We start from the raw sequence: 57,671 nt of genomic DNA, 5'->3' as shown, positions 1-57,671 counted from the left end.
TCCTTCACGCCGACGGCGACCAAGGTCTTCCAGAAGCGCAGCTTTTTCACCGCGTCCATCGGTTCGATCAGCGACTGGTTGCCGTCGCGCAAGTCGGAACTGCACCAAATCGGCGCGGCGGTAATGGTCTTCGACGGCCAAGTGCGGTCCGGGATATCAATGGTCGGAAATGCGCGGTACTTCGAAGACGGGTCTTTGAGCATGCTCATCGGGAAATCCTTTGTGTAGGGGCCGAGAAAAGGCGGCCTGCCGTAAAACTGTTATTGGGGATAAAGCAAAAGACGAGGCAGATCGATTCAGCCTGGCAGTCGTGCGCTGACTAGGCACAGGCTGCGGTGCTGGCGAAGCTGAATGAGGGTGTGAGAGGTTTTCATAGGTCCAACCCTAACCGCCGGGGTGAAAGATGGCAAGCAGTCGGAAAAAATTGAGAGAAGTTCTGCTATTGGCGTAGGAGACGAGATTTTATGGTTGATAATTGTGTATGGGGTTGTTTTGTTTGCGCACCTGTTGCCGGGTGCGCAATTGAACGTCAAGGCTGAAACGCCCCGATAAAGATCGCCGGATCCACCCGCGCGTCGTTCAGGCTGATGTTCCAATGCATGTGCGGCCCGGTCGCCCGCCCAGTGGAACCAACCTTGCCCACCACCGCGCCACGCGCCAGTTGCTGGCCCACGCTCACGTCAATCTTCGACATATGGCAGAACATGCTGATAAAGCCCTGGCCATGGTCCACAAACACGGTGTTGCCGTTGAAGAAGAAGTTACCGGTGAGAATCACCTTGCCTGCCGCCGGCGTCTTGATCGGCGTACCGGCGCCCACGGCAAAGTCCAGGCCCGAATGCGGATTACGCTCCTCGCCATTGAAGAAACGTCGCACGCCGAACTTGCTCGACAGTGGCCCGTTCACCGGCTTGTCCAGCAGCAGGTTGCTCGGGGTGTTCGGGCTGAAGCTGCGATAGGCCTTGAGTTGAACCGCCAGCTCACCTTCGATGCGTTTCAGCTGCGCCGGGTCGGGGTTCACCTGGCTTTTGTTCTTGAGGGTGATGTGCTGCTCGGGGTACTTCTTGAAACCCACGATAAACGGCAGGTTTTGGCTGCCGCTGGTGATGCGCTGGGTGCCGGGTTTGACCGTCAGCGGGATGCCGACAATCGCCAGCCAGTTGTTCTGCTCCTTCACCACCAGCACCGGCCGGTTCAGGTAAGTGGCTTTGGGCGCCGTCGCCGACGTACCGAGGTCGACCACCGCCACGCCACCGGGTACCGGCTTGTTCAGCAGCCGGGTGATGTAACTGTCTGCGTGGGCATTGAAGGTCAGGCACAACAGCATCAACAAACTTAAAAAGCGTGGCATCAATCAATCCAGTAACGAGAGGGTGACGGGCGTCAGGTGGTTGTCTTCCACCCGCACCTGCAATTGGCCTTCACCGAGGCGCGCGGTCAGGCGCTGGCCGGTGTGGGTTTGCGCGGCATTGCGAATCGCCTGGCCGCGCTCGTCGAGCAAGATGCTGTAGCCGCGCGCAAGAGTAGCCAGTGGGCTGACCACGTGCAGCGTCTGCACCTGGCTTTGCAGTTGCAGGCGGCGCGCCTTGAGGCCTTCGCGCATGGCGCGCGGCAAGCGTTCGGCGAGGCTGTCCAGGCGTTGGCGCAGCAGCGCCAGTTGGCGGCCCGGGTGTTGGCCGGCAAGGCGGGTTTCCAGGCGGATCAGCCGCTCGCGACGCGTATTCAGGCTGCGCTCGAAGGCCCGGCGCAGGCGCATGTCCAGGTCGTCCAGGCGCTGGGCTTGCTGGCGCAGGCGTTCGCCCGGGTGACGCAGGCGACGGGCCATGCCTTCCAGGCGCAGGCGGTCGTGCATCAGGCGGTTGCGCATGCGCATTACCAGGCGCCGGTGCAGGCTTTCGACCTGGCGCACCAGGTCGCTGGAGTCCGGGGCCAGCAGTTCGGCCGCAGCGGAGGGTGTCGGGGCGCGCACGTCGGCGACAAAGTCGCTGATGGACACATCGGTTTCATGGCCGACGGCACTGACGATGGGCGTCACGCAGGCGTCCACCGCACGCGCTACGGCTTCTTCGTTGAAGCACCAGAGGTCTTCCAGCGAGCCGCCGCCACGGGCCAGGATCAACGCGTCAAAGCCGCGTGCGTCGGCCAGCTTCAGTGCGCGGACGATTTGCGATACCGCTTCACGGCCCTGCACGGCAGTCGGGATCAACGTCAGTTCTACGTTGGGCGCCCGGCGGCGGAACACGCTGATGATGTCGCGGATCACCGCGCCGGTGGGCGAGCTGATAATCCCGATGCGCCGTGGGTGTGCAGGCAGCGGCACCTTGCGCTCGGCACTGAACAGGCCTTCGGCACTGAGTTTTTCCTTCAGCGCATCAAAGGCCAGGCGCAACGCGCCATCACCGGCCGGCTCCACCGTGTCGAGAATCAGCTGATAGTCGCCCCGGCCTTCAAACAGCGAGACCTTGCCCCGTACCTTCACCGCCAAACCGTCTTTCAACGCCTGGCGCACCCGTGCGGCGTTCTGCCGGAACAGCGCGCAACGCACCTGGGCGCCGCTGTCCTTAAGGGTGAAGTACACGTGGCCGGAGGCTGGGCGGGCGAGGTTGGAGATCTCGCCTTCGACCCAGATATTGGTGAACACGTCTTCCAGCAACACCCGCGCACGGCCGTTGAGCTGGCTGACAGTCAGGACTTCGCGGTCCAGGCCCAGACGGGCAAAGGGATCTTTAATCATGGGCGGCAGTTTATAGGCATTCGTGCAGGGTTTGACAGAACTGCTCCACCAGCGCACTCGGCGTTTGCTGGCAGGCGAGGGCGACGGTGCTTTGGCAATCGGGGTCGGCCAGGGGCAAAAAATGGACGTTGGCGGGTGCAATGTCCTGCATCGACTCCGGCAGCAGGGCAATCCCGAATCCGGCCTGGATCAGCTGTAATTGCGTGGTCTTGCGCGACATCACCCGGGCGGCCTTGGGGAAAAACCCTGCACGCATGCACAACTCGGCTGACAGGTAACTCAGCCCTCCGCGCTGCGGGTGAGGGATCGAGATAAACGCTTCGTTCTTCAGTTGCGCCAAATCGATACCGGATGTGTGCCCGGCTAAAGGGTGGTTGGGCGGCACGGCCAACAACAACCGCTCGCTATATAAAGGCACGATGCGCACGCCTTCGCGCTGGCGCAACACCGGCAAGCGCAACAGCCCGACCTCCAGGCGACCGTCGGCGATTTCTTCCAACTGCGCTTCGGAGGACAGTTTGACGATGTCCATCGACACGCCCGGGCATTGCTCCAGCCAGGCACCGATACCGCGCAGCAAGCGGCCACTCATCGGCACCGTGCTTGAATGGCTCATCCGCAGCGTGCCGAGTTGGCCATTGCCTACTTGCGTCGCCATCTCACTGGCCTTGAGCAGTTCGCCCAGCAGGTTGCGTGCCCGTGGGTAAAACGCCTCGCCCGCGGCCGTCAGCCGTGGCTGGCGCGCGGTGCGTTGGAACAATGGCGTTTGCAGCAGGTTTTCCAGCTCCTTGATCTGCCGGCTGAGGGCCGATTGCGCGACAAACAGCCGCTCGGCCGCCGCGCTGAAGCTGCCGCTCTCGGCGATTTCGACGAAGTAACGCAATTGCCGGGTGGAAATCACAAGTCATGCCTTTTCGAGATGAGTGACGGGCTTTGAAGATATTAGTCGCAACGCTCGCCAATGGCTAAAGTGATGGCCATCACTAATAAGGAATACCTCATGAGCCCGGTCGAACTGTTGAGTCATTGGTCGTTTGGCGGTGTGGACTGGCTGGTGATCGGCGTGGCGATTGCCCTGGCCTATATCGTGTTCGGCATCGCAGGTTTTGGCACCGCGCTGGTAGCGGGGCCGATCCTGATTCTGTTCATGCCGTTGTCGAAGATCATCCCGCTGCTGGTGCTGCTGGATTTTGTCGCGGCCTTTGGCAACCTCCTGCAATCGCGGCGGGATGTGGTGAAGCCGGAATTGCTGAGGCTGCTGCCATGCATGGCGATTGGCTGCACCCTTGGGGTGATCTTCCTGCTCAACCTGCACTCCGATTTATTGCTGCTGCTGATGGGCCTGTTTATCAGCACGTATGCCATCTACAGCCTGGCGGTGAAGGCCAAGCCCACGCAACTGGCGGCCGGCTGGGCGATTCCCATGGGAGTTGTCGGCGGGCTGTTTGGGGCATTGTTCGGCAGTGGCGGCTTTTTATATGCGATCTACCTCAACAGCCGCTTGCCCAAGGACGGCGCGCGGGCGACCCAGAGCGCGTTGATCAGTTGCAGCACGGTGGTGCGCCTGAGCCTGTTTTTGATCGCGGGCGTGTATGCCGAGCTACCCTTATTGATGTTGGCGGTGTGCCTGCTGCCGGCCATGGCGCTCGGGCTGTGGGCAGGCCGGCGGCTGACCCTGCGCATGTCCCGCGAGGCGTTCGTGCGGTTGGTGACCTGGCTGGTGCTGGCCAGCGGCATTGCCTTGATTGCCCGTTACTTGAGTACTTGACCTGTGGGTGTCAGGGATTAAGCTGCCGGGCTCCAGGGCCTCTTCGCGAGCAAGCCCGCTCCCACATTCGACTGCGTTTATCCTATAAGAATGCATTCTAATGTGGGAGCGGGCTTGCTCGCGAAGGCGTCAGACGGCACACCGCAGGACACCCAGGCCTCATGAATTCCCAAAGCATCCTTGTCCCCAAAATCTCCACGCTACCTGTCCACGAACCCCGCGCCCGGGCGATCGTGCGCTGGCTGGTGCGCAAGAACATCGTCAAGGAAGAACTCACCACCTGCGGGCGCACCGGCAACCGCATGGGCTACGCACTGGCCGACGGTGCCCGCGCCGTGGTGCTGCACCCCGATGCGCTGCCGTTCAACGAGCCGATCAATGGCCTGGAGATCATCTACAAGCGCTGCATCTACACCCCGGCCAAGGGTTTTCTTGAAGAAGCCGGCTGCCCCGAATGCCTCAAGGAAGTCGGCGAAGCACTGTTCGAAAGCCTGGAAGACTGGATGCCCGGCCACACCGATAACTTCACTTGCCCGCTGTGTGGGCATGAAGATGACATCAACGGCTTCCTGTTCCTGCAGGAATGCGGTTTCTCCAACCTGGGATTCATCTTCAACAACTGGGCGGAGGCGGGGTTCAAACAGAGCTTTATCGACGAATTTGCCGATTGGCTCGATCAAAAGATGAGCTGGGTCAAAGTCGAGCTTTAGCCCGATGTTTTATCCTTCTATCAGTATTACCAATAATGTCAGAGTTTTACATTGAGCCCCGGGGGGTGTCTGAGTATAATGGCGCGCTTCCATTTTCCCGCTCGGGAGCCCCCGCGATGCTGCGTATCAGCCAAGAAGCTCTGACATTCGACGACATTCTCCTAGTGCCCGGTTATTCCGAGGTGCTTCCTAACGAAGTCAGTCTCAAGACCCGCCTAACCCGTGGCATCGAGCTGAATATTCCTCTGGTTTCTGCTGCCATGGACACCGTCACTGAAGCCCGTTTGGCAATCGCCATGGCTCAGGAAGGCGGCATCGGCATCATCCACAAGAACATGACCATCGAGCAGCAAGCTGCCGAAGTGCGCAAGGTCAAGCGTTACGAAGCCGGTGTGGTCAAGGACCCGATCACCATCGAGGCCGACGCCACCGTACGCGAACTGTTCGAACTGACCCGCCTGCATAACATCTCCGGTGTACCGGTGCTGCATGATGGCGACCTGGTCGGTATCGTCACTTCCCGTGACGTACGTTTCGAAAACCGTCTGGAAGCCACCGTCCGTGAAGTGATGACGCCTAAAGAGCGCCTGGTCACGGTCAAGGAAGGCGCCGACAAGAACGACGTTCGCGAGCTGTTGCACAAGCACCGTATCGAACGCGTACTGATCGTCGACGACAAATTCGCCCTCAAAGGCATGATGACCGTCAACGACATCGAAAAAGCCAAGGCTTACCCGCTGGCCAGCAAGGACGACCAAGGTCGCCTGCGCGTTGGCGCTGCGGTCGGCACCGGCAAAGACACCGGCGAGCGCGTCTCGGCCCTGGTTGCTGCCGGCGTTGACGTGGTGGTGGTCGACACCGCCCACGGTCATTCCAAAGGTGTAATCGACCGCGTTCGTTGGGTCAAAGAGAATTTCCCTGAAGTACAAGTGATCGGCGGCAACATTGCCACCGGCGCTGCCGCCAAGGCACTGGTTGCTGCGGGCGCCGACGCGGTCAAGGTCGGTATCGGCCCTGGCTCGATCTGCACCACCCGTATCGTTGCCGGTGTAGGCGTGCCGCAAATCAGCGCCATCGCCAACGTCGCCGCTGCCCTTGAAGGCACTGGCGTACCGTTGATCGCCGACGGCGGCATCCGTTTCTCTGGTGACCTGTCCAAGGCCATCGTAGCCGGTGCTTCCTGCGTGATGATGGGCTCGATGTTCGCCGGTACTGAAGAAGCGCCAGGCGAGATCGAACTGTTCCAGGGTCGTTCGTACAAGGCTTACCGTGGCATGGGTTCCCTGGGCGCTATGTCCCAGGCTCAAGGTTCTTCCGACCGTTACTTCCAGGACTCCTCCGCGGGCGCCGAGAAGCTGGTACCGGAAGGCATTGAAGGGCGTGTTCCGTACAAGGGCACCCTGAGCGCCATCATCCATCAACTGATGGGCGGCCTGCGTTCCTCGATGGGCTACACCGGCAGCGCCGACATCGAAGAAATGCGCACCAAGCCTGAGTTCGTGCGGATCACCGGTGCCGGCATGGCCGAGTCCCACGTCCACGATGTACAGATCACCAAGGAAGCGCCGAACTACCGCGTAGGTTGATGCTTCCAGCAAATAGTTAAGTAACCGGGGCTGTCTTATTCAGCCCCGAGTTGTTTCTGATTCATTAGACGAGACTGATCTCATGGCCCTCGACATTCACGCCCACCGCATCCTGATCCTCGACTTCGGTTCCCAGTACACCCAATTGATTGCCCGCCGCGTGCGTGAAATCGGCGTGTACTGCGAACTGCATCCGTTCGACATGGACGACGAAGCGATTCGCGAATTCGCTCCAAAAGGCGTCATTCTCGCTGGCGGCCCCGAGTCCGTGCACGAAGCCAACAGCCCGCGTTGCCCACAGGCCGTGTTTGACCTGGGTGTGCCGGTCTTTGGTATCTGCTACGGCATGCAAACCATGGCCGAGCAACTGGGCGGCAAGGTTGAAGGTTCTGAGCTGCGTGAATTCGGTTACGCCCGTGTCGACGTCGTCGGCAAGAGCCGCCTGCTGGACGGTATCGAAGACCACATCGACGCCGACGGCCTGTTCGGCCTCGACGTGTGGATGAGCCACGGTGACAAGGTCACCCGGATGCCGGAAGACTTCCACATCCTGGCCAGCACCCCGAGCTGCCCGATTGCCGGCATGTTCAACGACGAGCGCGGCTACTACGGCGTGCAGTTCCACCCGGAAGTGACCCACACCAAGCAAGGCGGTCGCATCCTGTCGCGTTTTATCCTCGACATCTGCCAGTGCGAAGCGCTGTGGACCCCGTCGAAGATCGCTGAAGACGCCATCGCCAACATCCGTGCCCAGGTCGGCACCGACAACGTCCTGCTGGGCCTGTCCGGCGGTGTGGACTCCTCCGTGGTAGCGGCACTGCTGCACAAGGCCATCGGCGACCAACTGACCTGCGTCTTCGTCGACAACGGCCTGCTGCGCTTGCACGAAGGCGAGCAAGTGATGGCCATGTTCGCCGAGAACATGGGCGTCAAAGTGATTCGCGCCAACGCTGAGGAGCAGTTCCTCAACAACCTGGCCGGCGAGTCCGACCCGGAGAAGAAGCGCAAGATCATCGGCCGCACCTTCATCGACGTATTCGATGCCCAGTCCAACAGCCTGGACAACATCAAGTACCTCGCCCAGGGCACCATCTACCCGGACGTGATCGAGTCGGCTGGCGCCAAGAGCGGCAAGGCCCACGTGATCAAGTCCCACCACAACGTGGGTGGCCTGCCTGAGGAAATGAACCTCAAGCTGGTAGAACCGCTGCGCGAACTGTTCAAGGACGAAGTGCGTCGCCTGGGCCTGGAACTCGGCCTGCCGTACGACATGGTCTACCGTCACCCCTTCCCGGGCCCGGGACTGGGTGTGCGGATCCTGGGTGAAGTGAAGAAGGAATACGCCGACCTGCTGCGTCGCGCCGACCACATCTTCATCGAAGAACTGCGCAAGGCCGACTGGTACCACAAGGTCAGCCAGGCATTCGTGGTGTTCCAGCCAGTCAAGTCGGTTGGTGTTGTAGGCGATGGCCGTCGTTACGCGTGGGTCGTGGCCCTGCGTGCGGTGGAAACCATCGACTTCATGACCGCCCGCTGGGCCCACCTGCCGTACGAACTGCTGGAAACCGTCAGCGGCCGTATCATCAATGAAATCGAAGGTATTTCGCGCGTGACTTACGACGTGTCGAGCAAGCCGCCGGCGACTATTGAGTGGGAATGATGGGACGTCCGGCATTGTCCGGCACGATCTAGCAAGAAATACCCTGAAGCCCGCGTAATTGCGGGCTTTTGGCTTTTTGGGTCTGGCAAATTCTGGCAGCTTTGTGCATCGCTCTGCCCCCGGCACTGTAGACATCTGCAGCCGATGCTCACCGCTAAGGCTGCTGATGTATTGGTACTTTTCATGCGAGCGCTGATCCCGTTGGCGCCGGGCCGCACGGCATCCGCTCTCTCCCCTAGTGAACGCAATCCTTGCAGTAACAAAAATTGGTTCTGAAGACGATGCACAGTCGGTGACGGTAAAGATCGTGCGACGCATGACGATATAACTTCTGTAGCGACTCGCTTTCAGCTGGTTTGCTTCGGGTGCGTTTATCTCACTTATTCAGGCAGTGATCTGCAAAATGAAAATAAAGAACAAGCTCGTCCTGGCTTTCGTGCTCGTCGCGTTCATTCCCGTGAGCCTGGTGGCCGTGATCTCGGTGCTCAATACCCGGTCCGAAGCGGTCAACCAGTTCATGGATGGCAGCACCCGAGAAATACGCCAGATCGACGGTAATATCCGGCAGTTTTTTGATGGCACGCAGCAAAACGTCGATCAAATGGCCACAGACCCCACCTACACATCGGTCGCCAGCCTCAAACACTATGAGGCTGCCGACGCAGCCAGCCAGCCATTGCCTGCGGCCGCCCGGCAAGTCATAGACGCGTTTGCACGTTATGGCGCGACGCATCCGGCAGCGGCAATCCTGTCCATTGGCCTGGAAGACGGCAGTTACGCGAAATGGCCGGATGACCCGCAGTTGTCGAAATACGACCCGCGTACGCGCCCGTGGTACAAGGCGGCCATGGCCAGCCCCGGTAAAGCTGTAAGAACCGCGGCGTATTACTACGACAAGGACGCGGTAGCACTGGTTGGTAGCGCCAGGGCAATGCTCGATGAAGCAGGCAAAGCCAAGGGCGTGTTTGTGGTGAGCGTATCGCTGACCAACCTCACCGAACTGGTCAAAAGCATCAAGCTTGGCGAAAGCGGCTACGTGATGCTCATCGAGGACGGCACGGTGCTGGTCGACCCGCGTGATGCCGGGCACAGCTTCAAGCAGCTCAAGGATCTGGGGGAGCCTTACGCCAAACTGGCCGCCACTACGCAGGGTTCCACCGAGGTGCAAATCAACGGCGTCCGGTACATGGCCAACGTGTGGACATCGCCGGGTCTGGGCTGGCGTTATGTGGGTTTGATCGAGTACAGCGAAGTCATGGCCGAGGCCACACGCATGACCTACCTGACGGTCGCTATCGTGGTGGTGCTGGTGCTGCTTTTTGCACTGCTGGCGGCGGCCTTCGCCAAGGTTATCGTCAAGCCTATCGGCCAGGTCAGCACCGGGCTGCAGTCGATTGCTGAAGGTGAGGGCGACCTTCGCCGTGATCTTGAGGTGCAGGGCAAAGACGAAACTGCAGAGCTGGCAGGCTGGTTCAACAAGTTTCTCACCGCAATACGCCAGTTGATCCAGAGCATCGGCGCGGCATCGACCAACCTGCTGGATGCTTCACGTGTCAACAGTGAAGTGGCCAATAACATGAACCAGGCGGCTGGACGCCAACGTGAGGCGGTGGAGCTGGTGTCCACGGCGTTCAATGAAATGGTCGCTACTGCCAATGAAGTGGCACGCTCGTGCAGCGCTGCGGCCAATTCCGCCGAGAGTGGCCATCATCGTGTCGCCGAAGGCAAAGAGCAGATCGAGTTGACCACCGACAACGTCAATCGCCTGGGGCGTCGCCTGACCGAGTCTTCGCAGGCCATGGTGGAGCTGGAGGAGGGTAGCCGCAGTATCAACCAGATTCTGGGCACCATCCGCGCCATCGCCGAGCAGACCAACCTGCTGGCACTGAACGCGGCAATCGAAGCGGCAAGGGCGGGTGACCAAGGGCGGGGGTTTGCGGTGGTCGCGGATGAAGTCCGCGCGCTGGCCAAGCGTACCTCGGATTCCACAGGGGAAATCGACCAGTTGCTCAGCGCGCTCGGCGGCAAGACCCAGGAAGTGTCACAGAAGATGGAAAGTTGTCTGGACCTGTCACGCGCGAGCGTGTCCTCCATTGAAAGCGCACGTGAAAGCTTTGAAGGCATCCAGCTGTCGGTGAATGAAATCAGGGATCAGAACCTGCAGATATCTGCCGCGGCCGAAGAGCAACACAGCGTGGCCGAAGAAATCAACCGGCATATCCAACAGATCTACGACGAGGCGCAACTGGTCGAGAGCCTCGCCAGTTCTGCTCAGGAAGACTCGGGTCGGCTTTCGAAACTGTCGAATGAGCTGAACGGGCTGGTAGGGCGCTTCAAGTCGTAAACACGTGAAGGCGGGGAGGAATGATGTGTGCAACGCAGATTATTCCTCCCGTAGCCGGTGAGCGCTGAATAATAAACCCCCGGCCTTGCGCCGCACTACGTTGTACGCCAGCAATAGCCCCCACAGTTCCTGATACACCCGGTACACGGTCTTGCTGCGAAGGGTCAACGCGTTATCCTGCATTGAGCTTTTGATACCCCGAAAACCCAGCTCGATCTCCCATCGTTCGTGATAAAGAGTGGCGACCTGCTCAGCGCTAAAGCGTGAAGCGGGCAGCGAGGTGAAGACGGTTTTTTCCTTGCCTTCGACCTCATAGGTAACGGCTAGCACCTGCCAATGATCAGGCAAAACCGGGTTCTTTTTACGCGCCTGTGGCGAGACCTTCATCTGCACTCGCTGCAACGAATTGCTCGCCAGGGTGCACCATGGAATGACCCGCGCCATGGCGGAGCTTTCGGCGTATTGAAGCACCCACCCGGCGTTCGAGGTGGTGGGGGAAAAGATGGCCGCTGCGTGGGCTATGGGGCTGTCCAGGAGCATTGCGCCGGAGTGATTTACCCGGTTGGCTGCCTGAAGGCCGCATGAATGATGCGTCATGCGGCTATTCCGGTCAGGTTGCCGGCACCGACCACAACGGTTTCGACCAATTGGCCAGAGTCATTGATTTCTCGGTACTGAGGGCTTGCATCAGGTCCACCAGCGAGTCGAACGGGCGTTGGTCGATGGTCGGCCAAGTGGGCTCCAGGAGGTAGAACTTGCCTTGCGCGTTGACCTGGATCGGGGAGTACACCGCGCCGGCATTTCGGCTGAAGTGAATCAGCGTCGGTTGCCCCGACCAGCTACTCAAGGTGTAGAACCCTGGCCTGCGCAACTGATCGCCGAGGGACTTCTGGCCTGGGGTCAGCCAAGGCGTTTCCAATTGCAGGCGCACGTCGCTGCTGGCAGTGACTGGGCCCAATTGAGTGGTCATGGCTTGTTCGGGGACGGTAAAGGTGCCAATGGTCTGTTCGTGGGCCTCGGCCCCCGGGTCGATCATGAAGCTGGTTCCTTCTCCCTCGGGTACATCTTCGATGCGCAAACTGATCGCGCCGTCCAGTTCGCTGATGCCGGGCAGTTCGCGGTAGGTGTTGGTGCTCATGGGGTCGACCAAAGCCACCCAGCGCTCGCTGCTGGCGGCCGGTTTATAGCGTTGGATTTGCTGATGAGTGAGGTAGTTATTGACCCAGCGACGGCTGAAGCCATCATTGGGCAGTTCACCGTGCCCGCGAATGCTGGCCATGCAATCAAGGGCCTGCACGCGAATGTTGTTGGCTTGCGCGGCCCTGACCACCTCCAGCAGATTGAAGCGTTGTGACGGATCGTTGCCGGCAGCCCGGTCGACTTCCATCAAGGATTGGCGCAGTTCGCTGGGCATCGTCCTGGTTCTGGTAAAGGTCTCCAAGTGCGCCTGATGGCTTTCAGTGATCAGGCCTTTGATGAACAGGGTGCGCACCCGTGCCCTGCTGAGGGCGGCCATGTTTTTGATCAAGAACTCCTTGCTGCCAATGCCTCCTCGCGGCTCACCAATCACCAGGCCGGGGGCGGTATCCAGCGCCTGTTCAATGAAGGTTTCCTCGCTGATGCCTGGGATTAACGCCGGAATCACCGGCCGTGACGGTGTCGTCCTGGGGGTGTTGAAGAAGGTTTGCGCGTCATTGAGCAAACGCTCCCTGGCCTTGGCAATCTCTCTTTGGCCCCTGCTTACCACGTGCACCTGGCCGTCGGCATCGCGGGTGAAGGTGGAGTGGGTGTCTTCTAACACCTGCGGTTGCACGTCATAGGCGCTGTATGAACGAGGACGAGGTGACGAGGGGCCAGGGCGCGGTTCGGCGATTGGCGCCGGCGGGGTCACGGCGGGCTTGCTCTGGTTTTTACCGCCGCCCTTGAGTTTGCTGCTGGGCGCAGGCTCCCATTCGCCCTCGGCGTTCAGGCGTACCGGGATCGAACGGTTGAAGCCATCGGGGTTGATCGGGTCGACAATCGCCAGGTGCCCTGGGCCGTTGACGTCGGCTTCAAAACGCACGTAGTAACTCTCGCCGTTCATCAGGATGGCGTGGGAGGGCAGGTCACCGGTGAATTTCAGGCGGTAGGTGCGGAAAAATTTCCCGGGTTGGGTGTTCAGGGTTTCGCCTTCCAGTATCAGGTTGCTGGCATAGGATTTAGGCACCGCCGGAGGAGGCGCGGCCGCAGAGGCGGCGGCAGCGGGAGGCTCGGGTATCCGGATCTCACGCATGCCCCTGCCGCGCAGTGCCGCGTTCAACGCATCAACGGTTTTAAAACGCTTGCCGTGAATGCTGGCCCACTCGGGGCGCTCGACAAAGTAGCCGGTTTTATCGCGTTTCAACGGTGTGCACTTGATCAAGCCGTTACGGTCTCGGCTGACGAACAGCGCCTGTCCGGTCTCGGTATCACGGGCGTACATACCGGGGTCGGGCAGGTATTTGCCCAGCTTGCGGGCACTTAGGATATCGACGGGCATTTCCAGTTGCAGGCGCAAGTCGTTGCGCACTGTTGTGGAGTTGCTGCCAGGCTCTACGGCTGTTCTTCCCGGATCAGGCTCAATTCCCCTTGCCTTGCCGATCCCGGCGTCCTCTATTCTCAGGCCGACGGCTCCCTCCAATTCGCTGAGCCCCGGTACCCCGTTGAATGTATTGGCATGGCTGTCACCCACCAGCGCCACCCATTTGTGTGGGCCGGCGGCGCCCTGATCGGCAGTGATCAGTGTGCGAGCAAAGTAATTCATCATTTTTTGCCGATAGTTCACGTCAGCGTCCAGGATCCCGCTGCTGCGATAGCTGGCCATGCAGTCGATGGCCTTGATCCTCAGGCGGTTTGTTTGCGCGGCCTTGACCACTTCCAGGAAGGTGTATTGGCCGGTGGGGTCGGTCCGATGGCCTTCATCCAGGTCTTGCAGGTAGCGCCCCAGGCTCTGCGGCATCTCGCCGCTTCGGCTGAACAGGTCCAGGTCAGCCTGGTGGAAGTCGCTGAGCAGGTGCTCCAGGTACAGGGTCCTGACCTTTTGTCTGGCGAGCAGCGGCATGCTTTCAATCAGAAAGCGTTTGCTGGCCACGTTCGAATGATTTTCCCCGATCACCAGGCCGGGGCCGTCCTTGAGCAATTGTTTGATGATGTCTTTGGGTGGCGCGTTCAACGTGAACGTCGGGATACGCGGGCGGGCAGGCAGCGGTGGGTCGACAAAAAAGTCCCGTGCGTCGTCATGCAACTTGCGACGCAAGGCCTTGAACGCGTCATGGCGATCGTTGCTCAAATACTCTTCATTCAGGTCCTTGGGGTCGACATTACCGTTGGCGGCCGGCTGCAGTCCGGGCCTCTGCGCCTCGGGAACATCGTAGGCGGTACCCGGTGTTTGCACCTCCGGCAAGGGCGCGTCGGGAGCCTGCCCCCAGGGCTTGAGCCCGAACATTCTGCCGCCGCCCTTGAGGCCAGGGGCGGGCACTGGCTCCCATTCACTATAGGCATTCAGGCGCACCGGCACATTTCGATAAAACGACCAGGGGTTCTTTGGATCGATGATCACCCAGCCCTTGGCTTCCTTGACATAGCGCACCTGGAAGTAGCCGGACGTGGTGCCCTCACTCAGGTAGATGTAGGTTTTTCCGCTCGATGTTTCGATGATGCCTTTTCGGGCACCGGTACCCGCTTGGGTACCCTCGGTAATCTCGGTGCGCAGCGTCGCCAGAAAGCTCTCTTGCCCGCCCGGCGCAGATACACGCTCCGGTGTGAGGGTGTGCAACAGAGACAACTCGGTTTCGCTCAAGGCCGCCGTGCCAAGCCGTTCTTCGGGAGCCACGAGGTCTTTGCCTTGGGCAATCTGCGGCAAGCCTTCGCCACCTTTGAGAAACATCGCATTGAACAAGGTATCGATTGCCGCAAGCACCGCCCCGCTCACCCCGGCCTTGCGTTCGGTGGGGGTCTTGCCGTTGACGGCCTGGTCGATGTTCATCCCGACGTTCGCGATGCCGGCACCAACGACCGCCAGCGCAACCGGCCAGCCGACAGCTGCCAGCGGGCCGAACATGCGGCCAAAGGCATTGAGGTAGCCGATCCAGAGTTTTTTTCGCAGCTCGCCGTTGGAGTGCAACATGTAGCCGGCGTCACTGATCATGCGGGCGTGGGTGGCATCTCGCAGGTGGGTGAACGGGTCATCGCAGACCCACGCGTCCTGCACTGCCAACAGGTGGTGATCGTTAGCCTTCCAAGCGTTGAACAGCAGGTCCAACACGTGATTGAGGCCGATATTCTCGATACGCGTTTCGTAGGACAACGTGTGTAACAGGTCTGCCGTCGGGAATGCGGCCAGCAGCCATTCCTGGGTCGAGGTCAGTGCGTTGGTGTCTTGCATGATGTCGTGGTCGGCGACCTGGAAGTGCGCCATGAAACGCTTGCGCGCCTGCGGCTGCTCGACCTGTGACAGCACCCACCAATGCAGGTCCTCGGCGCATTCCAGCACATGAAAGCCCCACGTTTCGCCGGGTACATACAGGATCTGGCGCTCATTGCGGTCGACAAAGCACAGGATGTCGCTGGCGACATAGCTGCCGACCTTCAAACGCCTGATGCGCACTGCTGGTGACGGCAGGACCTCGGTCTCAAGCATCTGCAGGGTCACCGGCCAATTCACATTGCAGGCGGCGGCCTTGACCACCGTACGGAAGTTGTCGGCAGACAGTCGCCCGTCTTCGTAATCTTCAATCGCCTTGGCCAGGAATGTGCTTTTGGCCAAGGTCCTGAACGGCGTGCCCTGGCTACTCCAGAATGACGCCACGGCGGTTTTGTAGTGGTCGGCAAAGTTGAAGGCCCAGAAACTTTTCATGACCTGACTGCCGGATAACCGGATCTCGTTGGTCTGGTCGTAAGTCCCAGCCTCGGGCCCGGCAGTGTAGAAACCGCAGTCGTTATCGAGCAGGTCGGCGTTGTCCTGGTAGTGCACGGTGAAGCGCGTGATCACCAACTGCGTCAGGGTCATGGAGTCGTGGGGGTGTTCGATATGTTCCCAGCCGGAAAGGGTTTTCGGATTGCTCTGGGACGAGTGGAAGCGATGCCAGTAGACCTTTTCCGGGTCCAGGTTGATGGCGTGCTCGGCGAGGATTTTTTTGGCGAACTGCGTCGCCATCTCGTACATGTCCGGGCAGGCCTCTACCAGCGCCGGAACCAGCGCCTTGAGGGCCGTGGCATCGGCGGCGTTTGGCAGGTTGGGTGCATCTTGCATTGGGTTCTTCCTTGGGTCGCGTAATGTCACCGCTACTATCCCAAGGAGGGTCTGGCTCACGCTGTAGGTCGGTGAGCCTTTGCATTCCGGTACATGTCGACCGGGGGCTCATTCCAGAAGCCCATCGGGTGTCGGATTCAGCGCCGGGCAATATCCGAAAAGTAAAACTTGTCCAGGGTATGGCGCGACTCGGTGTACTCAAACTGCCGCCCATCCTGCAAAAACGTCTGGTTGCTCACCACGATCACATGGCTTTGCCCATCCAGATCCAGGTGCAGTTGATCGTCCTTGCCCCGCGGCAGCGCTTCGATGGTGCGCTGGGCATAGCTGATTTGCAGCTGCAGCGTCTGTTCGATAAACGCATAGATCGACTGCTCGGCAATCGAGCGATCCAGCCCCGGAATCAGGTCGGCGACGAAGTGGTTGATGTCGAGGATCACCCGTTTGCCGTCGATGCGCCGCACCCGCTTGACCCGGGTAATCAGGCTGCCGGCTTCGGCTTCGATGTGTTGCATCAGCGAGCCTTCCAGCGGGAACTGGCTGAACTCCACCACTTCGGTGCTGACGTCATCGCCGAGGGCGGCGTGGGTCTCGCGAAAGCTGACAATCCCGCCCAGCTGGAACTCGATGGGGTTGGGCGACAGCACGAAGGTGCCCTTGCCGTGGATCTTTTGCGCGAAGCCGCGCTCCTGCAATTGCTCGATCGCCCGGCGCACCGTGCCACGGCTGGCCTGGTAGGCGTCCATCAGTTCGGTTTCGGAGGGAAGGCGCGTGCCGCGTTGCAGGCGTTCGGTGGTGATGCTGGCAAGCAGATCGGTATAGATCTGGTTGTATTTGCTCATGGGGGAGGGCTCTGTGCCACGTTTGCGTTCAAGGCAGGAACCTTAGTGGCAGAGGTCAGGTTTGTCCATTCAACCCATGGATATTCCTGCTTCCTGTAGGAGCAAGCTTGCTCGCGAAGGTTGTTAACGATGACGCTTGCCACCTGACGTTACGCGGTGCACTCAGGTTCTTCGCGAGCAAGCTCGCTCCTACAGTGAATAAACATTTGTAACTCGTACAGACGAGTTGTTGCTTTAACTCGTACAGACGAGTAATTTTGGCCTCGGCGTGCTGCCTATGACCGCCCCCAATAAAAAAAACCAAAGTGGATACCAAGCATGAGCCACGACTATCCGAATATTGCCCGCCAGATTCTCAAGAACCTCGGTGGCAGCGACAACCTTGAGCAAGCTGCCCACTGCGTGACCCGCCTGCGCCTGGCCCTCAAGGACCCGAGCCTGGCCAACAGCGGCGAATTGAACCAGGTCGACCTGGTCAAGGGGTCGTTCTTTACCGGTGGCCTGTTCCAGATCGTGATCGGCCCCGGCGAAGTGGAAAAGGTCTACGCCGCCCTGCGTGAGCAAACGGGCCTCGCTGCGTCGACCATCGCGGATGTGAAACAAAAAAGCGCCGACAAAATAAACCCCATGCAGCGCCTGGTGCGGGTGTTCTCCGACGTGTTCATGCCGATCTTGCCGGCGCTGATCATTGCCGGCTTGCTCATGGGTGTGAACAACCTGATGGGCGCCAAGGGCATGTTCATCGCGGACAAGACCCTGCTCGACGCCTATCCAAACCTGGATGGCCTGTGGAGCCTGATCAACCTGATGGCCAATACCTCGTTTGTGTTTCTGCCGGCGCTGGTGGGCTGGTCGGCGGCCAAGCGTTTTGGTGGCAGTGAAATTCTCGGTATCGTCCTCGGCCTGATGCTGGTGCACCCCGATTTGCTCAACGCCTGGAACTACGGCAAGGCGGTCGCCGGCCTGGATGGCCAGAGCCTGCCGTACTTCGATATTTTCGGCTGGTTCAAGATCGAGAAGGTCGGTTATCAAGGGCAAATCCTGCCGATCCTGCTGGCCGCCTACGTGATGAGCGTGATTGAAAAATGGCTGCGGGCGCGGGTGCCGAATGCCATTCAACTGCTGGTGGTACCGATCACCACCATCGTCGTCACCGGCGTGCTGGCGCTGGCGATCATCGGCCCGGTGACCCGTCACCTCGGCATCCTGATCACCGAAGGCGTGGTCACTCTGTTTGACCTGGCACCCATGGTTGGCGGGGCGATTTTTGGCCTGCTGTACGCACCGCTGGTGATCACCGGCATGCACCACATGTTCCTCGCGGTGGACCTGCAACTGATCTCCACCCAGGGCGGCACGTTTATCTGGCCGATGATCGTCATGTCCAACCTGGCCCAGGGCAGCGCGGCGCTTGGTGTGTTCTATATGAGCCGCAATGCGCGGGACAAAAGCATGGCGTCGACCTCGGCGATTTCCGCCTACTTCGGCATCACTGAACCGGCGATGTTCGGGGTCAACCTGCGCTTCAAATTTCCGTTCTACGCCGCGCTGACCGGCTCGGCGCTGGGCAGTATTTTCCTGTCGCTGAACAAGGTCCAGGCCTCGGCGATTGGCGTGGGAGGCTTGCCCGGATTCATCTCGATCATCCCGCAGTACATCCCAAGCTTTGTCATCGGCATGGTCGTCGCGATTGTCGTGCCGTTTGTTTTGACCTGTGCGTTGAGCATGAAGATCGTGCGCCCTGGCTACCGCGTCGCCTGATCTACCGCTTTCGCGAGCAAGCCCGCTCCCACATTTTGAATGCGTTCCCCTGTGGGCGCCGGGCTTGCCCGCGATGAGGCTCTCAAGGCCAGCACATAACTTATTGAAGGAAACCACCATGCAAGACTGGCAACACTCGGTGATCTACCAGATCTACCCCAAAAGCTTCCACAGCCACGCGGGTAACGCCACCGGTGACCTGCTCGGCATCGTGGACAAGCTCGATTACCTGAAGTGGCTGGGCGTCGACTGCCTGTGGATCACCCCGTTCCTGCGTTCGCCCCAGCGCGACAACGGTTACGACATCAGCGACTACTACGCCATCGACCCCAGCTACGGGACCATGGCCGATTGCGACCTGCTGATCAGCGAAGCCGCCAAGCGCGGCATCACGCTGATGCTCGACATCGTGGTCAACCACACCTCCATCGAACACGAATGGTTCCAGCAGGCCCGCAGCAGCCTCGATAACCCGTACCGCGACTTCTACATTTGGCGCGACCAGCCGAACAACTGGGAATCCAAGTTCGGCGGTTCGGCCTGGGAATACGAGGCGCAAACCGGCCAGTACTTCCTGCACCTGTTCGACCACACCCAGGCCGACCTGAATTGGGACAACCCCAAGGTGCGTGCCGAAGTGTTCAAGCTGATGTGCTTCTGGCGCGACAAGGGCGTGGGCGGTTTCCGCCTGGACGTGATCAACCTGATCTCCAAGCCGGCGGATTTTCCGGAAGACAATACCGACGGCCGGCGCTTCTACACCGACGGCCCGAACGTGCACCAATACCTGCAGGAAATGCACCGCGAAGTATTCGAAGGGCATGACCTGATCAACGTCGGCGAGATGTCGTCCACCAGCCTTGAGCACTGCATTCGTTATTCGAATCCAGACTCGAAAGAGCTGTCGATGACCTTCAACTTCCACCACCTGAAAGTCGATTATCCAAACCTGCAAAAGTGGGTTGCGGCTGACTTCGACTTCCTGCAACTCAAGCAGATCTTGTCTGACTGGCAACTCGGCATGCAGGCGGGGGGCGGCTGGAATGCGTTGTTCTGGTGTAACCATGACCAGCCGCGTGTGGTCTCGCGTTTTGGTGATGACGGCGAGCACCGCGTGGTCTCGGCGAAGATGCTCGCCACCGCGCTGCACTTCCTCCAGGGCACGCCTTTTGTGTACCAGGGCGAAGAGCTGGGCATGACCAATCCGGGCTTCGACACGATCGACCAATACCGCGATGTCGAGACACTGAACATCTATCGACTCAAGCGCGAGGCAGGCGAGTCCGAGGCATCGAGCATGTCGGCGATCATGCAGAAGTCTCGCGACAATGGCCGCACGCCGATGCAATGGAATGCCGAAAAAAACGCCGGCTTCAGCAGTGGCGAACCGTGGATCGGCATCCCGGCCAACGCCGCGCAGATCAACGTACAAAGCCAGCTGGATGACCCGCACTCGGTGCTGCATCACTACCGCGCGCTGATCGAACTGCGTCGGCACGAGTCGCTGATTCAGGAAGGTGTTTACCGCCAGTTGCTGGCGCAGCACACCCAGGTTTGGGCGTACCTGCGCGAAGGGCACGGCGAGCGCCTGCTGGTGCTGAACAACTTCTACGGCACGCCGTGCCAGATCCAATTGCCCGATGGGCTGCTGACGGCGGCAAGTGAGCAACGCCTGCTGATCAGCAACTACGACGACTGCCCACAGCGTTCGAGCCAGGTCTCGCTGCGCCCGTATGAATCGTTTGTGCTGCACCTCAAGGACTGAGACCCGTTTTATCCCCGGTGTGGGAGCGCCGGGGTGCTTTAAAAAAACATAATAAAAATATTGGAGTGCTTCATGAAAACAACAATAAAGCTGGGCCTCGTTGCATCCTGTCTGACCTTGCCGATGGCAGCCCAGGCGTTGGAATTCGCCGGCTACCTACGCAGCGGTGCGGGCACCTCAACCGGCAGTGGCAAGCAGCAGTGCTTCCAGTTGCCGGGCGCACAATCGAAATACCGCCTGGGCAACGAATGCGAGCAGTACGCTGAACTCGAATTGCGCCAGGACCTGCTGACCCTCGACGACGGCTCGGTGCTCAGCGTCGACGCCATGGCCTCGCTGTACAACAAGTACGACCGGGCGCTGAAGTTCCAGGGCGAAGACAACGGCTCGGCACGCATGCCGCAGATGTATGCGCAGTGGTCGAACCTGCCCAGCCTCAACGGCGGTTCGCTGTGGGCCGGTCGGCGTTATTACAAACGAAACGACATCCATATTTCCGACTTCTACTACTGGAACCAGAGCGCCACGGGCGGCGGTATCGAGGACGTGAAAATCGGCGACCTGAAATACAGCTACGCGCTCTCCCGCAAGGACAACCTGTACCAGAAGGAATACGCCACCCGTCACGATTTCAACGTGGCCGGCTTCAAGACCAACCCCGGCGGTGAGGTGGAACTGGGCTTGAGCTACATCGAAAAAGCCGGTGGCCGTGACACCAACAACGGCTGGGCTATTACCGCCCAGCACGTGCAAAAACCCTTCCTTGGCGGGCGCAACAAATTCGCCTTGCAGTACGGCGAAGGCCCCGGCACCGGCCTCGGCTACACCGGCGATACATTCCTCGATAAGAGCAGCAAGAGCTACCGCGCGGTGGAGTTCTTCGACTGGCAAGTGACCCCACGTTTTGGCGGGCAGATCGAGGCGGTGTATCAGAAGGATATTCGCCCGGGCAGCCAGGATCAGACCTGGATGTCGGTGGGTGTACGCCCGGCTTATGCAATCTCCGAACAATTCAAACTGGTCACCGAACTTGGTCATGATCAGGTCGAGGCCACCGGTGGCACGCGCAAGCTGAGCAAATTTACCTTCGCCCCGACCTGGTCGCCCAAAGGCCCGGATTTCTGGGCTCGGCCGGAAGTGCGGTTGTATTACACCTACGCGACCTGGAACGAAGCAGCCAAGCGTGCGGCCAATGAACTGGCGGCAGGTTCGGCGTTGTCCGACACCGGCAGCTACGGCACGGCGTTGCATGGTTCCAACGTTGGTGTGCAAGTCGAATATTGGTGGAAGTAATCACTTATCTGTAGGAGCGAGCTTGCTCGCGAAAAACTCAAGGTCGACGCGTTTATCCAGAATGCACGCGTTATCGTTGATGACCTTCGCGAGCACGCTCGCTCCTACAGGGATTTTTACAGAACAAAACAGCAGGTGAAGTCATGACCACAACCCAACCCCTGGAATTGCTGGCGCCGTTGTCCGGGGTGCTGCTTGCCCTGGACCAAGTGCCTGACCCGGTGTTCTCCAGTCGCCTGATCGGCGATGGCCTGTGCATCGATCCGACCTCGCAGACCCTCTGCGCGCCGCTGGCCGGGGTGATCAGCAATATCCAGGACAGTGGTCATGCGGTGAGTGTCACCGACGACAACGGCGTCCAGGTGCTGATGCACATCGGCCTGGATACGGTGAATCTGGCGGGCAAGGGTTTCACCCGATTGGTCGAGGAAGGCCAACGGGTGGAAGCCGGGCAACCGCTGATTGAATTCGATGCCGACTACGTGGCGCTCAACGCCCGTAGTTTGCTGACCCTGATGCTGGTGGTCAGTGGTGAACCCTTCAAACTGCTGACGCCCGAGCAGGGTTTGGTGGACGTGGGGCAGCCGCTGCTGCGGGTAACGCCGCAAACCGCTGCCGATGAGGTGAAAGACGAGGAGGGCGATGCCCTATTCTCCAAGCCGCTGACCTTGCCCAACGCCAACGGCCTGCATGCGCGCCCGGCGGCAGTGCTGGCGCAGGCGGCCAAGGGCTTCAAGTCGAGCATTTACCTGCACAAGCAAACCGAGAGCGCCAATGCCAAGTCGCTGGTGCGGATCATGGCGTTGCAGACGGCGCAGGGCGATACCTTGCAAATCAGCGCGGCAGGCGAGGATGCCGAAGCGGCGATCCAGGCATTGGTGACCTTGCTGGTGGAAGGCTGTGGGGAAGCGGTGGCGGCTCATCAGCCCGCCGCCGAGCCCGTGGCACCCGAGTCATCGGCGACCTTGCTGCGCGGTGTGTGCGCGTCGCCAGGTTCGGCGTTTGGCCAGGTGGTGCAGGTTAAATAACCGGCACTGGACATCGTTGAGGCCGGCAAGGGTGAAGCGCTGGAACGTGCCGTGCTGATACAGGCCCTGAGTGACGCGAACCTGGCCCTTCAAGCCTTGCAGGAAAAAGTCGTCGGCAGCGCCCAGGCCGAGATCTTCCGCGCCCACCAGGAATTGCTGGATGACCCGGCCTTGCTGGAACAAACCCGCGACCTGCTGGACCAGGGCAAAAGCGCAGCCTTCGCCTGGAACAGTGCCACCGAGGCCACCGCCAGGCTCTTCCAGGGCTTGGGCAACGCCTTGCTCGCCGAGCGTGCGGCTGATCTGGCCGACGTTGGCCAGCGGGTGCTGAAACTGATCCTCGGGGTTCAGGACAGCGCCTGGGATTTGCCGGAGCAGGCGATCCTGATTGCCGAACAACTCACCCCTTCGCAAACCGCCAGCCTCGACACGCGCAAGGTGCTGGGCTTCGTCACCGTGGGCGGCGGTGCCACCAGCCACGTCGCAATCCTGGCCCGTGCCCTTGGCTTGCCGGCCATCTGTGGCGTGCCGGCGCAGGTGCTGGAATTGGTCAACGGCAAGCAAGTGCTGCTGGATGCCGACAAGGGCGAGCTGCACCTGAACCCGGACTTGGCCGAGATCGAACAGCTGCAAGCCACCCGCCAACAGCAAGTGCTGCGCCGCCAGCGGGAAGTGGAGCAAGCCTCTTTGCCCGCCACCACGCGTGACGGACATCACATTGAAGTGACGGCCAACGTCGCGTCGTTGCAAGAGGTGGAACAGGCGCTGTCCCTGGGTGGCGAAGGCGTCGGTTTGCTGCGCTCCGAATTCCTCTACCTGGACCGCAACCGCGCGCCGAGTCCCGAAGAACAGGCGGGCACCTACAGCGCTATCGCCCGTGCATTGGGGCCGCAGCGCAATCTGGTGGTGCGCACCCTCGACGTTGGTGGCGACAAGCCGCTGGCCTATGTGCCGATGGACGCAGAGACCAACCCGTTCCTCGGCCTGCGCGGGATTCGCCTGTGCCTGGAGCGCCCGGAACTGCTGCGTGAGCAATTTCGCGCGATCCTCGCCAGTGCCGGTTTCGCCCGCCTGCACATCATGTTGCCTATGGTCAGCCTGCTCTCGGAGCTGCGCCTGGCGCGGCAGATTCTTGAAGAGGAAGCGTTGGCCTTGGGGCTGACGCAATTGCCAAAGCTTGGGATCATGATCGAAGTGCCGTCGGCGGCGTTGATGGCCGACTTGTTTGCGCCGGAGGTGGATTTCTTCTCCATCGGCACCAACGACCTGACGCAATACACCCTGGCGATGGACCGCGATCACCCGCGCCTCGCCAGCCAGGCCGACAGCTTTCACCCAGCGGTACTGCGCCTGATCGCTACCACCGTCAAGGCGGCCCATGCCCATGGCAAGTGGGTCGGTGTGTGCGGTGCGCTGGCGTCTGAAGCGCTGGCAGTGCCGGTGCTGATCGGGTTGGGAGTGGATGAGTTGTCGGTCAGTGTGCCGTTGATCCCGACCATCAAGGCCACCGTGCGCGAGCTGGACCTGGCGGACTGCCAATCCATCGCCCGCCAGGTGCTGGGCCTGGAAGAAGCGGCGCAGGTACGCGAGGCATTGCGGGTGTATCACGCGGCGACTGTTGAAACCTCATTGGTTGTGGAGAACTGACATGTTCGAGAAATTTCAGCAGGCGTTCTGGAAGGCCCTGACCCCGGATTTGATTCTTGAAACGCCGCAGGCGGTTGCCGTGCCGGTGGGCGAAACGGCGTTGGCGCCGGCGGTGCTGAATGCGCTGGGCGGGGCGGAGAATCTGAAGTCGCAGCAGCGGGTGGCACTGACGCGGGTGCGGGTGCAGTTGCAGGATGCGGGGCGGCTGGATGCGCAGGCGTTGAAGGCGGCGGGTGTGCCGGGTGTGATGGTGTTGGCGGGAGGGGTGGTGCACTTGATCACAGGCCTGACCAGCGCCTGAACCGGATGCGGTGAACGTGCTTTTTGTGGCGAGGGAGCTTGCTCCCGTTGGACTGCGAAGCAGTCCCAGCAGGCTTGCCTCATTCTCCCGATAGAGCGGGGTGGCAGGTTTTAGGGCTGCTTCGCAACCCAACGGGAGCAAGCTCCCTCGCCACATTTAATGGGATGCTGTCAGTTACAACTGCGGGGTTTCTTCCGTCGGCTTGGTCTTGTCCACGCCCGGCACATGCAGGTTGCCTTCCACCACCTGGTTGCCTTCCAGCTGCGGCTGCGTCACCCACGTCAGAATGTCGTAGTACCGCCGGATGTTCGCCACAAAATGCACCGGCTCACCGCCACGGGCATAGCCATAACGCGTCTTGCTGTACCACTGCTTCTGCGCCAGGCGCGGCAGCATTTTCTTCACGTCCAGCCACTTGTTCGGGTTCAGGCCTTCTTTCTCGGCCAGCTTGCGCGCGTCATCCAGATGGCCAGTGCCGACGTTGTACGCCGCGAGGGCAAACCAGGTGCGGTCCGGCTCGGCAATCTTGTCGTCCAGCTCATCCTTGATCTTGGCCAGGTACTTGGCGCCGCCCATGATGCTCTGCTTGGCGTCCAGGCGGTTGGATACGCCCATGGCTTGTGCGGTGTTCTGGGTCAGCATCATCAGGCCGCGCACGCCGGTCTTGGAGGTGACCGCCGGCTGCCAGAGTGATTCCTGATAACCGATGGCCGCCAACAGGCGCCAGTCGACCTTTTCTTCCTTGGCGTAGGCGCGGAAGTGTTTCTCGTATTTGGGCAGGCGCTGCTGCAGATGCTGGGCGAAGGTGTAGGCGCCGACATAGCCGAGTACATCGACGTGCCCGTAATAGCGGTCTTTGAGGCGTTGCAGGGTGCCGTTCTTTTCAACCTTGTCGAGGTAGCTGTTGACCTCGTTGAGCAGGCTGTTGTCATCACCCGCCGCCACGGCCCACGCCTGGTTGCTGGCGTCACCCAAGTCAAAGGCCACCCGCACGTTGGGGAAGTAGACCTGGTTCATCGCCACTTCGTTGGAGTCCACCAGGGTCAGGTCGATCTGGCCTTCGTCCACCATGCGCAGCAGGTCGACCACCTCAACGGCGTCGGACTCTTCGTATTCAATTGCGGGATTTTGCTTTTTCAGCGCCGCCAGTTGCTCGGCGTGGGTGCTGCCCTTGAGCACCATGATCTTCTTGCCCACCAGGTCTGCCGCGGTTGTAGGGCGGGACTGGCCGTTGCGGTAGATGATCTGCGGGGTGACTTCCAGGTACGGGTGGGAGAAGCGCACTTCCTGGCGCCGCTGCTCGCTGCTGACCAGACCGGCGGCGGCCAGCACCGGGCCGTTGGGTTTGCCGATCTGTGAAAACAGGTCGTCAAGATTGTCGGCGGTCTGGATCTCCAGCTTTACACCCAAGTCGTCGGCAAAGCGCTTGACCAGTTCGTATTCGAAACCGGTTTCACCGTTGCGGTCCTGGAAATAAGTGGCCGGGCTGTTTCGGGTGACCACCCGCAATACGCCATCCTCCTTGATTCGCTCCAGCGTGTTGGGTTTATCCACACACGCGCTGAGCAGCAGGAAGAGTCCGGTGACGAAGAGCCATTTGGCGCATCGCGGGCGTAAAGCAGTAGGGGAGAACATCTGCGCAGTATACGCAAAGGACCCTCGGCGCCATATCTCGACAGCGGGGCACTTGTCTGCTAGCACCCGTAAACCTTGGCTACAGGCCGCAGAAACGGGGCTTGGCAGCCGATTGTGACGGTTAAAATAACTGCCCGGAATAGCCTGTATGGCCCTCTGATACCGTGCGATTTATGCCAACTGACGTTCGGCAGCGGCCACGGGTGCCGTTTCGGGTGCCGTTGGCGACGGTTTACGCTAGAATGCACGGCCTCAAAGCACACCCCCTTCCCGAGGCTGTCCCGAAGATGTTGATCCTGCGCGGCGCTCCTGCCCTTTCTGCCTTTCGCCACAGCAAACTCCTTGAGCAACTGAGCCAGAAGGTACCTTCTGTCAGTGGCTTGTATGCTGAATTTGCTCACTTCGCCGACGTTACCGGCGTTTTGACCGCCGACGAACAGCAAGTGCTGGCGCGCCTTCTGAAGTACGGTCCCAGCGTTCCTGTTCAAGAGCCTAACGGCCGCTTGTTCCTGGTCTTGCCACGGTTCGGCACCATCTCGCCCTGGTCGAGCAAGGCCAGCGACATCGCCCGCAACTGCGGCCTGGAAAAAATCCAGCGCCTGGAACGTGGGATTGCCTTCTATGTAGCAGGCCAGTTCAGCGATGCCGAGGCCGAGCTGATCGCCAGCAGCCTGCACGACCGCATGACCCAGATCATCGTAGGCCAGCTGGAACAGGCCGCCGGTCTGTTCAGCCACGCCGAACCCAAGCCGCTGACCGCGATTGACGTGCTCGGTGGCGGTCGCGCCGCGTTGGAAAAAGCCAACACCGAGCTGGGCCTGGCCCTGGCTGAAGACGAAATTGACTACCTGGTCAACGCCTTCATCGGTTTGAAGCGCAACCCCCACGACATCGAACTGATGATGTTTGCCCAGGCGAACTCCGAGCACTGCCGTCACAAGATCTTCAACGCCAGTTGGGATATCGACGGCCAGAGCCAGGAAAAAAGCCTGTTCGGCATGATCAAGAACACCTACGTGATGCACAGCGAAGGCGTTCTGTCGGCTTATAAAGACAACGCCTCGGTCATCGTCGGCAGCGTTGCCGGCCGTTTCTTCCCGGACCCTGAAACCCGCCAGTACGGCGCGGTGCAGGAGCCGGTGCACATCCTGATGAAAGTCGAGACCCACAACCACCCGACCGCGATTGCCCCGTTCCCGGGCGCAGCCACAGGTTCCGGCGGTGAGATTCGCGACGAAGGTGCAACCGGTCGTGGCGCCAAGCCAAAGGCTGGCCTCACCGGCTTCACGGTGTCCAACCTGCAGATCCCGGGCTTCGAACAGCCGTGGGAAGTGCCGTACGGCAAGCCTGAGCGCATCGTCACCGCGCTGGACATCATGATCGAAGGCCCGCTGGGCGGCGCGGCGTTCAACAACGAATTCGGTCGTCCGGCCCTGACCGGCTACTTCCGTACCTTCGAACAATCCATCACCACCCCGCGTGGCGATGAAGTGCGCGGTTACCACAAGCCGATCATGTTGGCCGGCGGCATGGGCAACATCCGTGCTGAACACGTACAGAAAGCTGAAATCCTGGTCGGCTCCAAGCTGATCGTCCTCGGCGGGCCAGCGATGCTGATCGGCCTGGGCGGCGGCGCCGCTTCCTCCATGGCCACCGGCACCAGCTCGGCAGACCTGGACTTTGCATCCGTTCAGCGTGAAAACCCTGAAATGGAACGCCGTTGCCAGGAAGTTATCGACCGTTGCTGGCAGTTGGGTGACAAGAACCCGATCAGCTTCATCCACGACGTGGGCGCCGGTGGTTTGTCCAACGCCTTCCCGGAACTGGTCAACGATGGCGACCGGGGCGGGCGCTTCGAACTGCGCAACATTCCAAACGACGAGCCGGGCATGGCCCCGCACGAAATCTGGAGCAACGAATCCCAGGAACGCTACGTGTTGGCCGTCGGCCCTGCCGACTTCGAACGCTTCCAGGCGATCTGCGAACGCGAGCGCTGCCCGTTTGCCGTAGTCGGCGAAGCCACTGCCGAGCCGCAACTGACGGTCACCGACAGCCACTTCGGCAACAGCCCGGTGGACATGCCGCTGGAAGTGCTGCTGGGCAAAGCCCCGCGCATGCACCGTTCGGCTGTGCGTGAAAGCGAACTGGGCGATGACTTCGATCCGTCGACCCTGGCCATCGCCGACTGCGTGGAGCGCGTCCTGCACCACCCGGCCGTTGCCAGCAAAAGCTTCCTGATCACCATCGGCGACCGCACCATTACCGGTCTGGTTGCCCGTGATCAAATGGTCGGCCCGTGGCAGGTTCCGGTGGCTGACGTTGCCGTTACCGCCACCAGCTTCGACGTGTACACCGGTGAAGCCATGGCAATGGGCGAGCGTACTCCGCTGGCCCTGCTGGACGCCCCGGCGTCGGGCCGCATGGCCATCGGCGAAACCCTGACCAACATCGCGGCTTCGCGTATCGGCAAGATCTCCGACATCAAACTGTCGGCCAACTGGATGTCTGCTGCCGGCCACCCGGGTGAAGATGCGCGCCTGTACGACACCGTGAAAGCAGTCGGCATGGAGCTGTGCCCTGAGCTGGGCATCACCATTCCGGTAGGCAAGGACTCCATGTCCATGGCTACGCGCTGGAATGATGAAGGCGTAGACAAGAGCGTTACCTCGCCGCTGTCGCTGATCGTCACCGGCTTTGCGCCAGTCACCGATATTCGCCAGACCCTGACCCCGCAACTGCGCATGGACAAGGGCACCACCGACCTGATCCTGATCGACCTCGGTCGCGGCCAGAATCGCATGGGTGCCTCGATCCTCGCCCAGGTGCACGGCAAGCTCGGCAAACACGCCCCGGACGTCGACGACGCCGAAGACCTGAAAGCCTTCTTCGCTGTGATCCAGGGCCTGAACGCTGACGGCCACCTGCTGGCTTACCACGACCGTTCAGACGGTGGTTTGCTGACCAGCGCCGTGGAAATGGCCTTCGCCGGTCACTGCGGCCTGAGCCTGAACCTCGATGGCCTGGCAGAAACATCTGCCGACATCGCTGCGATCCTTTTCAACGAAGAACTGGGCGCTGTGATCCAGGTTCGCCAGGACGCAACCCCAGACGTACTCGCACAATTCAGCGCCGCTGGCCTGGGTGACTGCGTGGCCGTGGTTGGCCAGCCGATCAACAACGGTGAAATCAACATCGTCTTCAACGGCGAAACCGTGTTTGAAGGCCAGCGCCGCCTGCTGCAACGCCAGTGGGCCGAGACCAGCTACCAGATCCAGCGCCTGCGTGATAACGCCGACTGCGCCGAGCAGGAATTCGACGTAATCCTGGAAGAAGACAACCCGGGCCTGAGCACCAAGCTCAGCTTCGACGTCAACCAGGACATCGCTGCGCCTTACATCAAGAAAGGCATCCGCCCACAAGTTGCCGTACTGCGTGAGCAGGGCGTCAACGGCCAGGTGGAAATGGCAGCTGCGTTCGACCGTGCCGGCTTCAACGCGATCGACGTGCACATGAGCGACATCCTCGCCGGTCGCGTTGACCTCAACGAGTTCAAAGGCCTTGTAGCCTGCGGTGGTTTCTCCTACGGCGACGTACTGGGTGCCGGTGAAGGCTGGGCCAAGTCGGCCCTGTTCAACAGCCGTGCCCGCGATGCGTTCCAGGGCTTCTTCGAGCGCAACGACAGCTTCACCCTGGGTGTGTGCAACGGTTGCCAGATGATGTCCAACCTCAGCGAACTGATCCCGGGCAGCGAGTTCTGGCCGCACTTCGTGCGTAACCGTTCCGAGCAGTTCGAAGCGCGGGTGGCGATGGTTCAGGTACAGGAATCCAACTCGATCTTCCTGCAGGGCATGGCCGGTTCGCGCATGCCAATCGCCATCGCCCATGGTGAAGGCCATGCGGAGTTCTCCAGCGAAGAAGCGTTGCTGGAAGCCGACTTGTCGGGTTGCGTGGCGATGCGTTTCGTCGACAACCACGGCAAGGTCACCGAAGGTTACCCGGCCAACCCGAACGGCTCGCCGCGCGGGATCACCGGGCTGACCAGCCGCGACGGTCGCGTCACCATCATGATGCCGCACCCGGAGCGCGTATTCCGCGCCGTGCAAAACTCGTGGCGCCCGGAAGAGTGGAACGAAGACGGCGCGTGGATGCGCATGTTCCGTAACGCTCGCGTCTGGGTGAACTAAGGCGGTGTACAAGCTCAGCTTCTTTGTGCCTGACAGCTTTGTTGAGACGGTGAAAGCCGCCGTCTTCGCTGCTGGCGGTGGGCGCATCGGCAACTACGACAGCTGCGCCTGGCAGGTCCTGGGCCAGGGCCAATTTCGCGCGATGGACGGCAGCCAACCGTTTATCGGGCAGGTGGGGCAGGTTGAAGTGGTTGAAGAATGGAAGGTTGAGCTGGTGGTGGCGGATGAGTTGATTGTGGCTGTTGTGGCTGCGTTGAAACTGAGCCATCCGTATGAGACACCGGCGTATGAGGTGTGGCAGTTGGCGGATTTTTGATTCGCCGGTTGTGAAAACGAGAAACCCGCTGGGCCTTGATGGTCAGCGGGTTTTTTGTTGACGGTGATTTGAATGAAACGCTTGACGGATACTTGCTGATTTAATACTGTATATAAACACAGTGTTTAGGCGGTATGGATTCACTCGCTGAGTCTCAAGCAGTGTGCACATGACCCAGGAGGGGCATGTTTGATCATTAGTCCGACAATCGGGCGTTATGAATAAAGAGAGGGAACTTATGTCTTATCCAGAAAGCAAACTTACAGGCATGACCGGCTTTGCCAAGTCCGCCAAAGTCACCGGTGGATGGTCTGGCCAAGTAGTCAGTATCACGACATTGGATCAACTTAAAGCGAATATCGCGGATGCAACACCGCGGGTATTGGTGATCAACAGTAATATTTCCGCCTCCGCCTTGACCAAGGTTTCAATGGGGTCCAACAAAACCCTGGTGGGCTCTTTTCAGAACCGTACGCTCAACAATATTCACCTGCGCGCCACGCCTGAATCGCAAAACATTATTTTCCAAAACATTATTTTCCAGCATTCAGTCGGCATCAAGGACAATGATGACATTCAGCTGTACCTGAACTACGGCAGCAAATACTGGATTGACCATTGCTCGTTCGTCGGCCATGACTGGTCGGCGAGCGATGGCAGTCTGGACAAGTTGCTGTACATCGGTGACAAAGCCGATTATGCGACGATCAGTAACTGCTTCTTTGGCAACCACAAATATGGTTTGATCTTGGGGCACCCGGCTGACGACAACAACGCTGCTTATAATGGGTTTCCGCGGCTGACGATTTGCCACAACCGTTTTGAAAATATGGAAGTGCGCGCGCCGGGCCTGATGCGTTATGGTTACTTTCACGTCTATAACAACTACATCAATAAGTTCCACCTTGGCTTTACGCTTGCTCAAAATGCCAACATTCTTTCCGAAAGCAATAACTTTGGCGCGGGCAGCGAAAGCAACGGCATGCTTGATGATAAGGGCTCGGGTACATTTACTGACAATGGTAGTGTTCCTGCTATTACCAATCAGAAGTCGCCTAAAGCGCAATGGACCGCGTCGTCTAATTATACCTACACCTTGAAAACTGCTGCGCAGGCCAAGGACTTTACTGTCAAGAACGCGGGCGCGCAGTCTGTAAGCCTGGTGTTTGGCGGCTAAGCACTGAAGCATTTGCAAGTCTTGGCTGTAGAAACAAGAAACCCGCTGGGCCTGGATGGTCAGCGGGTTTTTTGTTGGCTGAGGTTCTGTGGAGAGCCTACGGATGTTTTGGATTTTTCTTACGGCCTTTTCAGGTTGTCGCTCGGAACCTGCCTCTCTAACCTTCGCCAGTCGCTGCCAATTCAGTGACCGGGACTGCAAGCTCGTAAACATCACCAGGAGCCTATTCTTCTCGGAGCTTTACGATGGTCAACGAAAACACCTCATCTTCCATAGCCTCGCTTCAAGCCGCAGCCCGCCAGGCGAATGGTCAACCTGCTGATCAGTTATTTACCTTGATACCCAATCTGGATAGCGAAACCCTGCTGGCCAACGCCTCCCAGGATCTGGCCTCGGTGCTGGCGCTGACAGTTCATCTGGCGTTTGAAATCGACGGTTCCCACCGTGATGTGGCGCTGGGGATTTGTCGGATGCTGGAGGGGATTCAAATGATGGTGGATCGGACGCTGGATTTATATGACGTGCCTGAACAGGCGGACCCGGCTTAGAAACATCTCTTCCATATAGGCAGTAACCCTGTGGCGAGGGAGCTTGCTCCCGCTGGGGCGCGAAGCGGCCCCAGAACCTGCCACAGAGTTCTACCTGGAAAAAAGCGGCGTTCTTATTGGGGCTGCTGCGCAGCCCAGCGGGAGCAAGCTCCCTCGCCACAATTTTGCTAGGCGCCGGTTACGGCTTCGCGGCCACTGACCAGTCGCTCCAAGGCCTCACCCAATCCCGAAGCCTTGTCACCAATCAGCAAGTGCCAAACACCGCTCTCAAGCTGGCTCACACCCTGGCAACCCAGCGCCGTCAGTTGGGACTCCGACAAGACCGAACCATCCCCCAACTCTACCCGCAACCGTGTCATCGCCACCGCATCCAGTTGCAGCACATTGGCCCGACCGCCCAGCGCACTCAGCCATTTCTCGGCCTCATGCACATTCACCGGTGCGCTCTTCTCAACAGGCGCAACCACCACCGCAGCAGCCGCAACATACGAAGGCATCGCCAACCGAATCTCATCGGCAATGCTGTCCGCCATCGGCCCGACCACCACCTGCAAACTCCCGCCATTGCCCGGCCGAACCACCGCCATGGCACCCAGCGCTTTCAGCTCGGCATCCACCGCTTTGTTGCGATCCACCATGTCCAACCGCAGGCGCGTCGTGCAAGCACCCACACTCAGCAAATTCTGCGCACCACCCAGCGCGCGAATGTAAGCCCCGGCGCGCTGGTTATCGGTCATGGTTTCAGCCGGTACGACCTGAATATCCTCACGCCCCGGCGTCTTCAAATTGAACCGACGAATGCAGTAATTGAACACGCTGTAGTAGATCACCGCGTACGCCAGCCCAACCGGGAACACCAGCCAGCCGTTGGTGGATTTACCCCAACCCAGCACCATGTCGATAAACCCGCCGGAGAAGGTAAAGCCCAGGTGAATGTTGAGCATGTTGGTGATCGCCATCGACAACCCGGTCAACAGCGCATGCACCAGATACAGGAACGGCGCAAGGAACATAAACGCGAACTCGATCGGCTCGGTCACCCCGGTCAGGAACGAGGTCAGCGCCATCGACAGGAAAATCCCGCCCATGATCTTGCGCCGTTCCGGCAGTGCATTGCGGTACATCGCCAGGCACGCTGCGGGCAGGCCGAACAGCATCACCGGGAACATGCCGGTCATGAATTGGCCGCCTTTCGGGTCGCCGGCAAAGTAGCGGGTCAGGTCGCCCGTCACCACCGCGCCGGTCACCGGGTCGGTGAAGGTGCCGAACACAAACCACGCCATGTTGTTGAGGATATGGTGCAAGCCGGTGACGATCAGCAGGCGGTTGAACACACCAAACACGAACGCGCCGAAGCTGCCGCTTTCCATCAGCAACACGCCGAAGCTGTTGATACCTTGCTGCACGGGTGGCCAGATCAAACCAAAGATTACCCCCAGCGCCACAGCCGAAAACCCGGTGACAATCGGCACAAACCGTCGCCCACCAAAGAACGCCAGGTACTCCGGCAGCTTGATGTCTTTGAAGCGGTTATACAGCGCGCCGGCCATCAAGCCGCTGGCGATACCCGCGAGCATGCCCATGTTGATGCTGGCGTCCATCACCTTGAGGGTGGAGACCATCACCAGGTAACCAATGGCACCCGCCAGGCCCGCCGTGCCGTTGTTGTCGCGGGCAAAACCCACGGCAATGCCGATGGCGAAGATCAGCGCCAGGTTGGCGAAGATCGCTTGCCCGGCGTCGTGCATCACCGCGATGTTCAACAGGTCGGTGTCGCCCAGTCGCAGCAGCAGGCCGGCGATCGGCAAAATCGCGATCGGCAGCATCAGCGCACGGCCCAGGCGTTGCAGCCCTTCGATAAAATATTGGTACACGGCGTGTCTCCCTATTTTTGTTGTTTTCAGCTCAGCGGCCAGTGGTGTTGACAGGCTTGGCGAACGGCTTTGGCGCTGCTCAGGTTAAGCAGGCTTTGGCTCAGTTGCCGGCATTGGGCTGCGTCCAGATGACGGACACGGTCCTTGATTTCTCCGATTTGCGGCGGGCTGACGGACAGCTCGCTGATGCCCAGGCCGATCAGTACTGGCGTGGCCAGCGGGTCGGACGCAAGCGCCCCGCACACACCCACCCAACGCCCATGTTTGGCGGCGCCGATGCAGGTTTGGGCGATCAGCCGCAGCAGCGCCGGGTGCATGGCGTCGACGCGGGCGGCGAGGCCGGCGTGGTCGCGGTCCATGGCCAGGGTGTACTGGGACAGGTCATTGGTGCCGATGGACAAAAAGTCCGCGTGCTCGGCCAGTTGTTCGGCCATCAGCGCGGCGGCGGGTACTTCGATCATCACGCCGAGCTCTGGGCGTTGGGTCAGTTCCAGTTCGGCGCACAGTTCATCGAGGCGCTGGCGGATGTGCAGCAGTTCGTCGACTTCGCTGACCATCGGCAGCAGGATCCGGCAGCGTTCCAGCGGGCTGACCTGGAGAAGGGCGCGCAGTTGCTGGTCCAGCAGTTCCGGGCGCACTTGAGCCATGCGTATTCCGCGCAGGCCCAGCACCGGGTTGGTCTCAAACGGCAGCGGCAAATAGTCGAGCTGCTTGTCGCCGCCGACGTCGATGGTGCGGATGATCACAGACTTATCGCCCATGGCATCCAGCACGGCTTGATAAGCCTGGCGCTGCTCTTGCTCGTCGGGCGCAGTGCGGCGGTCGACGAAGAGGAATTCGGTGCGCAGCAGGCCGACGCCATCGGCACCGTTTTCAAAGGCCAGCTGGGCTTCGGCGCTGGAAGCAACGTTCGCCGCCACTTCAATACGCACGCCATCCTGAGTGCTGGCGAAGCCTTGAGCCTCGGCCTGTTGCTGCTGGCGACGCAGTTTCTGTGCGTCACGCAACTGGTGAACCTGGGCATGGCGCGCATCATCCGGCGTCAGTTCCAGCCGACCGTTGGCGGCATCCAGCACCACGCGTTGGCCTTGGGGCACATCGAGCAACTCAGTGCCCAAAGCAACCACACACGGCAGGCCTTTGCCCCGCGCCAGAATCGCCACATGCGAGGTCGCACCGCCCTCGGCCATGCAGATGCCGGCGGCGTGTTGTTTGCTCAGTTGCAGCAGGTCTGACGGGGTCAACTCATGGGCGGACACGATCGCGCCGGCCGGCAAATCAAAATTCCAGGCCTCGCCCAGCAGCGCCCGCAGCACGCGTTGTTGCAAGTCCCGCAGGTCGTTGGCGCGTTCGGCGAACAACGGTTTACCGAGGGCCAACAGCACCGAACATTGAGCCTGTATTGCATCGCGCCAGGCGTGAGTCGCGGCGCTGCCATGTTCGATGGCGGTGGTGGCCGCTTCCAGCAGCGTCGGGTCTTCCAGCAGGGCCAGGTGGGCGGCGAAGATCTCCTCTTCTTCCACATCCTTGCGCTGGCGAGCCTGGTCCAGGGTGTGGCGGATTTCGCCGCGCACGTGCTCCAGGGCACTGTCCAGATGCTGCAATTGTTCATCCGGCGCGTTGTTGCCCGGGTCTGCCGGCAACTCGATTGCGTTCAGGCGGAACAGCGGGCCGCAGACCAAACCGGGCGCGGCGCACACGCCTTGCAGTACACCCACTTCGGTATTGACTCGGCGCGGAGCGACGGCCACAGGAGCGTGATGCGCTTCGCCAACGGCCACTGACAGCGCGGCAATCAGCGCTTGCAATGCCGCTTCACAATCCTTGCCGCGGCAGGTGACCTGCACCTCGTCCTGTTCACCAATCCCCAGTCCCATCAAGCCGATCAAGCTCTCGCACGACGCCGTCTTGCCCGCGAAATGCAGCTGCGACTGGCTGCTGAATTCCTGCGCCGTCTTGCGGATCAAAGCGGCGGGACGCGCGTGCAGGCCGCCACGATGGGTGATGCGAAGGGTTGCGCTGGCTTCAGTGACCGACTCATCAATCACTTTCGCCGCCCCGGCCAAGCGCGCAACCACATGCAGCAGCGGCTCACCAACCCGGACCGTTTTCAGGGTGATCGGCCGTAGCTCAAACAACTCACCGTTGGTCAGGATGATCAGGCTGACCAGGCTTTTGCACTGCCGAGCAATCAGGTCCAGGTCAAACTGCACCAGCGCCTGGCCCTTGCTCACCCGCGTACCTTGCTTGACCAGCAGTGCGAAGCCTTCGCCATTCAATTCCACCGTGTCGATACCCACGTGCATCAGCAATTCGGCGCCGTTGTCTGCGCGAATGGTCAGCGCATGCCCGGTGCGGGCGACGTGGATGATCACGCCATCGCACGGTGCATGCAGGCAATCGTTGAGCGGGTCGATGGCAATGCCGTCGCCCATGGCGCCACTGGCGAACACTTCGTCGGGAACGTTGCCCAGGGTCAGCACCGGCCCGCTGAGGGGGGCGCTGAGGGTGAGGTCTTTATTATTGTGGGACATGGGCACGGTACTCATCAGGAAAACGCTGCAATCAACTCAGTGGGTACGGGTCACTTTGCTCAAGTGACGCGGTTGGTCCGGGTCCATGCCCCGGGCTTCGGCCAAGCCTGCGGCCATGACGTAGAAGCTCTGGATCGCCAGGATCGGGTCCAATGCCGGGTGTTCGGCGCGGCTTAAGGTCAGGTCGCGCTCGGCGATGTCGTCGGGGGCGGCCAGCAGCACGCGGGCACCGCGCTGGCGCATGTCGGCGGCCAGGCTCAAAAGGCCGGCTTGTTCGGCGCCACGCGGGGCGAAGACCAGCAGCGGGTAGTTGTCATCGATCAGGGCCATCGGGCCATGGCGTACTTCGGCGCTGCTGAAGGCTTCGGCCTGGATCGCCGAGGTTTCCTTGAGCTTGAGCGCGGCTTCCTGGGCGATGGCAAAACCGGCGCCACGGCCGATCACCATCAGTTGCTGGCAGTCGCGCAGGGCGTGGATGGCCACGCTCCAGTCTTGCTTGGCAGCTTCACGCAAGCCATCGGGCAAGGCCTGGCACGCTTGCAGCAGTTCAGCTTCCTGGTTCCAGTGGCCGATCAATTGGGCGCTGGCGCTCAGGGTGGCGATAAAGCTTTTGGTGGCGGCGACGCTGCGTTCCGGTCCGGCGCACAGCGGCACGTGGAATTCGCAGGCGGCTTCCAGTGGTGAGTCTTCGGCGTTGACCATCGAGATGCTTAAGGCGTCGCGTTTGCGCAACAGGCGCAGGCTGTTGACCAGGTCCGGGCTTTGCCCCGACTGAGAGAAACCGAACGCCACTTGCCCGCTGACCTTGAGCGGCGATTGCAGCATGGTCACCACCGACATCGGCAACGACGCCACCGGAATTCCCAGGTGCTGCATGGTCAGGTAGGCGAAGTAGCTGGCGGCGTGGTCCGAGCTGCCGCGGGCGATGGTCATTGTCACTTGCGGTGGCTGACGGCGCAGGCGGCCGGCGACTTCCACCAGCACGGGTTCCAGGCGTTGCAGTTGAGCCTCGACGGCCTCACAGGAGGCCAGGGCCTCTTCAAGCATTTTTGAAGTCAATGGTTTCTCCTTCGACCATTACGTCGGTGAGGTTCAGGGAGCGGTCCAGGCGTACGCAGTCGGCAAAGCTGCCGGGTTGCAGGCGACCGCGTTCTTCCAGGCCCAAATAGTCCGCAGGAAATTGCGACAGGCGTTGTGAGGCTTCGCTGATCGGCAGGCCGATCTTCACCAGGTTGCGCAGCGCCTGGTCCATGGTCAGGGTACTGCCGGCCAGCGTTCCATCGGCCAGGCGTACGCCGCCCAGGCACTTGGTCACGGTGTGGCTGCCCAGCTTGTATTCACCGTCGGGCATGCCGGCGGCGGCGGTGGAATCAGTGACGCAGTACAGGCATGGGATCGAGCGCAGGGCCACGCGTATGGCACCGGGGTGCACGTGCAGCAGGTCGGGAATCAGTTCGGCGTATTTGGCGTGGGCCAGTGCCGCGCCGACGATGCCGGGCTCGCGGTGATGCAGCGGGCTCATGGCGTTGTACAAATGGGTGAAGCTGGTGGCACCGGCGGCGAGGGCGGCGACGCCTTCTTCGTAGCTGCCCAGGGTGTGACCGATCTGCATGCGCACGCCGCGTTCGCTGAGGGCGCGGATCAGGGCGTCATGGCCAGCGATTTCCGGGGCAATGGTGATCACCCGGATCGGCGCCAGGCGCAGGTATTCTTCGACTTCGGCCATCAAGGCGGTGTGGGCGAAGTTCGGTTGTGCGCCGAGTTTTCCCGGGTTGATGTAGGGGCCTTCGAGGTGCACGCCCAGAACACGGGCGGTGCCGGTCGGGCGGCTTTCGCAATAGGTGCCGAGTTCGCCGAGCACGCGGGAGATTTCGTCCACCGGTGCGGTCATGGTGGTGGCCAGCAGCGAGGTGGTGCCAAACCGCACATGGGTGCGGGTGATGGTCTGGAAAGCATCGACGCCTTCCATGATGTCTTTGCCGCCACCACCGTGCACGTGCAGGTCGATAAAGCCTGGCAGCAGGTACGGCAGGTGGTTGTCAGCCGGGTCGCACGGGCTGCCTTCAACGGCAGTCACCTTGCCGTGCTGGTGCACCAGACGGCCGCGAATCCAGCCGTGTGGCGTGAGGATATTGTCTTCGGACATGGGCAGTTCTCTAAGGCCGCAATTCAGCGGCAAAGTCATATCGGCGCAGCTCTGCCACGAAGTCGTAGTAGTCGTTGCGGCAGTAGGTGTCGGTGATTTCTATTGGAATGTTGTCGGCGGTGTAGCCCACCCGGGTCATCAGCAGCATGGCGGTGCCGGGAGCGATGCCCACCAGCGCTGCAAATTCGTCCGAGGCGTTGATCGCCTGGATGTGTTGCAGGGCGCGCACGATGGGCTTGCCGATGCTCTCCAGGTATTCGTAAAGCGAGTTGCCGATGGCCTGTGGGTGCGGGAGCACGGAGGCCGGCATGGCGGTCATTTCAATCGCCATCACGGTGTCGTCGGCCTTTCGTAAACGCTTGAGCCGCGCCACCTTGTCGGTAGGCGACAAGCCCAGGCGGATCAGTTCTTCATGAGTGGGCTGGGTGATGTCGCGCTCCAGCCATTGGGAAGTCGGCACAAACCCCTTGAGCCGGAGCATTTCGCTGAAGCCCGAGAGGCGCGACAGCGGCTGTTCCAGGCGTGGCGTGATGAAGGTTCCGGAGCCTTGGCTGCGACGGATCAGGCCTTGTTCGAACAGCACTTCCAGCGCCTTGCGGGCGGTCACCCGGGAAATGCTCAGTTGCTCGCTGAGCGCGCGCTCCGAGGGCAATGCCTGCTCGGATTTCCACTGGCCAGCGTGAATCGCGGCTTCCAGGTTGCGGGCCAGTTGCAGGTACAGCGGCGTCGATTGTTTGTCGTCGGGGCGCAAGGCCAGGATGGGGTTCATCGTGTCGGTTTCCGATGCGGTTATTGGAGTGTTGTCGCCCGGTAGTGATCGAAAGCTAATACCACTTAAATACCATGTCAATGCAGCGAAAACGGTGCAGGCGAGCGTTTACGGGCGCCTTAATAGTGCGTCAGATCAAGTGGTATTAGAGAGGTCTTTCTTGCGGGCAGAAGCGCCCAGCTTGCCGGGGTGAACTGGTATTCACCGGCAAGTGCCGCGTAGGGCGGGATTTTTTTTCGAATTATTTTACGAGCGATGGGAAATTACGGACGAATCTCGATCATCGTGCCGTCTTTGACCAGGTTCCAGACTTCGCGCATGTCGACATTGCGCATGCCAATGCAGCCGTCGGTCCAGTCCAGGGTGTGGAACCACTCTTCGGGGTAGTCCTCGGCGTCGGGGGTGCCGTGGATCATGATCATGCTGCCGGGTTTGACCCCTTCGCGGCGGGCGCGGGCGGCGTCGCTGATGTTCGGGTAGGAGATGTGCAGGGCCAGGTTGAAGCGGTCGCTGGTCTTGCGCCAGTCGATCCAGTAGAAGCCTTCCGGGGTTCGGCGGTCGCCTTCAATCAGCTTGGTGCCCTTGGGGTTTTTGCCCAGGGAAATGCGGTAGGTCTTGAGAGGCTTGCCGTCGTTGATCAGTTGCAACTGATGGGCAGACTTGAGCACCAGGATTTTCTCGACGGGTTTGCCGCCCAGGATTTCCTGGGTGGAGGCTGGCGACAGCGTGGCAAACGACAGGCAGATCAGAGCAAGCAACCAACGCATTAAAACGGTATCCCCTGAGAAGACTACGTGCCGCCTGGAGTGTTATTTGGCCAACTGGGTCAGCGGCGGCACCGACTCGCTGCGCACCGGATATGACTGTTGCCGGCGGTCAGCGAAAAAGCATTCTAAGGTACGCCCGACCGTGCGGAAAGCCAGCTCGGACCAAGGGATGTCGGCTTCATCGAATAAGCGTACTTCGAGGCTCTCGGGGCCTGCAGCAAAGTCCAGGTCGATCAATTCTGCGCGGTAAAAGATGTGCACCTGGCTGATGTGCGGCACGTCGATCAGGGTATAGATGCTCAGGTTACGCACCCGGGCGCAGGCTTCTTCCATGGTTTCACGCATGGCGGCCTGTTCAACGGTCTCGCCGTTCTCCATAAAGCCTGCAGGCAAGGTCCAGAAACCCAGGCGCGGCTCGATGGCGCGGCGGCACAGCAGCACTTGGTTGCCCCACACCGGTACGGTGCCCGCGACGATATTGGGGTTCTGGTAGTGAATGGTCTGACAGTGATCGCAGACATAACGCAGGCGTGCGTCGCCTTCGGGAATGCGCTGGGTGACCGGTTTACCGCACTGGCTGCAGAAGTTCATGCTGGGGTTCCTGGAGAGTGCGCCTATCTTGGCGTGACCGGGTAAGGGCTGCAAGTTGTCGTTTAGCGACATAGCCAGGGTTTTGGGGTTGGGCGTGCGCAAGGTTTGGTGCATGATGCAAGGTAGCCAACAGACCGAGATGACTCATGCTGGACGAGCTACTTCGCCGGGTAAGCAATCATACGCCACGCGCACTGGAGACTGACGCTCGTTTCCCGGAAGCCGCGGTGCTGGTGCCGATCACCCGCAGTGACGAACCCGAGCTGATCCTGACCTTGCGCGCCAGCGGGTTATCGACCCATGGCGGTGAAGTGGCGTTCCCTGGTGGTCGCCGCGACCCTGAAGATCCGGACCTGATATTCACCGCGCTACGCGAAGCCGAAGAAGAAATCGGCCTGCCGCCGGGGCTGGTGGAAGTGATCGGCCCGTTGAGCCCGCTGATTTCCCTGCACGGTATCCGTGTCACGCCTTATGTAGGCGTTATCCCCGATTACGTTGAGTACCTGGCCAATGACGCCGAGATCGCCGCTGTCTTCAGCGTGCCCCTGGAGTTTTTTCGCCAGGACCCGCGCGAACATACGCACCGTATCGATTACCAGGGCCGCAGTTGGTACGTGCCCAGTTATCGGTTTGGCGAATACAAGATCTGGGGCCTGACGGCGATCATGATTGTCGAGCTGATCAATCTGCTCTATGACGATGCCGACATCAGCCTGCACCGGCCGCCGAAAAGCTTCATCAATACCTAAGAGCCAGATGGCCATCGTTTCTGCCGTGAGGAACCCCCTATGAAATACCGCCTGGGCGACGCCCGAGTCGAGACCCATCCGAACAGCTGGGTGGCCCCCAATGCCACGCTGGTGGGCAAGGTTAAGCTTGCGGAGGGCGCCAACGTCTGGTTCAACGCGGTGTTGCGCGGCGACAACGAACTGATCCTGATCGGCAAGAACAGCAACGTGCAGGACGGGAGCGTGATGCACACCGACATGGGCTTCCCGCTGACCCTCGGCACCGGTGTGACCATCGGTCATAACGCCATGCTGCATGGCTGCACCGTCGATGATTACAGCCTGATCGGCATTAATGCGGTGATCCTCAACGGGGCGAAGATCGGCAAGCACTGCATCATCGGCGCCAATTCGCTGATCGGTGAGGGCAAGGAAATTCCCGACGGTTCGCTGGTGATGGGCTCGCCGGGCAAAGTGGTGCGGGAACTGACCGACGTGCAGAAGAAGATGCTCGAGGCCAGCGCCGCGCACTATGTGCATAACTCCCAGCGTTATGCGCGTGATCTGGTTGAGCAGGAAGAATGAACCCGGTGGAACGACCAGTCGCCTCGCCGTGCGTGAGCATTTGCGCGCTGGATGACGATGATATTTGCACCGGTTGCCAGCGCACGGTGGACGAGATTACCCGCTGGAGCCGCATGGACAATACCGAGCGGCGGATGGTGCTGGGGTTGTGCCATGAGCGGGCGAAGGCGAGCGGGCTGATGTGGATGATTCCAGGGAAATCCGGCGCCTGATCGGTAGGAGGGCTGCTTTTATGTGGCGAGGGAGCTTGCTCCCGCTGGGCTGCGAAGCAGCCCCAAATCAGAGGACAGCATTACTTCAGATACGCCGCGATCGCCCATTTCAGGGCCGCTTCGCGCCCCAGCGGGAGCAAGCTCCCTCGCCACATTGATGAGTTGTGCAGTACCCTGTGCCCCTTGTTCACAGGTCCCTCGCCCCATGTTCTTCCTGATTGCCTACATCAGCAGCGTCGTGCTGATCAATTTCGCGTTTTCCACCGCTCCGCACCTGGACGTCATCTGGTCTGCCTGGGGCGGTTTGGTGTTTGTATTGCGGGACATGGTGCAAACCCGCTTCGGCCATGGCGCGATCATCGCCATGCTGGCGGCGCTGGTGCTGTCCTATATCACCTCCGATCCGTCCATCGCCCTGGCCAGCGCCACGGCGTTTGCGGTGTCCGAGTGCATCGACTGGCTGGTGTTCAGCATCACCAAGCGCCCGCTCCACGATCGCCTGTGGATAAGTTCGGCGCTGAGCATTCCCCTCGATACCTTTATCTTTTTCGGCCTGATCGGCGCATTGACGCCTGCTGTGGCCGGCACTGCCCTGGTCTCGAAATTCGCCGGCGTTACCGTGGTGTGGTTGGCCATGGCTTGGCGTTTGCGCCGGCAGCGCGTCGCCAACTGAAGCCAATCTTTACAGTTCATGTAAAATGCCGGCCTTTCTCCCCATGATCCGCTCCCCTGAGGACCTGAGATGACCCGAATCGGAACTCCATTGTCGCCAACCGCGACCCGCGTAATGCTGTGTGGCTGCGGTGAGCTGGGCAAGGAAGTGGTAATCGAACTGCAACGCCTGGGCGTTGAAGTGATTGCCGTGGATCGCTACGCCAACGCGCCGGCCATGCAGGTTGCCCACCGCAGCCACGTGATCAACATGCTCGATGGCGCCGCCCTGCGTGCCGTGATCGAAGCCGAAAAGCCGCACTTCATCGTGCCGGAAATCGAAGCGATCGCCACCGCCACCCTGGTGGAACTGGAAGCCGAAGGCTTCAACGTGATCCCGACTGCCCGCGCGACGTTGCTGACCATGAACCGCGAAGGCATCCGTCGCCTGGCCGCTGAAGAGCTGGACCTGCCGACCTCGCCGTACCACTTCGCCGACACCTTCGAGGACTACAGCAAGGCCGTCACTGACCTGGGCTTCCCGTGCGTGGTCAAGCCGGTGATGAGTTCGTCGGGCAAGGGCCAGAGCCTGTTGCGCAGCGTTGAAGACGTGCGCAAAGCCTGGGATTACGCCCAGGAAGGCGGCCGTGCCGGCAAGGGCCGGGTGATCATCGAAGGTTTTATCGACTTCGATTACGAAATCACCCTGCTGACTGTGCGCCACATCGGTGGCACCACCTTCTGCGCGCCCGTCGGTCACCGTCAGGAGAAGGGCGACTACCAGGAATCCTGGCAGCCACAGGCCATGAGCCCGATTGCGCTGGCAGAGTCCGAGCGCGTTGCCAAAGCCGTGACCGAGGCCTTGGGTGGCCGTGGTCTGTTTGGCGTTGAGCTGTTTATCAAAGGCGATCAGGTGTGGTTCAGCGAAGTGTCGCCACGCCCGCATGACACTGGCCTTGTGACCCTGATTTCCCAGGACTTGTCGCAGTTCGCCCTGCATGCGCGGGCGATTCTTGGCCTGCCGATCCCGTTGATCCGTCAGTTCGGGCCTTCGGCTTCGGCGGTGATTCTGGTGGAAGGCAAGTCGACCCAGACGGCGTTTTCCAACCTGGGTGCCGCCTTGAGCGAGCCGGATACGGCGTTGCGTCTGTTTGGCAAGCCTGAAGTGAACGGCCAGCGCCGCATGGGCGTTGCGTTGGCGCGGGATGAGTCGATTGAGGCTGCGCGGGCTAAAGCTACCCGTGCTTCGAAGGCGGTTGTTGTAGAGCTGTAAGCGCAGCACCCTCCACTGTAGGAGCGAGCTTGCTCGCGAAAAACTTGAAGGCGCCGCGTTTATCCAGAATGAACGCGTCATCGTTGACGTTCTTCGCGAGCAAGCTCGTTCCTACAGGGTGGGGCGGTCTATCAGGCGACCTTGTTCAAATCGTTATTGCGCGTCTCTTTCAGGCACAAGACAGCAATCAAGCTGATCACCGCTGCCGCCGACACATACCCGCCGACATAACTCAAACCGCCCATCGCCACCAGCTTGGTCGCGAAGAACGGTGCCGCCGACGCGCCCACAATCCCACCCAGGTTATACGCCGCCGAAGCGCCGGTATAACGCACGCGGGTCGGGAACAATTCCGGCAACATCGCGCCCATCGGGGCAAACGTCACGCCCATCAGAAACAGCTCCAGCGCCAGGAACAGTGCCACGGCCCAAGTTGAACCGTGGGTCAGCAACGGCTCCATGGTGAAGCCGGAGAGGATGGTCAGAATCGCCCCCACAATCAGCACCGGCTTACGCCCGTAACGGTCGCTTGCCCACGCCGCCAGTGGTGTTGCCGCGCCCATGAACAGCACCGCGAAGCACAGCAGGCCGAGGAACGTTTCACGGCTGTAGCCCAGCGTAGACACACCGTAGCTCAGGGAAAACGCCGTGGTGATATAGAACAGCGCGTAACACACCACCATCGACGCCGCGCCAAGCAGTACTGGCAGCCAATGCTGGCTGAACAGTTCCACCAGCGGCACCTTCACCGGCGCTTCTTTAGCCACGGCATTCGCGAACACCGGGGTTTCATGCAGTTTGAGCCGCGCATACAGGCCAACCATCACCAGCGCCGCACTGAGGATGAAAGGAATGCGCCAGCCCCAACTGCGGAACTGCTCGTCATTCAGGTTCATGGCCAGGATCAGGAACAGCCCGTTGGCCGCCAGAAAGCCAATCGACGGCCCCAGTTGGGGGAACATGCCGAACCAGGCGCGTTTGCCCTTCGGTGCGTTCTCGGTGGCCAGCAGCGCCGCGCCACCCCATTCGCCGCCAAGCCCCAGGCCCTGGCCGAAGCGCAGCACGCAGAGCAGGATCGGCGCCCAGGGCCCGATGCTGTCGTAACCGGGCAGCAAGCCAATCAGTGTGGTGCACACGCCCATCAGCAGCAGGGACGCGACCAGTGTGGATTTACGGCCGATCCGGTCACCAAAGTGACCGAACAGCGCCGAACCCAACGGTCGTGCGATAAACGCGATACCGAAGGTCAGGAACGAGGCGAGCATCTGCGCCGTGCCGGAGGTTTGTGGGAAGAATACCGGGCCGATCACCAGGGCGGCGGCGGTCGCGTAGATATAGAAATCGTAGAACTCGATGGCGGTGCCAATGATGCTCGCAGTGGCGACCCGAGCCGTTGAGTTGGTCGGGGCGGCAGTCGCCGTCTCGTTATAGGTGGTGCTCATTGAGGTATCCCTGACGGTCATTGCGCGTTTGGACGCGGATTATTATTGGTCGAACACCCATGGATCAGGGTTGTGCGCGGGGCGGCTCGGGATGGGAGCAAGCACCGGTCAGACACGGTAAAGCGGTGCCTGGACGCGCTCAGTGCGGGTAGCACGCGGTCGGGCGGGGCTTGGGTAAGCCGCCCCGATTATAGGAAGGCGTTTGCGGATCCAACAAGGGGCTTAAACGGCGACCGGCACGGTGCTGGTGTGCCAGATCAGCACCTTGGCCACGCGGTTGTCCTCGGTCTCGAGGATTTCCAGGCGATAGCGGCCAATTTTCAGGCACACGGCGCAGTCGGGGATGGTCTCCAGCGCTTCGGTCACCAGGCCGTTGAGGGTCTTGGGGCCGTCGCTGGGCAGGTGCCAGCCGAGGGTTTTGTTCAGGTCGCGGATCGAGGCGGCGCCGTCGATCACGTACCGGCCATCCAGCTGCGGCTGGATGTGAGGGTTGTCGAGGTGGTGCTCGCTTTCGAACTCACCGACGATTTCTTCAAGAATGTCTTCCAGGGTCACGATGCCCAGCACTTCGCCGTATTCATCCACCACCATGCCCAGGCGGCGCTGTTGCTTGTGGAAGTTCAGCAGTTGCAACTGCAGCGGCGTGCTTTCCGGGACGAAGTAGGGCTCGTGGCAGGCCGCCAGCAGGGCTTCCTTGGTCAGGCTGGCGTCCGGCAGCATGTGGCGGATCTGCCGGGTGTTGAGTACCGCCTCGACCTGGTTGATATCGCTGTGGAACACCGGCAACCGGGTACGTGTGGAAACCCGCAGTTGCTCGATGATTTCTTCTATCGGGTCATCCAGGTTGATGCCGTCCACTTCGCTGCGGGGCACCAGGATGTCATTCACGGTGATGTTGTCCAGCGCGTGGATGCCCGGCATGCCCGGGGCGCGGGTGTTGGGGATCTCGGCTTCCGGCTCGTCGTCCTGATCGGGCTGGGGCTCGTCACTCTTCTTGACCATGCCGGGCTTGCGGGCGAACGGGCGCAGCAGCAACAGGCTGACGCCGTTGAGCAGCCAGGCCAGCGGGTAAAGGATTTTCAGCGGCACGCTCAGCAAGGTATTGCCGAAGCCGAGGATGGTTTGCGGGTGGCGAGTGGCCAAGGCGCGCGGCAAGTAATCAGCCAGCACCAGCAGGACGGCGCTGGAGATCACCCAGCCGAGCCACGGGCCGTTTTCCGCCCAGGCGTAGATCGCCAGCAGGCTGCAGAGAATCACCACCACGGCGCGGCACAGGGTGTTGCAGAGGATCAGGCTGTTGCGCGGGAAATTCAGGCGGGCGGCGGCTTTGTCGCCCTGGCGAGTGCCTGGGCGCAGGGCCAGCAAATGTTGCTGGGCGGCTTCGATGGCGGTAAACAGCGCCGACCATAAAACCAGCAAGGCTACTACCGCAAGCATCGGCCCCAAGGGCAAGTTGTCCATGTTGGCTGCCCGTCAGATATGCAGGATGTATTCGCGAACCAGCTTGCTGCCGAAATAGGCCAGCATCAGCAGGCAGAAACCGGCCAGGGTCCAGCGGATCGCCTTGTGCCCGCGCCAGCCGAGGCGGTTGCGGCCCCACAGCAGCACGCTGAACACCACCCAGGCCAGGCACGCCAGCAGGGTTTTATGCACAAGGTGCTGGGCGAACAGGTTCTCGACGAACAGCCAGCCGGAGATCAGCGACAATGACAGCAGCGTCCAGCCGGCCCAGAGGAAGCCGAACAGCAGGCTTTCCATGGTTTGCAGCGGCGGGAAGTTCTTGATCAGCCCGGACGGGTGCTTGTGCTTGAGTTGGTGGTCTTGCAACAGCAGCAGCAAGGCCTGGAACACCGCGATGGTGAACATGCCGTAGGCGAGGATCGACAGCAGGATGTGGGCGAGGATGCCCGGCTCTTCATCAATGACCTGCACGGTGCCGGTCGGCGTGAATTGCGCCAGCAGCACCGTCAACACCCCGAGCGGGAACAACAGCACCAGCAGGTTCTCCACCGGGATTCGGTAGCAGGCCATCAGGGTCAGCGCGATCACCGCGGCGGCAATCAGACTGGCGGCGCTGAAAAAATCCAGGCCCAGGCCGACTGGCGTCATCAAATGCGTGAACAGGCTGGCCGCGTGGGCCAGCAGGGCGAGGACGCCAAGGCCTACCAGCAGGCGTTTGTCGGCCTTGGCGCCTTGGGCCAGACGAGTGCCCTGATAAAGGGTCGCAGCGGCATACAAGATGGCGGCGGCGAGGCTGGGTAGCAAACTGGGTGACAAAGGGAGCATAAATCCTGTTAAGCAGGCCCGAAAGGCGCTGAGTTTGGCATACACCTGCGTAACACGAAAGACTCTCAGGCCAGACAGCGGGTGTGCATGGCGGCAGTCTTCGCTATAATCCGCGACCTGCCCACGCCGCAGGCTCGCCGAGCGCTGTTTTTAATAGCGATTTACCACAGCCTGGGCCGCCATTACCTCGGTCTACCAATGCATTTCGATGAATAGGGCCTGAAAGGATCGCGCATGTTTGAAAACTTGACTGACCGTCTCTCGCAGACGCTGCGCCATGTCACCGGCAAGGCCAAGCTGACCGAGGACAATATTAAAGACACCCTGCGTGAAGTGCGCATGGCGTTGCTGGAAGCCGACGTCGCCTTGCCGGTGGTGAAGGACTTCGTCAACTCGGTCAAAGAGCGCGCAGTGGGCACCGAAGTGTCCCGCAGCCTGACGCCGGGCCAGGCCTTTGTGAAGATCGTCCAGGCCGAACTCGAAAGCCTGATGGGCGCGGCCAACGAAGATTTGAACCTGAGCGCGGTGCCGCCAGCCGTTGTGCTGATGGCCGGCCTGCAAGGTGCGGGTAAGACCACCACCGCCGGCAAGCTGGCGCGCTTCCTTAAAGAGCGCAAGAAGAAGTCGGTGATGGTGGTGTCTGCGGACGTTTACCGTCCGGCCGCTATTAAACAGCTGGAAATGCTGGCGGGCGAAGTGGGCGTGACCTTCTTTCCGTCCGACCTGAGCCAGAAGCCGGTCGATATCGCCCAGGCGGCTATTAAAGAAGCCAGGCTGAAATTCATCGACGTGGTCATCGTCGATACCGCCGGTCGCCTGCACATCGATGAAGAGATGATGGGCGAGATCAAGGCGCTGCATGCCGCGATCAACCCGGTAGAAACCCTGTTCGTGGTCGACGCCATGACCGGCCAGGATGCGGCCAACACCGCCAAGGCCTTTGGTGATGCGTTGCCGCTGACCGGTGTGATCCTGACCAAAGTCGACGGCGACGCCCGTGGCGGTGCCGCACTGTCGGTGCGTGCGATTACCGGCAAGCCGATCAAGTTCATCGGTATGGGCGAGAAGAGCGAAGCGCTCGAACCGTTCCACCCTGAGCGGATCGCCTCGCGTATCCTTGGCATGGGTGACGTGCTCAGCCTGATCGAGCAAGCTGAAGCGACCCTCGACAAGGACAAGGCCGACAAACTGGCCAAGAAGCTGAAGAAGGGCAAGGGCTTCGACCTCGAAGACTTCCGCGACCAGTTGCAACAGATGAAGAACATGGGCGGCCTTGGCGGCCTGATGGACAAGCTGCCGAACATGGGTGGCGTGAACCTGGCGCAAATGGGCAATGCCCAGGGCGCGGCAGAGAAGCAGTTCAAACAGATGGAAGCCATCATCAATTCCATGACCCCGGCCGAGCGCCGCGACCCTGAGCTGATCAGCGGTTCGCGCAAACGTCGGATCGCCATGGGTTCCGGCACCCAGGTGCAGGACATCGGTCGCTTGATCAAGCAACACAAGCAGATGCAGAAGATGATGAAGAAATTCTCCGCAAAAGGCGGAATGGCCAAAATGATGCGCGGCATGGGCGGTATGCTGCCCGGCGGCGGCATGCCGAAGATGTAAAGAATTCGAGCAAAAGCCCGCTTTTGCTCCGACCCACAAGGATGTGGGATCTCCAGCAAACCCGCACTTGGCGGGAGCTGACTGGCCGTTTTAACCGACGGCTCTATAGCAGATCTGAATGGCACGCTGATAGGCGCCAGAAAAAGACATTTGCAAAAGTCCGGATATTCCTTAGAATATGCGGCCTTTCGGGCACCTATGCCCGCTGTGCATTTAGATTTGCAGCACCGACTACAGGAACGATGTTCACATGCTAACAATCCGTCTTGCCCTTGGCGGCTCCAAAAAGCGCCCGTTTTACCACTTGACCGTAACCGACAGCCGCAACCCGCGCGACGGTTCGCACAAGGAACAGGTTGGTTTCTTCAACCCTGTTGCTCGTGGTCAAGAAGTTCGTCTGTCCGTGAACCAAGAGCGCGTAGCCTACTGGCTGAGCGTTGGTGCACAACCTTCTGAGCGCGTTGCTCAGTTGTTGAAGGATGCATCTAAGGCTGCGGCCTGAGCAATATGAACGCGACGCCAGCGGTTGCTGATGATTTGATCGTTATCGGCAAGATTTACTCTGTTCATGGCGTTCGCGGCGAAGTGAAGGTGTATTCCTTTACTGATCCGACTGAAAACCTGTTGCAGTACAAGACCTGGACGCTCAAGCGCGAAGGTAGTGTGAAACAGGTCGAGCTGGTCAGTGGACGCGGGAGCGACAAGTTCCTGGTCGCAAAGCTCAAGGGTCTTGATGATCGTGAAGAAGCTCGTCTTCTGGCCGGTTATGAGATCTGCGTGCCGCGCAACCTGTTCCCTGAATTGACCGACGGCGAGTACTACTGGTACCAGCTGGAAGGTCTGAAGGTTATTGATCAACTTGGGCAATTGCTCGGGAAAATCGATCATCTTCTGGAAACCGGCGCCAATGATGTAATGGTGGTCAAGCCTTGCGCTGGCAGCCTGGATGATCGCGAACGCCTGTTGCCCTATACAGAGCAATGCGTGTTGGTCGTCGACCTGGCCGCAGGCGAGATGAAGGTGGAATGGGACGCGGACTTCTAACGTGGCTAACCTGCGCGTTGAAGTGATCAGTTTGTTTCCCGAGATGTTTTCCGCCATCAGCGAGTACGGCATCACCAGTCGGGCGGTGAAACAGGGGCTCTTGCAGCTGACCTGTTGGAACCCGCGAGACTACACGACGGATCGACATCACACTGTGGACGATCGCCCATTTGGCGGTGGCCCGGGCATGGTGATGAAGATCAAGCCCCTGGAAGATGCGTTGGTTCAGGCCAAGGCAGCCGCCGGGGAGAAGGCGAAGGTAATTTACCTGTCCCCTCAAGGCCGTCAGCTGAATCAGTCGGCGGTACGCGAGTTGGCGAATCTGGAAGCGTTAATCCTGATTGCCGGTCGCTATGAAGGCATTGACGAGCGTTTTATTGAGGCTCATGTCGATGAAGAGTGGTCGATTGGGGACTATGTCCTGTCTGGCGGCGAGCTGCCGGCGATGGTCCTGATAGATGCGGTTACACGACTGCTGCCTGGAGCTTTAGGGCATGCGGACTCCGCGGAGGAAGATTCCTTCACGGATGGTTTGCTGGATTGCCCGCACTACACCCGACCGGAGGTGTATGCGGATCAGCGTGTTCCCGACGTATTGCTAAGTGGCAATCACGCACACATCCGGCGTTGGCGTTTACAGCAGTCCCTCGGGCGGACCTATGAACGACGCGCCGATCTTCTGGAAAGCCGCTCGCTTTCTGGAGAAGAGAAGAAGCTGCTCGAGGAATACATCCTCGGGCGGGACGATAGTTAACAACGTATCGATGGTAGGTCCGACGACTTACCTTAGGAGCACAGCATGACTAACAAAATCATCCTTGCACTCGAAGCAGAGCAGATGACCAAAGAGATCCCTACCTTTGCCCCGGGCGACACTGTTGTCGTTCAGGTGAAAGTGAAGGAAGGCGACCGTTCGCGTCTGCAAGCGTTCGAAGGCGTGGTAATTGCCAAGCGTAACCGTGGTGTGAACAGTGCTTTCACTGTTCGTAAAATCTCCAACGGTGTTGGCGTAGAGCGTACTTTCCAGACCTACAGCCCGCAAATCGACAGCATGGCCGTTAAACGTCGCGGTGACGTACGTAAAGCCAAGCTGTACTACCTGCGTGACCTGTCCGGTAAAGCAGCTCGCATCAAGGAAAAACTGGCTTAAGTCCAGCTTCCCGATGCAGAAAAAAGCAGCCTACGGGCTGCTTTTTTGTGCCCGCGATTTGAGCAGTCGCGATAGGATCTATCGACATTACCTTTTCCCTGCTTGAGCCCTCATGCCCGCCATCGATCACCCCCAGATAGACCGCTTCCTGGACGCCCTGTGGCTGGAAAAAGGCCTGTCGGACAACACCCGCCAGGCCTATCGCAGCGACCTGGCGTTGTTCAATGGCTGGCTGCAGGAGAAAAACCTCGAACTGCTCAACGCCGGTCGCGAGTTGATCCTCGACCATTTGTCCTGGCGCCTTGAGCAAAACTACAAACCCCGCTCCACTGCGCGTTTTCTCTCGGGTGTACGTGGCTTTTATCGCTACCTGCTGCGGGAAAAGCTGATCGCTATCGACCCCACCCTGCAAATCGACATGCCGCAGCTGGGCCGGCCATTGCCCAAATCCCTGTCGGAAGCCGACGTCGAAGCCTTGTTGGCCGCACCCGACCTGAGCGAAGCCATCGGCCAGCGCGACCGCGCCATGCTGGAGGTGCTGTATGCCTGCGGCCTGCGCGTCACCGAGTTGATTAGCCTGACCCTGGAACAGGTCAACCTGCGCCAGGGCGTATTGCGGGTGATGGGCAAGGGCAGCAAGGAGCGCCTGGTGCCCATGGGTGAAGAGGCGATTGTGTGGATCGAGCGCTACATGCGCGACGCCCGCAGCGAGTTGCTCAATGGTCGGCCCAGCGATGTGCTGTTCCCCAGCCAGCGCGGTGAGCAGATGACTCGCCAGACCTTCTGGTATCGCATCAAGCACCAGGCCAAGGTCGCCGGCATTGGTAAGTCGCTGTCGCCCCACACGCTGCGCCACGCTTTCGCCACGCATTTGCTCAACCACGGCGCGGATTTGCGCGTGGTGCAAATGCTCCTGGGCCACAGTGACTTATCCACCACCCAGATCTACACCCACGTGGCGCGGGCACGTTTGCAGGAGATGCACGCCAAGCACCATCCCCGCGGATGAAAATCACACCGGAAAAAGCCCAATTTCCCCGCGACTGGCTGCCCTGCGGCCCAACTGTGGTAGGCTTTGCCGGTTCGCAAAGGGGACGGCCCAAACCCGTGTTTGAAGATCGGTGTTCCTGCTCCCGTCCCTGCATCTGCCTTCAGGAGTTCCCATGCGCTTGACCCAGATTTTTGCCATCGCAGCCATTGCGTTGGTCTCAACCTTTGCCGTCGCCGACGACGCCGCAGAGAAGACAATCCGCAAGAGCCTGGAAGCCCTCCAGCTCGACACCCCGATTGAAAGCATCAGCGCCAGCCCGATGGCCGGCCTGTATGAAGTCAAGCTCAAGGGCAGCCGCGTGCTGTATGCCAGCGCCGATGGCCAGTACATCGTCCAGGGCTACCTGTTCCAGTTGAAAGACGGCAAACCGGTCAACCTCACCGAGAAAGCCGAGCGCCTGGGCGTGTCCAAGCTGATCAATGGCATTCCAGTTGCTGAAACCGTGGTTTACCCGGCCATTGGCGAGACCAAGACCCACATCACCGTGTTCACCGACACCACCTGCCCGTACTGCCACAAGCTGCACGCCGAAGTGCCTGAGCTGAACAAGCTCGGCGTTGAAGTGCGCTACGTGGCGTTCCCGCGCCAGGGCCTGGGTTCGCCGGGTGACGAGCAGTTGCAAGCTGTCTGGTGCTCGGCCGACAAGAAAGCCGCGATGGACAAGATGGTCGATGGCAAGGAAATCAAGGCCGCCAAATGCGCCAACCCGGTTTCCAAGCAGTTCGCCCTCGGCCAGTCGATTGGTGTGAACGGCACGCCGGCCATCGTTTTGGCTGACGGTCAGGTGATTCCGGGCTACCAGCCTGCGCCGCAAGTTGCCAAACTGGCATTGAACGCAAAGTAAGCAGTATCGTCGAGCCTTTGACGATCAGACTGGCCGACCATTCGGCGGGTCATTAATAGAGAGCCGCAGTTGTGCGGCTGTTTTCACGGCCGACCTTGAGTCGGCCGTTTCATGGGGAGTTCTTCAGTGAAACCGGTCAAAGTAGGCATCTGTGGGTTAGGGACCGTCGGTGGCGGCACCTTCAACGTACTTCAGCGTAATGCTGAAGAAATTTCCCGCCGTGCAGGGCGTGGGATTGAAGTGGCACAAATTGCCACGCGTACGCCAAAGCCTCAGTTCCAAACGACCGGTATTGCGATTACCAACGATGTCTTCGAAGTCGCCACCAACCCTGAAATCGATATTGTCATCGAGCTGGTGGGCGGCTACACCGTGGCCCGCGAACTGGTGCTCAAGGCCATCGAAAACGGCAAGCACGTGGTCACCGCCAACAAGGCGCTGATCGCCGTGCACGGTAACGAAATCTTCGCCAAGGCCCGCGAGAAGGGCGTGATCGTTGCGTTCGAAGCTGCGGTAGCTGGTGGCATCCCGGTGATCAAGGCGATCCGTGAAGGCCTGTCCGCCAACCGTATCAACTGGGTGGCCGGGATCATCAATGGCACCGGTAACTTCATCCTCACCGAGATGCGCGAGAAGGGCCGTACCTTCGAAGACGTGCTGGCCGAAGCCCAGGCCCTGGGGTACGCCGAAGCCGATCCGACCTTCGACGTCGAAGGCATCGACGCAGCTCACAAGCTGACCATCCTGGCGTCCATCGCCTTTGGTATCCCGCTGCAGTTCGACAAAGCCTACACCGAAGGCATCACCAAACTGACCACCGCCGACGTGAACTACGCCGAAGCCCTGGGCTACCGCATCAAGCACCTCGGTGTTGCGCGCAGCACCCCGGCCGGTATCGAACTGCGTGTGCACCCGACGCTGATTCCGGCCGACCGCCTGATCGCCAACGTCAATGGCGTGATGAACGCCGTGATGGTCAACGGTGACGCTGCCGGTTCGACCCTGTTCTACGGCGCCGGCGCCGGCATGGAGCCAACCGCTTCGTCGGTGATCGCCGACCTGGTGGACGTGGTTCGCGCCATGACCAGCGACCCGGAAAACCGCGTACCGCACCTGGCCTTCCAGCCGGATTCGCTGTCGGCCCACCCGATCCTGCCGATCGAAGCCTGCGAAAGTGCCTACTACCTGCGCATCCAGGCCAAGGATCACCCGGGCGTGTTGGCCCAGGTGGCCAGTATCCTGTCGGAGCGCGGCATCAACATTGAATCGATCATGCAGAAGGAAGTCGAAGAACAAGACGGCCTGGTGCCCATGATCCTGCTGACCCACCGCGTGCTGGAACAGCACATCAACGATGCCATCGCCGCGCTTGAAGCGTTGCAGGGCGTGGTTGGGCCGGTGGTGCGGATTCGCGTCGAACACCTGAACTAATCGTTTTGCGCCAAGGGCCCCACACGTTCGGCGGCCCTTGTTCAAGCATGCTCTAGAGGAGCCAGTCATGCGTTATATCAGCACCCGCGGCCAGGCACCGGCCCTGAATTTCGAAGACGTCTTGCTGGCCGGTCTGGCCACTGACGGCGGCCTGTACGTGCCGGAAAACCTGCCACGCTTCACCCAGGAAGAAATTGCTTCCTGGGCCGGCCTGCCGTACCACGAACTGGCGTTCCGGGTCATGCGCCCGTTCGTCACCGGCAGCATCCCTGATGCGGATTTCAAAAAGATTCTGGAAGAGACGTACGGCGTGTTCTCCCACAGCGCCATCGCCCCGTTGCGCCAGCTGAACGGCAACGAGTGGGTCCTGGAACTGTTCCACGGCCCGACCCTGGCGTTCAAGGATTTTGCCCTGCAACTGCTGGGTCGTCTGCTCGACTACGTGCTGGAAAAACGCGGTGAGCGCGTGGTGATCATCGGCGCCACCTCCGGTGATACCGGCTCGGCGGCGATCGAAGGTTGCAAGCACTGCGAAAACGTCGACATCTTCATCCTGCACCCGCACAACCGCGTGTCGGAAGTGCAGCGCCGCCAGATGACCACCATCTTCGGCGAGAACATCCACAACATCGCCATCGAAGGCAACTTCGATGACTGCCAGGAAATGGTCAAGGCGAGCTTTGCCGACCAGAGCTTCCTCAAAGGCACGCGCCTGGTAGCCGTAAACTCGATCAACTGGGCGCGGATCATGGCCCAGATCGTCTACTACTTTCACGCAGCCCTGCAGTTGGGCGGCCCGGCGCGTTCGGTGTCGTTCTCGGTGCCAACCGGCAACTTCGGCGACATCTTCGCTGGTTACCTGGCACGCAACATGGGCCTGCCGATCAACCAGTTGATCGTCGCCACCAACCGCAACGACATCCTGCACCGCTTCATGAGCGGCAACCAGTACGTCAAGGAAACCCTGCACGCCACGCTGTCGCCGTCGATGGACATCATGGTGTCGTCGAACTTCGAACGCCTGCTGTTCGACATGCACGGTCGTAATGGCGCGGCCCTGGCCGGCCTGATGGATACCTTCAAGCAAGGTGGCGGTTTCAGCGTCGAGCAAGAGCGCTGGACCGAAACCCGCAAGCTGTTCGACTCCCTGGCCGTGGACGATGCACAAACCTGCGAGACCATCGCCGAAGTCTACGCCCAGACGGGCGAACTGCTGGACCCGCACACTGCCATTGGCGTGAAGGCCGCGCGCGAATGCCGTCGCAGCCTGGACATCCCGATGGTGATCCTCGGCACCGCGCACCCGGTCAAATTCCCGGAAGCGGTAGAGAAGGCGGGCGTTGGCAAGGCGCTGGAATTACCGCCTCACCTCACCGACCTGTTTGAACGTGAAGAGCGTTGCACGGTGTTGGCCAATGACCTGAAAGCTGTGCAGGCGTTTGTCAGCCAGCATGGGAATCGTGGTAAGCCGCTGTAAGGCAAACTGCTGGCGCTTCGGCGCACACAAAAACGCCGCTTTCCCATCCTTGGGTGAGCGGCGTTTTTCGTTTCTGGCAGGCCCCGTCGGAGCAATCGTTTACGCGAGTAATTTGTGCGCCAGGGCCATTATGGTGCCGATCGCCGTAAACATGCCCAGGACGATGCCCATGGGGTACCAGAAATTCTCGAGGGTAATCTTGTGAGCTTCGGCGTTGAGTTTGCGCTGCTCTGCATAGATGCGTGATATATCGGCGTGAATCTTTTCCAATGCAGCCTGCTCTTGGTTGTGTTCCAGCATCGTCTTCATCCTTCGAATTGGGGGCCTTTTGATATGCGCTCTTGCTGCACGGCAGCATCACCGAGTATAGGATTCACCCGCGGCACCAGCGCCAAAACAACCACCCGTTGAGTAAGCAGTTATGTGCCGCCGTTTTTTGGTTGTCATGTTGCAAGCGCATGCTGGTCACGTCATCCCCGGCAACCCTTGAAAGACGAAAAAGCGAACTTTCCTACGACGCAAATAGTCATTTAGGATAGATGCAGCTCCCGTTTACACGATTGTTCCCGAACTATTGAGTGGTGATCGAGATGGAAAGTATCAGCCTATTGCTCGGTGAAGCACTGAGCCCTTATCA

Annotated in this window: 46 protein-coding genes and 4 pseudogenes (2 of these 50 running past the window's edge); 31 read left to right on the top strand and 19 right to left on the bottom strand. The window is 60.4% G+C overall.

What is annotated here, in order from left to right:
• From leuA to CEC48_RS10560, 4 genes are all read right to left on the bottom strand, one after another.
• Positions 1–209, bottom strand: partial view of a 2-isopropylmalate synthase gene (leuA, locus tag CEC48_RS10580; protein WP_088423688.1) — the beginning only. Its footprint begins 1,471 nt before the window's first position; the window shows 209 of its 1,680 coding nt (coding positions 1–209); the start codon lies at positions 207–209; the stop codon falls past the left edge of the window.
• Positions 210–529: 320 nt separating this feature from the next.
• On the bottom strand, positions 530–1,351 hold the full coding sequence (locus CEC48_RS10570; protein WP_088423687.1) for a peptidoglycan DD-metalloendopeptidase family protein: 822 nt from the start codon (positions 1,349–1,351) through the stop codon (positions 530–532).
• Positions 1,352–1,354: 3 nt separating this feature from the next.
• Positions 1,355–2,734, bottom strand: a complete 1,380-nt coding sequence (xseA, locus tag CEC48_RS10565; protein ID WP_088423686.1) for an exodeoxyribonuclease VII large subunit — start codon at positions 2,732–2,734, stop codon at positions 1,355–1,357.
• Between the two features lie 10 nt (positions 2,735–2,744).
• On the bottom strand, positions 2,745–3,635 hold the full coding sequence (locus CEC48_RS10560) for a LysR family transcriptional regulator (protein ID WP_088423685.1): 891 nt from the start codon (positions 3,633–3,635) through the stop codon (positions 2,745–2,747).
• A 99-nt stretch (positions 3,636–3,734) separates the two neighbouring features.
• Between CEC48_RS10560 and CEC48_RS10555 the strand changes: the two genes are divergently transcribed.
• The 6 genes and pseudogenes from CEC48_RS10555 (at position 3,735) to CEC48_RS32155 (ending at position 10,802) form a co-directional block, all read left to right on the top strand.
• Positions 3,735–4,502: a sulfite exporter TauE/SafE family protein gene (locus tag CEC48_RS10555; protein WP_088423684.1), complete on the top strand. Its 768-nt coding sequence runs from the start codon at positions 3,735–3,737 to the stop codon at positions 4,500–4,502.
• 161 nt (positions 4,503–4,663) lie between these two features.
• Positions 4,664–5,212 carry a hypothetical protein gene (locus CEC48_RS10550; protein ID WP_003209647.1) on the top strand — a complete coding sequence of 183 codons (549 nt, stop codon included), beginning with the start codon at positions 4,664–4,666 and terminating at the stop codon, positions 5,210–5,212.
• A gap of 116 nt (positions 5,213–5,328) precedes the next feature.
• Complete coding sequence (guaB, locus tag CEC48_RS10545; protein ID WP_088423683.1) at positions 5,329–6,798, top strand: IMP dehydrogenase; 1,470 nt, start codon at positions 5,329–5,331, stop codon at positions 6,796–6,798.
• 82 nt (positions 6,799–6,880) lie between these two features.
• The gene (gene guaA, locus CEC48_RS10540; RefSeq protein ID WP_088423682.1) at positions 6,881–8,458 is read left to right on the top strand and encodes a glutamine-hydrolyzing GMP synthase; all 1,578 of its coding nucleotides are present in this window, start codon (positions 6,881–6,883) and stop codon (positions 8,456–8,458) included.
• Positions 8,459–8,861: 403 nt separating this feature from the next.
• Positions 8,862–9,947 (top strand): annotated as a pseudogene (locus CEC48_RS32160) (cache domain-containing protein); the annotation flags it as partial.
• Between the two features lie 87 nt (positions 9,948–10,034).
• Positions 10,035–10,802 (top strand): methyl-accepting chemotaxis protein, encoded by a 768-nt coding sequence (locus CEC48_RS32155; RefSeq protein ID WP_371917759.1) that lies wholly within the window; start codon positions 10,035–10,037, stop codon positions 10,800–10,802.
• An 81-nt stretch (positions 10,803–10,883) separates the two neighbouring features.
• Here CEC48_RS32155 and CEC48_RS10530 read toward each other — a convergent pair.
• The 3 genes and pseudogenes from CEC48_RS10530 to treR form a co-directional block, all read right to left on the bottom strand.
• Positions 10,884–11,195: pseudogene (locus CEC48_RS10530) on the bottom strand (transposase); the annotation flags it as partial.
• Between the two features lie 217 nt (positions 11,196–11,412).
• Positions 11,413–16,071, bottom strand: a complete 4,659-nt coding sequence (locus CEC48_RS10525) for a membrane-targeted effector domain-containing toxin (RefSeq protein WP_088423680.1) — start codon at positions 16,069–16,071, stop codon at positions 11,413–11,415.
• A gap of 137 nt (positions 16,072–16,208) precedes the next feature.
• Entirely contained in the window at positions 16,209–16,913 is a 705-nt protein-coding gene (treR, locus tag CEC48_RS10520) for a trehalose operon repressor (protein ID WP_088423679.1), read from the bottom strand.
• 107 nt (positions 16,914–17,020) lie between these two features.
• On the opposite strand from treR, the pseudogene CEC48_RS31815 reads away from it, so the two are divergent.
• The 6 genes and pseudogenes from CEC48_RS31815 to CEC48_RS10495 form a co-directional block, all read left to right on the top strand.
• A pseudogene (locus tag CEC48_RS31815) lies at positions 17,021–17,110 on the top strand (outer membrane lipoprotein carrier protein LolA); the annotation flags it as partial.
• Positions 17,111–17,231: 121 nt separating this feature from the next.
• A complete protein-coding gene (gene treP, locus CEC48_RS10515) occupies positions 17,232–18,674 on the top strand; it encodes a PTS system trehalose-specific EIIBC component (protein ID WP_088423678.1) in 1,443 nt (480 codons plus the stop codon).
• Positions 18,675–18,792: 118 nt separating this feature from the next.
• On the top strand, positions 18,793–20,439 hold the full coding sequence (gene treC, locus CEC48_RS10510; protein ID WP_088423677.1) for an alpha,alpha-phosphotrehalase: 1,647 nt from the start codon (positions 18,793–18,795) through the stop codon (positions 20,437–20,439).
• A gap of 72 nt (positions 20,440–20,511) precedes the next feature.
• Positions 20,512–21,732 (top strand): carbohydrate porin, encoded by a 1,221-nt coding sequence (locus CEC48_RS10505; protein WP_088423676.1) that lies wholly within the window; start codon positions 20,512–20,514, stop codon positions 21,730–21,732.
• Positions 21,733–21,875: 143 nt separating this feature from the next.
• A pseudogene (gene ptsP, locus CEC48_RS10500) lies at positions 21,876–24,407 on the top strand (phosphoenolpyruvate--protein phosphotransferase).
• Between the two features lies 1 nt (position 24,408).
• Positions 24,409–24,708, top strand: a complete 300-nt coding sequence (locus tag CEC48_RS10495; RefSeq protein WP_088423675.1) for a PTS transporter subunit EIIB — start codon at positions 24,409–24,411, stop codon at positions 24,706–24,708.
• Positions 24,709–24,882: 174 nt separating this feature from the next.
• On the opposite strand, the gene mltF is transcribed toward CEC48_RS10495, so the two are convergent.
• A complete protein-coding gene (gene mltF, locus CEC48_RS10490; protein ID WP_088423674.1) occupies positions 24,883–26,343 on the bottom strand; it encodes a membrane-bound lytic murein transglycosylase MltF in 1,461 nt (486 codons plus the stop codon).
• 287 nt (positions 26,344–26,630) lie between these two features.
• Between mltF and purL the strand changes: the two genes are divergently transcribed.
• From purL to CEC48_RS10470, 4 genes are all read left to right on the top strand, one after another.
• Complete coding sequence (gene purL, locus CEC48_RS10485) at positions 26,631–30,527, top strand: phosphoribosylformylglycinamidine synthase (RefSeq protein WP_088423673.1); 3,897 nt, start codon at positions 26,631–26,633, stop codon at positions 30,525–30,527.
• A gap of 4 nt (positions 30,528–30,531) precedes the next feature.
• Positions 30,532–30,843 (top strand): NGG1p interacting factor NIF3, encoded by a 312-nt coding sequence (locus CEC48_RS10480; RefSeq protein WP_088423672.1) that lies wholly within the window; start codon positions 30,532–30,534, stop codon positions 30,841–30,843.
• Between the two features lie 238 nt (positions 30,844–31,081).
• A complete protein-coding gene (locus CEC48_RS10475) occupies positions 31,082–32,020 on the top strand; it encodes a pectate lyase (protein WP_088423671.1) in 939 nt (312 codons plus the stop codon).
• Positions 32,021–32,265: 245 nt separating this feature from the next.
• The gene (locus CEC48_RS10470) at positions 32,266–32,568 is read left to right on the top strand and encodes a DUF6124 family protein (protein WP_088423670.1); all 303 of its coding nucleotides are present in this window, start codon (positions 32,266–32,268) and stop codon (positions 32,566–32,568) included.
• Positions 32,569–32,735: 167 nt separating this feature from the next.
• Here CEC48_RS10470 and nagE read toward each other — a convergent pair whose 3' ends face one another.
• From nagE to CEC48_RS10435, 7 genes are all read right to left on the bottom strand, one after another.
• Positions 32,736–34,442: an N-acetylglucosamine-specific PTS transporter subunit IIBC gene (nagE, locus tag CEC48_RS10465; protein ID WP_088423669.1), complete on the bottom strand. Its 1,707-nt coding sequence runs from the start codon at positions 34,440–34,442 to the stop codon at positions 32,736–32,738.
• Positions 34,443–34,468: 26 nt separating this feature from the next.
• Positions 34,469–36,976 (bottom strand): phosphoenolpyruvate--protein phosphotransferase, encoded by a 2,508-nt coding sequence (ptsP, locus tag CEC48_RS10460; RefSeq protein WP_088423668.1) that lies wholly within the window; start codon positions 36,974–36,976, stop codon positions 34,469–34,471.
• Between the two features lie 36 nt (positions 36,977–37,012).
• Positions 37,013–38,023, bottom strand: coding sequence for an SIS domain-containing protein (locus CEC48_RS10455; RefSeq protein WP_371917758.1), 1,011 nt, complete (start codon positions 38,021–38,023; stop codon positions 37,013–37,015).
• Positions 38,016–39,122 carry an N-acetylglucosamine-6-phosphate deacetylase gene (gene nagA / locus CEC48_RS10450; RefSeq protein ID WP_088423666.1) on the bottom strand — a complete coding sequence of 369 codons (1,107 nt, stop codon included), beginning with the start codon at positions 39,120–39,122 and terminating at the stop codon, positions 38,016–38,018. The genes CEC48_RS10455 and nagA overlap by 8 nt, the downstream gene beginning before the upstream one ends.
• Before the next feature lie 10 nt (positions 39,123–39,132).
• Positions 39,133–39,891 (bottom strand): GntR family transcriptional regulator, encoded by a 759-nt coding sequence (locus tag CEC48_RS10445; RefSeq protein ID WP_088423665.1) that lies wholly within the window; start codon positions 39,889–39,891, stop codon positions 39,133–39,135.
• A gap of 263 nt (positions 39,892–40,154) precedes the next feature.
• Positions 40,155–40,658: a murein L,D-transpeptidase family protein gene (locus CEC48_RS10440; RefSeq protein WP_088423664.1), complete on the bottom strand. Its 504-nt coding sequence runs from the start codon at positions 40,656–40,658 to the stop codon at positions 40,155–40,157.
• Between the two features lie 42 nt (positions 40,659–40,700).
• Positions 40,701–41,249 (bottom strand): NUDIX hydrolase, encoded by a 549-nt coding sequence (locus tag CEC48_RS10435; RefSeq protein WP_088423663.1) that lies wholly within the window; start codon positions 41,247–41,249, stop codon positions 40,701–40,703.
• A 146-nt stretch (positions 41,250–41,395) separates the two neighbouring features.
• Between CEC48_RS10435 and CEC48_RS10430 the strand changes: the two genes are divergently transcribed.
• From CEC48_RS10430 to purT, 5 genes are all read left to right on the top strand, one after another.
• On the top strand, positions 41,396–41,998 hold the full coding sequence (locus tag CEC48_RS10430; RefSeq protein WP_088423662.1) for a CoA pyrophosphatase: 603 nt from the start codon (positions 41,396–41,398) through the stop codon (positions 41,996–41,998).
• A 39-nt stretch (positions 41,999–42,037) separates the two neighbouring features.
• Positions 42,038–42,562, top strand: a complete 525-nt coding sequence (locus CEC48_RS10425; RefSeq protein WP_088423661.1) for a gamma carbonic anhydrase family protein — start codon at positions 42,038–42,040, stop codon at positions 42,560–42,562.
• On the top strand, positions 42,559–42,774 hold the full coding sequence (locus CEC48_RS10420) for a DUF1289 domain-containing protein (RefSeq protein ID WP_088423660.1): 216 nt from the start codon (positions 42,559–42,561) through the stop codon (positions 42,772–42,774). The genes CEC48_RS10425 and CEC48_RS10420 overlap by 4 nt, the downstream gene beginning before the upstream one ends.
• Before the next feature lie 205 nt (positions 42,775–42,979).
• Positions 42,980–43,447, top strand: a complete 468-nt coding sequence (locus CEC48_RS10415) for a hypothetical protein (RefSeq protein ID WP_003209599.1) — start codon at positions 42,980–42,982, stop codon at positions 43,445–43,447.
• 69 nt (positions 43,448–43,516) lie between these two features.
• Positions 43,517–44,698 (top strand): formate-dependent phosphoribosylglycinamide formyltransferase, encoded by a 1,182-nt coding sequence (gene purT, locus CEC48_RS10410; RefSeq protein ID WP_088423659.1) that lies wholly within the window; start codon positions 43,517–43,519, stop codon positions 44,696–44,698.
• 131 nt (positions 44,699–44,829) lie between these two features.
• Here the strand turns inward: purT and CEC48_RS10405 are convergent, their stop codons facing one another.
• From CEC48_RS10405 to CEC48_RS10395, 3 genes are all read right to left on the bottom strand, one after another.
• Complete coding sequence (locus CEC48_RS10405; RefSeq protein WP_088423658.1) at positions 44,830–46,140, bottom strand: MFS transporter; 1,311 nt, start codon at positions 46,138–46,140, stop codon at positions 44,830–44,832.
• Positions 46,141–46,362: 222 nt separating this feature from the next.
• On the bottom strand, positions 46,363–47,601 hold the full coding sequence (locus tag CEC48_RS10400; RefSeq protein ID WP_088423657.1) for a transporter associated domain-containing protein: 1,239 nt from the start codon (positions 47,599–47,601) through the stop codon (positions 46,363–46,365).
• Between the two features lie 12 nt (positions 47,602–47,613).
• A complete protein-coding gene (locus CEC48_RS10395) occupies positions 47,614–48,426 on the bottom strand; it encodes an inner membrane protein YpjD (protein WP_026078135.1) in 813 nt (270 codons plus the stop codon).
• Between the two features lie 234 nt (positions 48,427–48,660).
• Between CEC48_RS10395 and ffh the strand changes: the two genes are divergently transcribed.
• The 9 genes from ffh (at position 48,661) to thrC (ending at position 57,034) form a co-directional block, all read left to right on the top strand.
• The gene (ffh, locus tag CEC48_RS10390) at positions 48,661–50,037 is read left to right on the top strand and encodes a signal recognition particle protein (RefSeq protein WP_088423656.1); all 1,377 of its coding nucleotides are present in this window, start codon (positions 48,661–48,663) and stop codon (positions 50,035–50,037) included.
• Positions 50,038–50,287: 250 nt separating this feature from the next.
• A complete protein-coding gene (gene rpsP / locus CEC48_RS10385) occupies positions 50,288–50,539 on the top strand; it encodes a 30S ribosomal protein S16 (protein WP_010463010.1) in 252 nt (83 codons plus the stop codon).
• Between the two features lie 5 nt (positions 50,540–50,544).
• A complete protein-coding gene (gene rimM, locus CEC48_RS10380) occupies positions 50,545–51,081 on the top strand; it encodes a ribosome maturation factor RimM (RefSeq protein WP_088423655.1) in 537 nt (178 codons plus the stop codon).
• 43 nt (positions 51,082–51,124) lie between these two features.
• The gene (gene trmD / locus CEC48_RS10375; protein WP_231988895.1) at positions 51,125–51,835 is read left to right on the top strand and encodes a tRNA (guanosine(37)-N1)-methyltransferase TrmD; all 711 of its coding nucleotides are present in this window, start codon (positions 51,125–51,127) and stop codon (positions 51,833–51,835) included.
• 45 nt (positions 51,836–51,880) lie between these two features.
• Entirely contained in the window at positions 51,881–52,231 is a 351-nt protein-coding gene (rplS, locus tag CEC48_RS10370; protein WP_063322826.1) for a 50S ribosomal protein L19, read from the top strand.
• A 112-nt stretch (positions 52,232–52,343) separates the two neighbouring features.
• Positions 52,344–53,240, top strand: coding sequence for a site-specific tyrosine recombinase XerD (gene xerD / locus CEC48_RS10365; RefSeq protein ID WP_088423654.1), 897 nt, complete (start codon positions 52,344–52,346; stop codon positions 53,238–53,240).
• Positions 53,241–53,394: 154 nt separating this feature from the next.
• Positions 53,395–54,126, top strand: coding sequence for a thioredoxin fold domain-containing protein (locus CEC48_RS10360; RefSeq protein WP_088423653.1), 732 nt, complete (start codon positions 53,395–53,397; stop codon positions 54,124–54,126).
• A gap of 126 nt (positions 54,127–54,252) precedes the next feature.
• Positions 54,253–55,557 (top strand): homoserine dehydrogenase, encoded by a 1,305-nt coding sequence (locus tag CEC48_RS10355; protein WP_003209580.1) that lies wholly within the window; start codon positions 54,253–54,255, stop codon positions 55,555–55,557.
• A 67-nt stretch (positions 55,558–55,624) separates the two neighbouring features.
• A complete protein-coding gene (gene thrC / locus CEC48_RS10350) occupies positions 55,625–57,034 on the top strand; it encodes a threonine synthase (RefSeq protein WP_088423652.1) in 1,410 nt (469 codons plus the stop codon).
• A gap of 99 nt (positions 57,035–57,133) precedes the next feature.
• On the opposite strand, the gene CEC48_RS10345 is transcribed toward thrC, so the two are convergent.
• Complete coding sequence (locus CEC48_RS10345; RefSeq protein ID WP_088423651.1) at positions 57,134–57,334, bottom strand: hypothetical protein; 201 nt, start codon at positions 57,332–57,334, stop codon at positions 57,134–57,136.
• A 290-nt stretch (positions 57,335–57,624) separates the two neighbouring features.
• Between CEC48_RS10345 and CEC48_RS10340 the strand changes: the two genes are divergently transcribed.
• Positions 57,625–57,671: the start of a DUF3509 domain-containing protein gene (locus tag CEC48_RS10340; protein ID WP_088423650.1), read on the top strand. The gene runs 238 nt beyond the window's last position; the window shows 47 of its 285 coding nt (coding positions 1–47); its start codon is at positions 57,625–57,627; its stop codon lies beyond the right edge, outside the window.

It is taken from the genome of Pseudomonas sp. K2I15 (genome assembly GCF_002204795.1).
Lineage (GTDB): Bacteria > Pseudomonadota > Gammaproteobacteria > Pseudomonadales > Pseudomonadaceae > Aquipseudomonas.
The sequence above is the reverse complement of the archived record's forward strand: the minus strand, read 5'-3'. Positions and strand labels throughout refer to the sequence as shown.

What these genes read in the sequence shown, in the direction of transcription:
- CEC48_RS10400 (WP_088423657.1), bottom strand. Translation starts at nt 47,601, where the DNA reads ATGGACAACTTGCCCTTGGGGCCGATGCTTGCGGTAGTAGCCTTGCTG.
- CEC48_RS10525 (WP_088423680.1), bottom strand. Translation starts at nt 16,071, where the DNA reads ATGCAAGATGCACCCAACCTGCCAAACGCCGCCGATGCCACGGCCCTC.
- trmD (WP_231988895.1), top strand. Translation starts at nt 51,125, where the DNA reads ATGTTTTCCGCCATCAGCGAGTACGGCATCACCAGTCGGGCGGTGAAA.
- CEC48_RS10435 (WP_088423663.1), bottom strand. Translation starts at nt 41,249, where the DNA reads ATGAACTTCTGCAGCCAGTGCGGTAAACCGGTCACCCAGCGCATTCCC.
- CEC48_RS10415 (WP_003209599.1), top strand. Translation starts at nt 42,980, where the DNA reads ATGTTCTTCCTGATTGCCTACATCAGCAGCGTCGTGCTGATCAATTTC.
- CEC48_RS10455 (WP_371917758.1), bottom strand. Translation starts at nt 38,023, where the DNA reads ATGCTTGAAGAGGCCCTGGCCTCCTGTGAGGCCGTCGAGGCTCAACTG.
- treP (WP_088423678.1), top strand. Translation starts at nt 17,232, where the DNA reads ATGAGCCACGACTATCCGAATATTGCCCGCCAGATTCTCAAGAACCTC.
- mltF (WP_088423674.1), bottom strand. Translation starts at nt 26,343, where the DNA reads ATGTTCTCCCCTACTGCTTTACGCCCGCGATGCGCCAAATGGCTCTTC.
- CEC48_RS10395 (WP_026078135.1), bottom strand. Translation starts at nt 48,426, where the DNA reads ATGCTCCCTTTGTCACCCAGTTTGCTACCCAGCCTCGCCGCCGCCATC.
- CEC48_RS10360 (WP_088423653.1), top strand. Translation starts at nt 53,395, where the DNA reads ATGCGCTTGACCCAGATTTTTGCCATCGCAGCCATTGCGTTGGTCTCA.
- rplS (WP_063322826.1), top strand. Translation starts at nt 51,881, where the DNA reads ATGACTAACAAAATCATCCTTGCACTCGAAGCAGAGCAGATGACCAAA.
- purT (WP_088423659.1), top strand. Translation starts at nt 43,517, where the DNA reads ATGACCCGAATCGGAACTCCATTGTCGCCAACCGCGACCCGCGTAATG.
- CEC48_RS10420 (WP_088423660.1), top strand. Translation starts at nt 42,559, where the DNA reads ATGAACCCGGTGGAACGACCAGTCGCCTCGCCGTGCGTGAGCATTTGC.
- CEC48_RS10470 (WP_088423670.1), top strand. Translation starts at nt 32,266, where the DNA reads ATGGTCAACGAAAACACCTCATCTTCCATAGCCTCGCTTCAAGCCGCA.
- rimM (WP_088423655.1), top strand. Translation starts at nt 50,545, where the DNA reads ATGAACGCGACGCCAGCGGTTGCTGATGATTTGATCGTTATCGGCAAG.
- CEC48_RS32155 (WP_371917759.1), top strand. Translation starts at nt 10,035, where the DNA reads ATGAACCAGGCGGCTGGACGCCAACGTGAGGCGGTGGAGCTGGTGTCC.
- CEC48_RS10440 (WP_088423664.1), bottom strand. Translation starts at nt 40,658, where the DNA reads ATGCGTTGGTTGCTTGCTCTGATCTGCCTGTCGTTTGCCACGCTGTCG.
- rpsP (WP_010463010.1), top strand. Translation starts at nt 50,288, where the DNA reads ATGCTAACAATCCGTCTTGCCCTTGGCGGCTCCAAAAAGCGCCCGTTT.
- CEC48_RS10505 (WP_088423676.1), top strand. Translation starts at nt 20,512, where the DNA reads ATGAAAACAACAATAAAGCTGGGCCTCGTTGCATCCTGTCTGACCTTG.
- guaB (WP_088423683.1), top strand. Translation starts at nt 5,329, where the DNA reads ATGCTGCGTATCAGCCAAGAAGCTCTGACATTCGACGACATTCTCCTA.
- CEC48_RS10495 (WP_088423675.1), top strand. Translation starts at nt 24,409, where the DNA reads ATGTTCGAGAAATTTCAGCAGGCGTTCTGGAAGGCCCTGACCCCGGAT.
- thrC (WP_088423652.1), top strand. Translation starts at nt 55,625, where the DNA reads ATGCGTTATATCAGCACCCGCGGCCAGGCACCGGCCCTGAATTTCGAA.
- xerD (WP_088423654.1), top strand. Translation starts at nt 52,344, where the DNA reads ATGCCCGCCATCGATCACCCCCAGATAGACCGCTTCCTGGACGCCCTG.
- xseA (WP_088423686.1), bottom strand. Translation starts at nt 2,734, where the DNA reads ATGATTAAAGATCCCTTTGCCCGTCTGGGCCTGGACCGCGAAGTCCTG.
- CEC48_RS10425 (WP_088423661.1), top strand. Translation starts at nt 42,038, where the DNA reads ATGAAATACCGCCTGGGCGACGCCCGAGTCGAGACCCATCCGAACAGC.
- CEC48_RS10570 (WP_088423687.1), bottom strand. Translation starts at nt 1,351, where the DNA reads ATGCCACGCTTTTTAAGTTTGTTGATGCTGTTGTGCCTGACCTTCAAT.
- ptsP (WP_088423668.1), bottom strand. Translation starts at nt 36,976, where the DNA reads ATGTCCCACAATAATAAAGACCTCACCCTCAGCGCCCCCCTCAGCGGG.
- nagA (WP_088423666.1), bottom strand. Translation starts at nt 39,122, where the DNA reads ATGTCCGAAGACAATATCCTCACGCCACACGGCTGGATTCGCGGCCGT.
- treR (WP_088423679.1), bottom strand. Translation starts at nt 16,913, where the DNA reads ATGAGCAAATACAACCAGATCTATACCGATCTGCTTGCCAGCATCACC.
- CEC48_RS10430 (WP_088423662.1), top strand. Translation starts at nt 41,396, where the DNA reads ATGCTGGACGAGCTACTTCGCCGGGTAAGCAATCATACGCCACGCGCA.
- treC (WP_088423677.1), top strand. Translation starts at nt 18,793, where the DNA reads ATGCAAGACTGGCAACACTCGGTGATCTACCAGATCTACCCCAAAAGC.
- ffh (WP_088423656.1), top strand. Translation starts at nt 48,661, where the DNA reads ATGTTTGAAAACTTGACTGACCGTCTCTCGCAGACGCTGCGCCATGTC.
- guaA (WP_088423682.1), top strand. Translation starts at nt 6,881, where the DNA reads ATGGCCCTCGACATTCACGCCCACCGCATCCTGATCCTCGACTTCGGT.
- CEC48_RS10405 (WP_088423658.1), bottom strand. Translation starts at nt 46,140, where the DNA reads ATGAGCACCACCTATAACGAGACGGCGACTGCCGCCCCGACCAACTCA.
- CEC48_RS10550 (WP_003209647.1), top strand. Translation starts at nt 4,664, where the DNA reads ATGAATTCCCAAAGCATCCTTGTCCCCAAAATCTCCACGCTACCTGTC.
- purL (WP_088423673.1), top strand. Translation starts at nt 26,631, where the DNA reads ATGTTGATCCTGCGCGGCGCTCCTGCCCTTTCTGCCTTTCGCCACAGC.
- CEC48_RS10555 (WP_088423684.1), top strand. Translation starts at nt 3,735, where the DNA reads ATGAGCCCGGTCGAACTGTTGAGTCATTGGTCGTTTGGCGGTGTGGAC.
- CEC48_RS10475 (WP_088423671.1), top strand. Translation starts at nt 31,082, where the DNA reads ATGTCTTATCCAGAAAGCAAACTTACAGGCATGACCGGCTTTGCCAAG.
- CEC48_RS10445 (WP_088423665.1), bottom strand. Translation starts at nt 39,891, where the DNA reads ATGAACCCCATCCTGGCCTTGCGCCCCGACGACAAACAATCGACGCCG.
- CEC48_RS10345 (WP_088423651.1), bottom strand. Translation starts at nt 57,334, where the DNA reads ATGCTGGAACACAACCAAGAGCAGGCTGCATTGGAAAAGATTCACGCC.